Here is a 57065-nt window from a genome sequence, read left to right on the forward strand (position 1 = left end):
ATCCATGGCGGTGACCTCTGGCGATTAAATACACCATTATCATGCCTTCAGCCACCACAACAAGGGAAGACCCATATATGTACAGTATATGCATGGGTGATCATTATGCAGTTTTTCACATTCTCTGAGCAGCAAGACGTTATTGCGTTGCCGCTGTTTAGCACTACCGTATCATGTGGTTTTCCCAGTCCGGCGCAGGACTACATTGAACAGCGCATTGATCTTAACGAGCTGCTCGTGCAGCACCCGTCAGCGACCTATTTCGTGAAGGCCGCCGGCGATAGCATGATCAACGGCGGTATCAGTTCCGGCGATCTCCTGGTGATCGACAGCGCGTTGACGGCAAAGCAGGGGGATATCGTTATCGCCGCCGTGGATGGAGAATTTACCGTCAAACAGCTACAGCTCCGCCCCGTTGTGCAACTTAACCCGATGAATGAAGCCTATAGCCCGATAGTGATCGGCAGTGAGGGGATCCTGGATATCTTTGGCGTCGTCACCGGTATCATTAAAATCAGGCGCTAAGTATGTTTGCCTTAGTCGATGTCAATAGCTTCTATGCTTCCTGTGAGATTGCGTTTCGTCCCGATCTACAGGAGCGACCGGTGATTGTGCTGAGTAACAACGATGGCTGCGTCATTGCTCGTAACGCCGCAGCCAAGCCATTTGTGGCCATGGGCGTTCCTTATTTTAAACAAAAGGAAACGCTGCGGCGTCATGGCGTTGTCTGTTTTAGCAGCAATTATGAGCTCTATGCCGACCTGTCCGAGCGCGTGATGGCGACGCTTGAGGAGATGATGCCGAAAGTTGAGATTTACAGTATCGATGAGGCGTTTTGCGATGTTACGGGCGTTAGTAACTGCCGAAAGCTGGCAGAGTTTGGCCTGGACATTCGGGAAACCATTCGGCAACGTACCCGCCTTACAGTAGGTGTGGGGATTGCGCCAACCAAGACGCTCGCCAAATTGGCCAATTATGCGGCAAAAAAATGGCCTCAAACGGATGGCGTGGTGGATTTATCCAGCCCCGATCGTCAGCGTCGGCTACTGGCGTTGGTACCGGTAGAAGAAGTGTGGGGCGTTGGGCGGCGCATCAGTAAAAAACTTAATGCCATGGGGATCATGACGGCGCTCGATTTGGCACAACAATCCACCTGGATAATTCGGCGGCACTTTAGCGTGGTGCTGGAACGAACGGTGCGCGAACTGTGCGGTGAATCCTGCCTGGAGTTTGAGGAGTTTGCACCGAATAAACAGGAAATTATCTGCTCCCGATCGTTTGGCGATCGCATTAGTGACTATGAATCTATGCGGCAGGCTGTGTGTAGCTATGCAACCCGTGCTGCGGAAAAGCTGCGCCATGAACGTCAGTTTTGCCGCTTTATCGCCACTTTTATCAAAACGTCGCCGTTTGCCGCGAACGAAATGTATTACGGGAATAACGCCGCGACCCGGCTATTGACGCCCACTCAGGACACCCGGGATATTATTAATGCGGCGATTCAGAGCCTGGATATTATCTGGCGTGATGGGCATCGCTATCAAAAAGCCGGGGTGATGTTAGGGGACTTTTATAGCCAAGGCGTCGCGCAATTCGATCTCTTTGATAACGCTGTGCCGAAGCGTAACAGCGAGCAGCTAATGACAACGCTGGATAAGCTCAACCAAAAAGAAGGCCGTGGCACCGTTTATTTTGCCGGGCAGGGTATCGCGCCATTATGGCAGATGAAACGCGAGATGCTGTCACCTCGTTATACGACGCGCTATAGCGATTTGTTGCAGGTGAGATAGTTCTGACAAGAGCAGGCCATATTATCGGCCCGCTCTTAACGACGCAGCACGATTAGTGGAAGCCCAGGCGGATCAGCTCAAGTGGGCAATATGTGCCGTCGCAGCCCTCAATTTCCACACAGTCAGAGCGGCGTAACTGCTCTGCCGTTTTGCCTTCTCCGTGGATTGAGCGGATCACGCCAGTTGCGCCATTATTGGCAATCATGACGTGGCTACCGATAGTGATAGCGTTACGGTTACGATCGTAGGTTTTCATCGTCTCCTCCTTTCACATTGTTAGACGTGCAAGATTTGCGGTGTGAATTAATAGCGCTGTCGTACTCGTTATGTTTTGAGCTTCGTCAAATTGGTGTTTTTTAAATGAGGATTATCGAGAGAATTTCAAGGTGATAATTTCGAAGTGGTAATGGTTTGGTTAAATAATAGACGCGCAGCCTGCGCGAATATATTTCTGATAGCAGAGAACAGCACCCACTATGACGGGCTTAATACGCTAATCGCGCGTATTAAGCCATGCGGTTCTGGACAGTGCGTGGTTACTTGATTAATTTTGCCACATTAGGACGGTTGCGATATTTATTATCCCACGGCATGCCGTAGCCAATCAGCAGGTCGTCGTTCTCCATTTCATAGGCATAGTATTGTTTCACCGGGATCTCAACGCGGCCTGGTTTAACAAACAATACGGCAATAGAAACGGATGCAGGCTGATAGTTCTCCGTAATGTGCTCCACGAGGCGCTTCATGGTACCGCCGGATTCAATGGCATCGTCGATGATGATGACATGGCGGCCTGCGATCTCAATATTATGATGGTAAACAATAGTTGAGTTATTGTTACGCTCGCCTGGCGTATGAGGGCAGGAGATATAGTCCATGCTGACATCAAAAGTGAGCTGACGGGTCAGGTCGGCGGTGTAGAGGATCCCGCCTGGAACCACGGTGATGACCACGGCATCCGCAAAATCCTGATTTAACCGTTCTGCCACGCGGCGTACGCCGGCTGCGATAGCCTCTTCGTCAAGGATGATGTCGCCAATATGATGATTTTTCAAGTAAACTCCATAATCTGATGTTCTATTCAGAAAGTCACGGACGGGCTCTTCCTGCTTTACCTCACGATGATAACCGATCTGTAAAAACGAATGGGCCGCGCCCAAATCCTTGAGCCGGATCCGTTTCAGCCTTCGCTGAAGCTTCACTCTTTATCATTAACACACAGTGTCAGGACAACAAATCTAGCATAAACCCGCATGAAAGAATGGGTATCAACACCCAAAAATAATGCGCTCTCGCTGTGTATAGGATAGCCAAGGCCAAAGATAAAAAGAGGGCGGGCGTTTGGTGATGGTTCTTCCCCTCTACATTATTTAAAAATAAATGATGTTGTGCTTGTATTTACAATATTGTTTCATCAACGAAATTGTGGGCGCAACCGTCCAGAAATAAATAATAAAATTATTACCCGCCTTGAATAAACACTTTATGGTAGCGCCACTTTACAGGAAATCCATTGACTGATGGCTAATCGATAATAGGAAAATTATGAAGAAGGCGCTTATTACACTCATCATTGCAAACGCATTGACGGCAACCACCGCATTTGCCGCGGCAGATGCTGGAACCTGGTATGCAGGCGGTAAATTTGGCTGGTCACATTACTTTGACACCAGCGCAAGTCAGCAAACGGGTGCCGATGGGCATCAATATGGTGATGTGGGCTTTGACAGCGATAATGTCGGCGGCGGCGTATTTACGGGCTATCAGATCACGCCATGGCTGGCAGTTGAAGGCGGCTATGATTATTTAGGTAATATGCAATTTAGCGGCAAAAATGGCGCATCAGGTTCTCAGATGAAAAGCCAGGGTCTACAGCTATCGCTGAAAGCAAGCTACGGCCTGACGGATAATTGGGATCTTTATGGTCGTGCAGGTGCTATGGGGTATCGTGCAGAATCGGATATTAAAGGTCACAATCGCTTTGACACTGGCGTACGTCCGGTGGTCGCTGTGGGCACGGAATATGCCTTTAATAAGAACTGGGCGGGGCGTCTGGAATATCAGTGGGTGAGTAATGTTGGAAATGAAAACCAAATTGGCGTGTCGAGCGATGTCAGCTCAGTGACTGCGGGCATCTCCTATCGTTTTGGCCAACATGATGATGCGCCGGTGATTGCTGAACCTGCCGTCGTTTCTGCTCCGGCGGCTGAGCCTCAGCGCTTTAATTTAAAATCTGATGTGATGTTTGCGTATGACTCCGCCACATTAACACCGGAGGGGAAAGCCTCTATCGCGCAGCTGTATCAAAGCACAGGTATGCAGCCGGCGAACAATAAAGCGACGGTCGTCATTGGCTACAGCGACCGTATCGGAGCGCCTAATTACAACCAACAGTTGTCGGCGAAGCGTGCGCAGGCCGTTGCCGATGAATTAGTCGTGTTAGGAATGCCTGCGGCAAATATTACGGCTGAAGGACGCGGTGCTAGCGGCTCGGTTACGGGCGCAACCTGTGATGGTCAGACAGGCCAGCAGTTGATCAACTGCCTTGCGCCGGATCGCCACGTGGTTATTGAAATAACCGATAAGGCGTAATAGCCAATAAACCTGCCCGGTGCTTTTTTGTTGGAACTGGCAGTGATACGCATGATCACCCAGGGAGATCTCCCTGGGTTTGTCATTCATATTATCGCCCGTGACGAGGGCGGCACCGGAGACTATTTTTTGGCATTGCGATAATCGTATTTGTCGCGTTTATGCTGGTACAACAGGCTATCAGCACGCAAAAATGCGGATTCCAGCGTATCGTCTTTGGTGAGTTGGTAACAGCCATAAGAGAAATTGACCAATTTTTTTCTATCAATAATGGCGAGTTTTTCATGGATCCGCGAGATAATGACGTGAGAACTTCGCAGCGTATTATCAATGAGGATTAAACTAAACTCATCACCATGAAGTCGGATCCCATAATCACTTTTGCGGATGGATAACGACAGAGCCATTCCGAGATTCTGGATCACTTTATCACCCACATGATGGCCTAGCGTATCATTGATGTTTTTGAGTCCATCACTATCAATCGCGATGACGGTGATGGCAATGTTTCGTGCAATCAACAGTTGTATTTTTTCATGCAGTGCCGGGGTTAATATTTTTTTATTGTACAGCCCTGTCATTGAGTCAATAGCGTTATCACTCGATAATAGTTCATTCTTGATAAACTGCGTTTTGATATATTTACAAATAACTAGCGTACTGATGAGATACAAAATCACCAGCCAGGCATTGTTGATTAAAATATAAATATAACCAAGTTTTACATGCAGGGTGTAATGACTGGTTATTTCCTCTTCATGGTTCATGGTCGCCAATGTTGGATATTTAGGCTTATGGAATTGAATTTCGGCTCCAGAGTTATTATCCGTAACGTAGAGATTGAGAAAACGCCATAAAAATGGGCGGTCGGCCGTGAAAAAGGATGTTGCTAAACTCTCAACACTAATATCCGTGATAAAAATCCCTTTCAAATTATCTCTATCAAAAACAGGCGTAAGCATGCTAATGATGTTTTGCTGCGTATATCCGTCTTCGTAGATTCTGGACGTAATGCTCTCACCACTGAACAGGTCAACAAGTGCCGTATCGTCTATTTCTATTGTTTGCGCACTTTTTGATATGTTGATGGCATTACCATCGGCAACCAGCCAATTATTAAATGTGTAGCGGTTAGTATCCACCAGTTTATTGATGTAAATATAGTTATTGGCAAGGTCTATATAATAACGAATGTCATCAAAAAGATAGCCATTGTAATTCGAAAAACTGTACTTGCCTTCATTTCTAAAGATGGTCTTATTGATGTCGGCCAGCGCCGGCAAATCACGACTCCAGGATTTGCAATCCGTATTACGGGTTTGCAATGTCCCATCGATTTCCGTGACGTTTTTGCGGGTCAGATTAAAGCCTGAAACATCACCTATTTTTTCAATTTTCGCGCAGACCTGTTGAGCATTCAGGTCGCTGTCATTTGAATGCGCTGTCGCAAAATCTTTGGATAACTGGGAGGCAATTCTTTGGTTGATAAACTCTTCAAAGAATAATGCTGATTTTCCATTTTCTGCAACGTAGCCGAGATAGTTGCGTAATCGCTGCGTTTCATTAATGAAAATGGAGGCAAAGAGGGAGGTTGTGAGGGCAATGATAATGCTTATTGCGAATAGGTATTTTTTGTGTAACACAATGGTAAAACCTTTAGTGCATATCTGGTTACAATGGCTTTATATATTCTAGCATTTGTGCCGAGATGTCTCACCCATAAATTATGTATATGATTAATATTCAAATGCGGACTGTTTAACTTTTACGAACTGTTAATCTCAACCCGCAGTGTGAATGCTGATATCGCCTCTTAATGATGAATAATATGTTGAACGGATAATAATTTCAGACTGTTATTTATCTGTCGGTATAATGAGAACGTCGCAAAGGGTAATAATGTGATGAATACACTCGCAGAAAGAGGTGATACATGTGCAGCGGCGGAATATTGATAAGCCGCTAAGGTATGGTGTTTTGCGCGGCAATTTCTAACGCCTGACGGATGTTTTCATTTTTCTTCGTCACTGCGTTTCGACCTGGTCAATCGCCAGATCCCCTAAGATGGGGGCCCACTGCACTTATCCTCGTATCGCAACTCTCGCGGCGGATAGAACATAAGGTTCCCTGTTAATCGACGCTTTGGGGCAGACTGCCGAACCGTCGGCTGCGCCTATCCTATCTTATTGATAATCCGCGGGCAGACACCTTCACAGAACACGCTAAAATCAATTAAATAAATAGGCATTGGCTATGCATCTTTATCCTCCTTGCCTAACATACCTATCATCTTAGATAAATCCATTATTTTTCAAAGCATTGTAAAAATACATCTATCTCATTCGTCGCGGAATGCAGGGTCTATGCTTATAAAAAGCCCCAAATGCAGAGACGGGTGCGGAATAACCCCACCCGACGCGGGTTGAAGTGATAATCATTATCACTAACATAGCGTTATCTTTTGTGGCTTCACTGATGAGGTAGACCTATGGATTTGCATTCAGGAACCTTTGATCCCAACGATGTCACCTGGCGCGGCATTACGCTGACGCCGTCTGCCGCCGCACACATCCGGGCGTTGGTTGAACAACAGTCGGGAATTCAGGGCGTGCGGCTCGGCGTGAAACAAACTGGCTGCGCGGGGTTTGGTTACGTGCTTGATGCGGTAAGCGAGCCGGATAAAGACGATCTGCTGTTTGAATCCGACGGCGCGAAGCTGTGGGTACCTTTACGCGCCATGCCGTTTCTTGACGGCACCGAAGTGGATTACGTGCGCGAAGGCTTGAACCAGCTATTCAAATATCATAACCCGAAGGCGCAGAACGAATGTGGCTGTGGCGAAAGCTTCGGGGTATAGGCGGTACATAATGACGCGTAATACTGACGCAACTGACGATGTCCAGACCTGGGCCGGTGGCCCGCTGAACTATAAAGAAGGGTTCTTTACCCAGCTACAAACGGATGAACTGGCAAAAGGTATCAGCGAAGAGGTGGTGCGGGCGATTTCTGCGCGCCGTAATGAGCCGGAATGGATGCTGGAATTTCGCCTGAAGGCCTATCATGCCTGGCTGGAGATGGAAGAGCCTCACTGGCTGAAAGCCCACTACCAGGGCTTAAACTATCAGGATTACAGCTATTACTCGGCACCGTCGTGCGGTAACTGCGACGATACCTGTGCTTCGGAGCCCGGCGCTAAGCAGCAGCCGGGGGCCAGCAGCTTTTTGACTGACGAAGTGGAAGCCGCTTTTAATCAGCTTGGCGTGCCTGTGCGTGAAGGCAAAGAGGTGGCGGTAGATGCTATTTTTGACTCCGTTTCGGTGGCGACCACGTATCGGGAAAAGTTGGCTGAGCAGGGGATTATTTTTTGTTCCTTCGGTGAGGCCATTCACGATCATGCGGAGCTGGTGAAAAGCTATCTCGGCACGGTGGTTCCGGCAAACGACAACTTTTTTGCCGCGCTGAACGCCGCGGTGGCCTCTGACGGAACCTTTATTTATATCCCGAAAGGCGTGCGCTGCCCGATGGAATTGTCGACATATTTTCGTATTAATGCGGAGAAAACTGGCCAGTTTGAACGCACTATTTTGATTGCCGATGAAGGAAGCTACGTCAGCTACATCGAAGGTTGCTCGGCGCCGGTTCGCGAAAGTTATCAACTGCATGCGGCGGTGGTAGAGGTGATCATTCATAAAGATGCAGAAGTGAAGTACTCCACCGTGCAAAACTGGTTCCCCGGTGATAACAACAGCGGTGGGATCCTCAACTTCGTCACCAAACGCGCACTGTGCGAAGGTGAAAACAGCAAGATGTCATGGACACAGTCGGAAACCGGCTCGGCTATCACCTGGAAATACCCAAGCTGCATTCTGCGCGGCGATAACTCCGTCGGCGAATTCTTCTCAGTGGCGCTGACCAGCGGTCATCAGCAGGCGGATACCGGCACCAAGATGATCCATATCGGTAAAAACACCAAATCAACCATTATCTCGAAAGGGATCTCGGCCGGGCACAGCCAAAACAGCTATCGGGGCCTGGTAAAAATCATGCCGACCGCCACCAACGCGCGTAACTACACGCAGTGCGATTCGATGTTGATCGGCCCGGACTGTGGTGCGCACACTTTCCCGTACGTAGAGTGCCGCAACAACAGCGCACAGTTGGAGCATGAGGCAACCACTTCCCGAATTGGGGAAGATCAGCTGTTTTACTGCCTGCAGCGAGGAATTAGCGAAGATGATGCCATCTCGATGATTGTAAACGGTTTTTGTAAGGATGTTTTCTCGGAGCTGCCGCTGGAATTCGCCGTGGAAGCACAAAAACTGCTGGCCATCAGCCTTGAACACAGCGTCGGTTAAGGATTAAGGGAACGATATGTTAAGTATCAAAGATTTACAGGTCTCAGTTGATGATAAAGCGATCCTGCGCGGGGTGAGCCTTGAGGTACGCCCGGGTGAGGTTCACGCCATCATGGGGCCGAACGGTTCAGGGAAAAGTACGCTCTCTGCCACGCTTGCCGGACGTGAAGATTATACCGTCACCGGCGGTGAGGTGACGTTCAAAGGCCACGATCTGCTGGAGATGTCGCCGGAAGAACGCGCGGGCGAAGGCATTTTTATGGCCTTCCAGTATCCGGTCGAGATCCCCGGCGTCAGCAATCAGTTCTTCCTGCAAACCGCGCTGAACGCGGTGCGTGCGCATCGCGGACAGGAACCGCTGGATCGCTTTGATTTTCAGGATCTGATGGAAGAGAAAATCGATCTGCTGAAAATGCCGGCGGATCTCCTGACCCGTTCGGTCAATGTCGGCTTCTCCGGCGGCGAGAAAAAGCGTAACGACATCCTGCAAATGGCGGTGCTGGAGCCGTCGTTATGCATTCTGGATGAAACGGACTCCGGGCTGGATATCGATGCGTTGAAAATTGTTTCCGAGGGCGTCAATTCCCTTCGCGACGGTAGGCGCGCGTTTATTATCGTCACTCACTATCAGCGGATCCTCGACTACATCAAGCCGGATGTGGTGCACGTGCTGTACCAAGGGCGCATCGTGAAATCCGGTGACTTCACGCTGGTGAAACAACTGGAGGAGCAGGGCTATGGCTGGCTTAGCGAACAGCAGTAGCGCACTGCAACAGTGGCATGCGCTATTTCAGGCGCGCGGCGGGCAGGTCTCTCCGCAGGCGCAGGAACACCTCCGCCAGGTGAAGCTGCTGGGGTTACCATCGCGCAAAGACGAAGACTGGAAATACACGTCGCTGGATAAACTGCTGGGCAGCACATTTGTGGCACCGGCGCTGCCTGCGCTTACGCCTGCCGAAAGAGACGCTCATGCCCTATCGCTGGATGCCTGGCGGCTGGTGTTTGTCGACGGGCAGTTTGATGCTCGATTGAGCGATGATCTCAGCGACAGTGGTTTTGACGTGACGGTGAATAACCAGCGTCAGTCGCTGCCGGAAGCGGTGCATGGCGAAATTTTCCTGCATTTGACCGAAAGCCTGGCAACCAGCGTCACGCATATTCAGGTCCGCCGCAATCAGCATCCCGCTAAACCGCTGCTGCTGTTGCATATCACTCGCGGTTTGGCCAGCGATGAGATGAATACTGCGCACTATCGCCATAATCTGCAGCTCGAAAGCGGGGCGCAGGCTACGGTGATTGAGCAGTACGTTAGTTTGAATGAAACGCGCCACTTTACCGGCTCCCGACTTACCGCAGAGGTGGCGGATAACGCCCAGCTTCAACATCTTAAACTGGGGTTTGAAAATGCGCAGAGCTATCACTTCGCCCATAACGATTTACGTCTGGGGCGCGACGCCTGCGCATTCAGCCACAGTTTCTTGCTGGGAGCAGCGGTCACCCGCCATCACACCAGTACGCAACTGAACGGTGAGAATAGCACGCTGCGGGTTAACAGCCTGTCGATGCCGGTCAACGTTGAGGTGTGCGACACCCGCACCTGGCTTGAGCACAACAAAGGCTACTGTAATAGCCGCCAGTTGCATAAAACGATTGTCAGTGACAAAGGCCGCGCCGTGTTTAACGGAGTGATTACCGTCGCACCGCATGCGATAAAAACCGATGGGCAGATGACCAACAATAATCTGCTGTTGGGACGTCTGGCCGAAGTGGATACCAAACCGCAGTTGGAAATATACGCCGATGACGTGAAGTGCAGCCACGGTGCCACCGTAGGCCGAATCGACGATGAACAGCTCTTTTATCTGCGCTCGCGCGGCGTTGCGTTGGAAGAGGCGAAAAAGATAATCCTCTATGCTTTCGCCGCTGGATTAACCGATGCCATTACCCTCGAACCACTCAAACAGCACGTGCTGGCGCGAATAGGGCTGCGTTTGTCTGGAGGTAAACTATGACCTTTTCCGTACAGCAGGTGCGAAGTGATTTTCCGATACTGGCGCGCGAAGTGAACGGTCAGCCGCTGGCCTACCTTGACTCCGCGGCCAGCGCGCAGAAACCGGAACAGGTGATTCACGCTGAAGCCGCTTTTTACCGTCACGGCTATGCCGCCGTTCATCGCGGGATCCACACGCTGAGCGCCGAAGCGACGCAGCGGATGGAGGAGGTCCGCCAAAAGGTTGCCCAGTTCCTCCATGCTGCGAGCGCTGAAGAGATTGTCTTTGTCCGCGGCACGACCGAAGCCATCAATCTGGTGGCCAATAGCTGGGGGACCCGCCACGTCAAAGCGGGCGACAACATCGTGATCACGGAGATGGAGCATCATGCCAATATTGTCCCGTGGCAGATGCTCTGTACGCGAAACGGTGCCGAGCTGCGAGTGATCCCATTAAATGCTGATGGCACTTTGCAGCTGGAAGCCGCCGCGAAGCTGTTTGATGAACGCACGCGTCTACTGGCGGTGACGCAGGTCTCCAATGTATTGGGCACCGAGAACCCGCTGGCCGAACTGATTACGCTAGCGCACCAGCACGGCGCGAAAGCGTTGGTCGATGGGGCGCAGGCGGTGATGCATCAACCGGTTGACGTGCAGGCACTCGATTGTGACTTTTACGCCTTTTCCGGTCATAAGCTGTATGGGCCGACGGGCATCGGAGCACTGTACGTCAAAGCGGATATTCTCCAGGCGATGCCACCATGGGAAGGCGGTGGCTCAATGATTGCGACCGTCAGTCTGACCGAAGGGACTACCTGGGCGAAGGCTCCGTGGCGATTTGAAGCCGGCACGCCCAATACCGGTGGTATTATTGGCCTCGGTGCGGCGCTGGACTACGTGAGCGGATTAGGGCTTACGGCCATTGGGGAGTATGAACAAACGCTGATGCGTTATGCGCTGGATGCGCTCGCCAACGTCCCCGATTTGCAGCTATACGGCCCGGCTAACCGGTTGGGGGTCATTGCGTTTAATCTCGGCAAACATCATGCCTACGACGTGGGCAGTTTCCTTGATAACTACGGGATTGCCGTGCGTACCGGCCACCACTGCGCGATGCCGCTAATGGCGTTTTATCAGGTGCCTGCCATGTGCCGGGCTTCGCTGGCGATGTACAACACCGTTGAGGAAGTCGACCGGCTGGTGGCCGGGCTACAGCGAATTCGACGTTTACTGGGATAACAGGGAGCCAACGATGGCGGTTCTACCAGATAAAGACAAACTGTTGCGCAACTTCAACCGTTGCGCCAACTGGGAAGAGAAATATCTCTATATCATTGAGTTAGGGCAACGCCTTGCGCCGCTTGCGCCAGAGCAGCATGTGGCAAAAAATATCATTCAGGGCTGTCAAAGCCAGGTGTGGATTGTGATGGGACGCGACGAGCAGGGGCGCATCACGCTGCAAGGCGATAGCGATGCCGCCATTGTTAAGGGCTTGATTGCGATTGTCTTTATCCTCTACGATGGAATGAACGCCGCCGATGTGCTGGCCTTTGAAGTTCGCCCCTGGTTTGAACAGATGGCGCTGGCTCAGCATCTGACGCCCTCACGCTCTCAAGGCCTGGAGGCGATGATTCGTGCAATTCGCACGCGCGCGGCAAGTTTTAGCTAATATAGAAAAGACAGCTTCGATTCTGTTATGAAGAAAGGCGGGCGGGTTGCCCGCCCTACTGGTCGTTCAGCTTTCTGGCATGTTGTCAGTGAATATGAATAAGGAATCCAGATATGAAGCGCGCGTCCCTTTTAACACTCAGCATTTTAAGCGCCCTCAGCGCGATTTCTAGCGCCTGGGCCGTCGACTACCCATTACCCCCTGCCAATAGCCGTTTAATCGGTCAGAACCAAACCTACACCGTTCAGGAAGGGGATAAAAACCTCCAGGCTATCGCCCGGCGCTTTGATACGGCGGCGATGCTCATCCTCGAAGCGAATAACACCATCGCGCCGGTACCCAGAGCGGGCACCGTGGTGACCATCCCGTCACAGATGCTGCTGCCGGATGTGCCGCGGGAAGGGATTGTGGTGAATCTCGCCGAACTGCGCTTGTATTACTTCCCACCGGGTGAACAGCAGGTGCAGGTCTATCCAATTGGCATTGGCCTACAGGGGCTGGAAACGCCGGAAATGACGACCCGGGTTGGGCAAAAAATTCCGAATCCGACGTGGACACCCACGGTGGGCATCCGCAAACGCTCTCAGGAGCGCGGCGTAACGCTACCGGCGGTCGTACCCGCGGGGCCAAATAACCCGTTAGGGCTCTTTGCATTGCGTCTGGCGTACGGTAACGGTGAATACCTGATCCACGGGACTAACGCCCCGGACAGCGTCGGCCTGCGCGTTAGCTCTGGCTGTATCCGTATGAACGCGCCGGATATCAAAGCCCTGTTTGCCCAGGTGCGTAGTGGCACGCCGGTAAGAGTGATTAACGAACCGGTGAAATACTCGGTGGAGCCCAACGGGACTCGTTATCTGGAAGTGCATCGTCCGCTGTCGCAGGATGCCGCACAGGATACGCAAACCATGAAGATGACGCTGTCGCCAGCCTTTAAGCAGTTCGTTGAACAGGCGAGCGCCAGCGAAAGCCAGGTGAAGCAGGTTCTCTCGCGTCGTGCAGGTTATCCAATACTGATTTCTGAAGTGAAGGGCGCGACGGCGGCACCGGTGCTGTCGGCGCAAAACGGTGAACTGTCTTCTGAAAAGGTAACGCAGTAGGAAGGGGAAATCGGAGACAAAAAAAATGGCGCACAATGTGCGCCATTTTTATTACCAGAACTCTTACTTACGGTAAGAGTGAGCCTGGTTGTCCAGACGCTGGTTAGCGCGTGCTGCGTCGTCTTTAGCAGCCTGAACGTCGGAACGCACTGCGTTCACGTCGTTGCTCAGCTGGTCAACTTTAGCGTTCAGAGTCTGAACGTCAGAAGACAGCTGATCGATTTTAGCATTGCTGGAGCAACCTGCCAGCAGAGTAGAACCCAGGATTACCGCGCCCAGTACCAGTTTAGTACGATTCATTATAAATACCCTCTAGATTGAGTTAATCTCCATGTAGCGTTACAAGTATTACACAAACTTTTTTATATTGAGAATATTTTTTTATCCGTTTTCCCTTATTTTTGATCGTTCGCTCAAAGAAGCATCGACTTTCGGGGTTCGCAGAGAAAAAGTCTGTGAAAACAGGTAACTTCCATCGGATTCATCTTAGATAATCTCAATTTAAATAGTGAATTCCTATTTGATTTTTATTGAGTCGCATTTTCTGAATGTATAAAAAAAGCGCCCGAGGGGCGCTTTTTTAAGCAAACTATAATAACTATGTAGATTATTACAGTACGTGCACGGAAGCGGTGTTGGTGGTGCCGCTTGGTACCAGAGCACCAGAAACCATCACCACAACGTCACCTTTCTGCGCCAGACCGCTTTCTACAGCGACTTCTTTACCCAGACGATAGAAATCATCGGTAGAGCTGATTTCTTTAACAACCTGCGCGACAACGCCTTTGCTCAGCACCAGCTGACGAGCGGTTGTTTCGTTGGTGGTCAGGGCCAGGATGGTTGCATCCGGGAAGTATTTACGGATTGCACGAGCAGATTTACCGCCCTGGGTCGCCACAACGATCAGTGGAGCGTCCAGTTTTTCTGCAGTTTCAACCGCGCCACGGCAAACGGCTTCAGTGATGCGCAGTTTACGGCTGTCGTTGTTGAAGTCCAGACGGCTGGTCATGACGCGGTCGGTACGTTCGCAGATGGTGGCCATGATGGTCACTGCTTCCAGCGGGTATTTACCTTTCGCGGATTCACCGGAAAGCATAACTGCATCGGTACCGTCGAGGATGGCGTTAGCTACGTCGCCTGCTTCAGCGCGGGTAGGGCGTGGGTTTTTGATCATGGAGTCCAGCATCTGGGTCGCAGTGATAACCACTTTGCGCGCACGGATACATTTTTCGATGATCATTTTCTGAGCGAAGATAACTTCTTCAACTGGGATTTCAACGCCCATATCGCCACGAGCAACCATGATGCCGTCAGACGCTTCGAGGATTTCGTCGAAGTTGTTCAGGCCTTCCTGGTTTTCGATCTTGGAGATGATCTGGATGTTTTCGCCGCCGTGGGCTTTCAGGTGCTCACGGATCTCAACCACGTCAGAACGTTTACGGATAAAGGACGCAGCAACGAAGTCAACGCCTTGCTCGCAACCGAAGATCAGATCCTGTTTGTCTTTCTCAGCCAGAGCTGGCAGCGCAATAGAAACGCCTGGCAGGTTAACGCCTTTGTTTTCGCCCAGGTCACCGTTGTTCAGCACTTTACAGATAACTTTGTTACCTTCGATAGCGGTAACTTCCATGCCGATCAGACCATCGTCAACCAGAACGGTGTTGCCTACGGTCAGGTCAGTGGTGAAGCCTTCATAGGTGACAGCAACGATTTCGTTGTTGCCTACGACAGATTTGTCGGTCGTGAAAGTGAAGGTCTGGCCAGCTTTCAGGGAAACGTCGTTACCGCCTTCCAGCTTGATGGTACGGATTTCTGGACCTTTGGTATCCAGCAGGATAGCTGCTTTCTTACCGGTTTTGCTCATCACGTTACGCAGGTTTTTGATGCGCTGACCGTGTTCAGCATAGTCACCGTGAGAGAAGTTCAGACGCATAACGTTCATGCCAGCATCAAGCATTTTGCCTAACATTTCTTCGGATTCAGTTTTCGGTCCGATGGTGCAAACAATTTTGGTCTTTTTCATGACAGTCTTAGTCTTTAAGTTGAGATTGAGAAGGATTGGGATTTTGAATTCTCGCTCCATGCGCGCACTGCCACGGAGTCAAACCGGTGTTACGAAAATTGCTATGCCACGCACTAAGGATAGGTGACATAAAAAAAGCGTGCAGAGGAAAGTGTGCTAGAGGTTCAGCATAGTGAAATAGGCGATGTTTTAATCGTTTATTAATGCAGTCCAATGAGCTGAAACCATTCAAGAAAGAAACGCGGCGGATTATACGATGTAATGCAGCAAAAAGAAAATAAAAACACCGTTTCAAAAAAATAAACAAAGCGATTAACATAATAAAAACGATTTATTGGCGAAAATGTAACAGATGATTGCGCAACAAACTCAAAAACCTTTCCTTATCGATAAGAGGTTGATTTGCTTTATCAACGAAACAAACCAATAATGAATTGATTATTAATGGAAATTAGCGAGCGTAAATGATGGGAAATCTAACGAAAGACGACGTTTTGTACCAGGAAATGTGTCGCGTGGTGGGAAAAGTGGTGCTGGAGATGCGCGATTTAGGTCAGGAGCCGAAGCACATGGTGATTGCCGGTGTACTCCGCACTGCGCTGGCGAATAACAAAATCCAGCGCCCGGAATTAACCCGTGAAGCAATGCAGAGAGTGGTAACTGCGCTGTCAGGGCAGTGAAAATCTGCGGCAAAAAAGAATAGTCAGGCGATGACGAAGCGCAGAATTGCTTTTACGGCCAGTTCGCAATGGTGAGTGATGAGCGCTTCATCATCGATGTCCGGAAGTGGACCATCCAGATAGAGGCTGTTAAAGCTGTAAAAGTTGGAAACCTGATAAAAGCTGAAGCTGCTAATCAAGCGGTGAACATCGCGCGCTTCCAGCGCCGGCTGGAATATCCCTTGCTCCTGCCCACGATGCAGTATGTGCTCAAGTAAAGACAACGCGCTCTTGTTGAGCCGCTTTAAATCCCCCGACGCCAGCAGCCATTTCCCACGCTGCATATTCTCCATACAGATAATCCGCATAAAGTCGGCGTGTTCGGCGTGATAGCGTACGCTCCACTTCACTAACTGCACCAGCGCTTCCACCGGCGGTTGATTCTCCAGACCAAGCTGCTGCTCGGTTTCACGGATCCGCGTGTAAACATAGAGCAGAACCGCCTGGTACAGCTGCTCTTTAGTTTTAAAATAGTAAACCACCATCCGCTTGGTCGTTTGGGCCTCTCCAGCGATCTGTTCCATTCTGGCGCCTGCCAGCCCGTGTTCGGCAAAAACAGCGATCGCCGCGGCGAAAATACGGGTTTTGAGCGATTGCGCTTCATCGCGATCAATGGCCGACATAACAACTCCTGTTAACTTTTCCAAGGGAACAAAAAATACACACAATGATCACAATTTAGCAACCAAATCTGGCGCTGTTGAACCAAATGATTCATATTCGATGCAACTGTTACCCGTAAGCCAGGTGAAACTATGTTGCGTTCTATTGCCACCGTGTCTATTTCCGGAACTCTGCCTGAAAAACTGAGCGCGATTGCCGCCGCAGGTTATCAGGGGGTTGAGATCTTCGAAAATGATTTGCTCTATTATACCGGTACGCCTGCAGATGTCCGTAAAATGGCGGCCGATCTGGGGCTGAAAATCACGTTATTTCAGCCATTTCGTGATTTCGAAGGCGGAAATCGTGCGCAGTTTGCCGCCAATCTGGCCCGCGCCAGGCGTAAGTTTTCCCTGATGCATGAATTAGGCTGCGACACGATGCTGCTGTGCAGCAACGTACAGGCCGATTGTTCTGCCGACGTTGACTTGCAGGTGGCAGACCTGCGCGCCTTAGCGACGCTGGCCGAGCAGGAAAATATCAAGATTGGCTATGAAGCGTTAGCGTGGGGGACGCACGTTAACCGCTGGCACCAGGCCTGGGAACGGGTGAAAGCGGTCGATAGCCCGGCGATGGGCATCGTGCTCGACAGCTTCCACATCCTGTCGCTGGGGGACGATTTGAGCCGCCTGCACGAGGTCCCTATGGACAAAATCACCTTCCTGCAGCTGGCCGATGCGCCGCTGATGAAAATGGATGTCCTCGAATGGAGCCGCCATTTCCGCTGCTTCCCCGGTCAGGGCGAGCTGCCGCTGGTGGAATTTAGCCGTGAACTGACGCGCCTCGGGTATCGTGGGCCGTGGTCGCTTGAGATTTTTAACGATGGCTTCCGCGCATCTCCTAATGGTGCGACAGCTAAGGACGGTTACCGTTCGTTACTGTGGCTGGAAGAGCAAACGCGTCGTACGCTGGGGCAAACTGACGCCGATCTGTTTAACCCTGCGCCTTTACCGACCTTTAATGGCACCGAGTTTATCGAATTTGCCGCCAGCCCCGCGGAAGCGAAAAAGCTGAGCGCCATGCTGGAAGGCATGGGATTCCGATTGGCGGGAATGCATCGTTCCAAACAGGTTGCGCTGTGGAATAACGGCGGTGCACGGGTGATTATCAACTATCAACCCCATAGCTGGGCCGATCATTTTTATCAGCGTCACGGTGTGTCACTTTGCGCGATGGCGCTGCGGGTGAGCGAAAGTGCGCCAATCATTGCCCGTGCCAAAGCCTATGGTTACGCCACCTGGCAGGGGGATGTGGGGCCAAATGAAAGCGCGATTCCTGCCGTATGTGCGCCGGACGGCAGTTTGGTGTATCTGGTGGATGACGCGCTGGATATCTATGCCCAGGACTTTAATCTGACGACGACGGCCGATGAGGGCGCGCTGCTGGGAATCGATCATCTGGCATTAGGTATGGAAGCCGATAGCCGCGATAACTGGGTCATGTTTTGCCGCGCAGTGCTGGGCTTTACGCTTGAGCATGAGCAGACCATGCCCGACCCTTATGGCCTGGTGCGCAGTCTGGCGGTTCAAAGCCCGCAGGGCAATATCCGTCTGGCGTTGAATATTTCCCAAAGCCGGGCAACGCAGATTGCCCGCTCGGTAGCTTGCTACCAGGGGGCTGGATTGCAGCACGCCGCTTTTGCCTGCCACGATCTTCCTTCATTGCTCGACAATCAACCGCTGGCGCCGTCGCTCTCGCTGCCGGTGCCCGCTAATTATTACGACGATTTACTGGCGCGCTTTGGCGCATCGGCACACGTCGAACGCCTGCAACCCCAGCAAATCCTCTACGACCGTGACAGCGCGGGCGGTGAGTTTCTGCATCGCTACACCTGGCCGTTCAGCGAAGGGCGTTTCTTCTTTGAATTAACCGAAAGACGCCGCGGTTACGCGCAATATGGCGCGGTCAATGCAGCGGTAAGGCTTTCGGCAATGCAGTACCGGTAAAAGATAAAATGTACCAGTCGGTACGCAAGTACCGCTGGGCAGACCATAACAAGAAATATTCATCTGCACCCGACAACGACAGGTAAACACTATGAACTCACTCGGCCAGAATCGCATGGCTACCGCTGAGGCGGTTAACGCAGTTCCTCGCTCACGGCGGCGTATTGGTATTCTTGCGCTGCTCGCCGTGGGCACCATGATTAACTATCTCGATCGCACTGTACTGGGCATCGCGGCGCCTCAACTCACTCAGGAATTGGGGATTGGTGCCGCGGTGATGGGGATTGTGTTCTCCGCCTTTGCCTGGACCTATGCGCTGGCGCAAATCCCCGGCGGCATGTTTCTCGACCGATTTGGTAATAAAGTGACCTATTTTCTGGCGCTGAGCTTCTGGTCGCTGTTTACCTTGTTCCACGGTTTTGCCGTGGGTCTGAAAACGTTGCTGCTGTGCCGTTTTGGTTTGGGCGTCAGCGAAGCGCCGTGTTTTCCGGTCAATAGCCGAGTGGTGAGTGCCTGGTTCCCTCAGCACGAACGTGCCAAGGCCACGGCAGTCTATACCGTCGGTGAATACCTCGGGCTGGCCTGTTTTGCGCCGCTGCTGTTCTGGATCATGGACGGTTTTGGCTGGCGCATGCTGTTTGTTACCGTGGGCGTGGTGGGCATTTTGTTCGCCCTGGTCTGGTGGCGCCACTACCGCGAACCGCATGAAGATAAATATCTCAGCGAACAGGAGCGCGACTATATTACCGCCGGCGAGGGCATGAACACCGGCGCGGAGCAGCGCAAAGTGTTTAGCTGGCCGCTGGTGCGCCAACTGTTGAGCAAACGGCAGATTATCGGTGCCAGCATCGGACAGTTTGCCGGCAATACCGTGCTGGTCTTCTTTCTGACCTGGTTTCCCACTTATCTGGCGACCGAACGCCATATGCCGTGGCTGAAGGTCGGTTTCTTCGCCATTCTGCCATTTCTGGCAGCCGCAGGCGGCGTGATGTTCGGCGGCTGGGTCTCCGATAAACTGCTAAAGGCTACCGGCAATGCCAATCTCGGGCGCAAACTGCCGATTATTGCGGGGCTGCTGATGGCAAGCTGCATTATCAGCGCCAACTGGCTGCATAGCGATATGGCGGTGATTTTGGTGATGTCGTTTGCCTTTTTCGGCCAGGGGATGGTGGGGCTGGGCTGGACCTTGATTTCAGACATGGCGCCTAAGGGGCTGGGCGGGTTGACCGGTGGGCTGTTTAACTTTTGTGCCAATCTCGCGGGGATCCTGACGCCGCTGATTATTGGGTTTATCGTTGCCGCCTTCGGCAGTTTCTTCTATGCCCTGATCTATATTGGCGGCGCAGCGCTACTGGGGGTCGTGGCCTATCTGTTTATTCTGGGGGACGTCAAACGCCTCGAGTTGGATCTGCCGGAGCAGGAGGCCAGCCATGCAAATTAGTGGTCACACGCGGTTGATTGCGCATCTGGGCTACCCGACGGCCAGCTTCAAAGCGCCGATGATTTACAACCCGTGGTTTGAAAATCAGGCCGTGGATGTGAAAGTCGTGCCCATGGGGGTGACACCGGAAGATTATGCGGCGTTGATTCCTGCGTTATTTTCGTTAACTAATATATGCGGCGCGCTGGTCACGATGCCGCATAAAGTGGCGACCTGTGCGCTGGTCGACCGGCTGAGCCCCACCGCGCAAATCGCCGGGGCCTGTAACGCTATCCGCCGGGAGCCCGATGGTTCGCTCACCGGGGATATGTTTGACGGCGACGGCTTTGTGCGCGGCATTCAGCGTAAGGGATTTCAAACCGTCGGTGCCCGCGCGTTGGTGGTGGGAAGCGGGGGCGTCGGGTCGGCGATCGCCGCGTCGCTAGCCGCCGCAGGCGTGAGTGCGCTGACCTTGTATGATGCACGAGAGGATACGGCACGAGCGTTAGCTGACCGTCTACAGACCTATTATCCGCAGCTTAAGCTGACGGTGATGGCGAACGATCCGGCTGGGCATTCGCTGGTGGTGAATGCCACGCCGCTAGGAATGTCCTCTGGCGATCCGCTGCCGTTTGATGTTGAACGCCTGGAGCCCGGCGCGTTTGTCGGCGAAGTGGTGATGAAGCAAGAGTTTACGCCGCTGTTGCAGGCGGCGATGGCGAAGGGCTGTCCGGTACAGCGTGGAACCGATATGCTGTTTGAAATGATCCCCGCTTATCTGGATTTCTTCCACCTGCCGGTGGCGACGCCGGAGCAGCTAAAAGCGCTGGCGGAAATCCAGTACTAAAGCGCTGGTCAATAGCGTGATAGCCCGAGTAACATAACGCTTATTCTCGGGCTATCACGAACGTATTATGCATCCCACATTGACGCTGTTTGCGGCGGGCAGTCTCCGCCGCGCCTTTCTCCCCCTGCAGTCCCAATTTACCGCGCAAACCGGAATAGCGGTCGATATCACTTTTGGCCCGGCCGGTTTGCTACGTGAACGAATCGAAGAGGGGGAAACGTGCTCGATTTTTGCTTCCGCGAATCACCAGCATCCCCAGGCGCTTTACGAGGCAGGCCGCGCGCAAAAACCGCGGCTTTTTGCGCGTAATGAGCTTATCCTGACGGTGAAAAATAGCCCCCAAACTGCAGGGAAAGAGTGGCTGGAATTACTCAGTGATAAGGCCTTGCGGCTGGGGACATCAACACCGCAGTGCGATCCTTCCGGGGACTACACCTGGCAGCTGTTTGACCATCTTGACGCCAGCTATCCCGGGCTCGGTGAATCTCTCAAACGGCGGGCCAAGCAGCTGGTGGGCGGGCGCGACACGCTCACGCTGCCACCGGGCGTCATCGCGAGCAGTTGGCTGCTACGCGAAGGGTGGGCGGATTTATTTATCGGCTATGCGCACTACGCCACCGCGCTGGTGGGCGAGACCGATATCCGTAGCGTGCCCATTCCGGCCCCGTGGAATATTCGTTGCGATTATTATGTGACGCTGCTGGAACAGAGCGACGCTGCTCGTCAGTTCTGGCAATTTATTCTCGCGGAAGACGGACAGCGTTGTCTGCGCGACGCTGGTTTCATAACTGCTAACGTTTAAGTTCAAACAGCGGTGTCACGACGGTAGTGGGGTAATCGGCAAGCTGAATTTTACGCACCGTAACGCCGTAAGCCCGCTGTAGCGTCTCTTCCTGGACAATCTCGGCGGTAGGGCCAGCCAGCCACTGGCCGTCGGGCAGCAGTAGCAGCGTATGGCTGGCCACCTGAAGCGCGTGCGTGGGATCGTGGGTGGTGAACATCACCGTACGCGCCTGCACGCGGGCAAGATCGCAGATAAGCTGCAATACCGTTTGCTGGTTGCCTAAATCCAGTGCCGAGCAAGGCTCATCAAGCAGGATGTTCTGGCTGGCGCTGACCAGCGCGCGGGCAATCATGACCAACTGCTGTTGGCCGCCGGAAAGGTTGCTGAACAGCGTATCGGCCAGCCCGGCGATGTTCAACAGCGCCAGCGCTTCCCGCACCTGGCGCTCATCCTCCTCCTGCGGTTGAGCGAAGAGGGCGATATGGCGTGCGCGGCCCATTAACACCACCTCTTTCACTCGCCAGGCGAAGGCGGCGCGAAACGACTGCGGCACGATGCCGACGCCGCCGGATACGGTAACCTCGCCCGCCAGTGCAGGCAGTACGCCGGTTAGTGTATCCAAAAGGGTACTTTTACCACGCCCGTTCGCGCCCAGTACTGCCCAGACTTCGCCGGGCTGGCAGTGTAGATTTAACGGTTCAAACAGCGGTGCTTTGTGCCCATATTTCAGTTGTGAAAGGGTGAGCGACGGGGTCATTTGAGCATTCCTTTACGGCTTGCGCGAACCAGCATGACGGTAAATAGCGGGGCACCCACCAGAGCGGTGATAATTCCAATCGGGATTTCGGCAGCGGTTAACGTGCGGGCGAGATCGTCAACCAGTACCATAAAGCTGGCCCCCAGCCAGAAGGCGCAGGGCAGAAGGCGTCGGTGGTCGGCCCCGGCAAGCATCCGCGCCAGATGCGGGATGACCAACCCTACCCACGCAATACTGCCGCTGACCGCCACCTGGGCGGCGACCAGCAGCGCGCAGCACAGCAGCACGCCGCGACGGAGTGCGGTCACTCGCACACCGAGCGTACGGGCATCTTTATCATCCAGCGACAGCAGGTTAATCCGCCAGCGGAGCTTGAACAGCACCAGCGCTGCAACCGTCATCGGAAGGGCCAACAGCAGGACTTTTGTCCAGTTCGCGGTCGCAAAACTGCCCAGCAGCCAGAACACAATATTGGGCAGCACCTCTTCGGTATCGGCCATGTACTGCATCAGACTAACCAGCGCGGCAAAAAAACCGCTAAGGATAATCCCTGCCAGAATCAGCACCAGCGTACTTTCTCGCTTTTGCAGCGCTGCCAGCAGATAGACTAGCGTCAATGCCAGCAGGCCAAAGAAAAAGGTCGTCCCCATCATCATTGGCATACTGAGGCCGAGCAGGATGGCCAGCGTGCCGCCAAATGCGGAGCCTGAGGTGACGCCGATAATGTGCGGGTCGACGAGCGGGTTCTGAAACACCCCTTGCAGCGTGGCACCACACAAACCCAGCGCACCGCCGGCCAATAGCGCCATCAGGATCCGCGGTAATCGCACTGACCAGACAATCTGGTGAGCAATCTCTGTCGTATTGTGAGGATGTGTGAGCTGGAAGAGGACATCGCGAATCGATAACCCATACTGACCAAAGCACAGCGAAACGATGGCGACGGCCAGAGTGAGCAACATCAGCCCACCCTGAACCGTTTTGGGATGACTACTGATGCGCATTAGCCTGCCAGTGGGTGCGATAGAAACGGTGATAATAATCCTGGGCAGCGGCATCCACGTCGATGTCTTTATAGCGCTCTGGATAGAGCTTTTTCGCCATCCACAGTTCACCAATCGCCAGCGCTTCCGGCATCGGATAGCCCCAGGCTTTGGCGTATTCTGGCATCAACCATACGCGATGATTTTTCACCGCATCAATGGCCTGCCACTGCGGATCGGTGGTTATCTGTTTTACCACTTCCGGATAGCGATCCTGCACGAAGATCACCTGCGGATCCCACTTCAGAACCTGTTCTAGCGACACCTGGCGCGCACCTTTTACCGTGGCGGCGGCCACATTCATGGCCCCTGCATGCTGCATCATCAGCCCCGTGTACTTACCGGAACCGTAGGTATTCAGGTCCGGGTTTGCCATATAGACACGTACCTTTTCGGCCGGCGGAATTTCGGCGACAGGGGCATTAAATTTGGCGCGGGCGGCAAAGGTGTAGTCAATCAGCGCACTGGCTTCAGCCTGGCGATTGACCACCTCACCAATCAGGCGAATACCCTGTTTGAGTCCCTCGTTGTAGGCACGCTCTTCATCCGCCATCGATGGGTTCATTTTATTCTTTTCACCGGCGGCATCTTCACGCAGTGAAATAGCCACAACCGGGATCCCTGCATTCTGAATCTGCTGAATCATGGGCTCCGGCGCATAGTTGGCGACAAACACCACCTGCGGATGGAGCGCCAGCAGGCTTTCGATATTGACCTGCGTCAGGTCGCCCGGCATCGACATTTTATCAATCGACGGCATAAAGCGAGCGAACTCCGGGCCCAGCTGCTTTTTCCAACTGCTCAACACGCCGACAATATCATCGGCTGCATTGAGCTGAACCAGCAAATTGAGCGTCTGGTGTTGCAGAACCACCACGCGGTTAACGCTATCGGGTAGGGTAACCTGCCGGCCAAGCTGGTCGGTGACGGTACGGTCGGCGAGAGCTGGGGTGACAGCTGTCAGGCTAGCGCAAGCCAGCAGTAAGCTCAGAAGGAAACGGTGTAATGTGGACATGAGTCGCTCAGTCAGGGAGTGAATAAACGGTGTGTATTTGATTATATAACGAAAGCAATTGCAAACGGTCTGACCGAAATACCCCTAAATTTCTACTGGTAACCAAATCGCCAACGAAAAAGGCCGCAGAGTTGCCCCTGCGGCCCGGTTCGGGCGCATGCTGCCATTGTGACGGCAATGACGCCCGGGCGGCTATTTCCGGCTACGCCACCAGCCCAAAATCAGACCGGTCAGCACGCCGACCATGACCGGAGCGGCCAGATCGTGCCAGAACATCCACACCCACTGCATTAGCGTCATTGCGCCATCCTGATTGCAATGGCAACGGTTCGCGGCTATTCTCAACTTGTCGAAGGTCAAGTTAGCCCCCGTTTTGTTGCCAGGTTTTTACCGAACAACGTGCGGGGGTTTTCTCTTTCCAGCAACAGCTGCCGCCAGGGATCAAGCCCCCGCAACATTGCGCCTCTCCCGAGTAACGGGATTACGACGATCCTATAGCAAGCGCCATGCCGCCGACAATCGTTGAGTGCTGGATAAATATCCAGTTGTTTATTTTTCGGAATATCGCCCGACTCAAAACGAAAAAGGCCGCAGAGTTACCCCTGCGTCCCGGTTCGGGCGCATGCTGCCATTGTGACGGCAATGACGCCCGGGCGGCTATTTCCGGCTACGCCACCAGCCCAGAATCAGACCGGTCAGCACGCCGACCATGACCGGAGCGGCCAGATCGTGCCAGAACATCCACACCCACTGCATTAGCGTCATTGCGCCATCCTGATTGCAATGGCAACGGTTCGCGGCTATTCTCAACTTGTCGAAGGTCAAGTTAGCCCCCGTTTTGTTGCCAGGTTTTTACCGAACAACGTGCGGGGGTTTTCTCTTTCCAGCAACAGCTGCCGCCAGGGATCAAGCCCCCGCAACATTGCGCCTCTCCCGAGTAACGGGATTACGACGATCCTATAGCAAGCGCCATGCCGTCGACAATCGTTGAGTGCTGGATGGATATCCAGTTGTGCGTTTTTTAAGATTATCACCCGATAGCCACGCTCAATTTTTTGATATTAGGCTTTTATGCATGCGAATCACGCACTGACGTTTGCACACAATTCGCCACACAACCTTCACCGTCGTTCTCGTATTTTCTGCTTAACTGGAAGTCTTGCCCGCTTTCGAGTACCGCTATGGATCGTCGACAGTTTATATCGCGTTTTGCCGCCACTGCGCTGGTAGTGAAGTCCGGATCTATTTTTGCCGCGCCCGCCGTTAAATCTATCCAGACGCTGCCGCTGTGGCCGGGAACGCCTCCCGGCGGCGGTGGGCCTGTGGGCGAAATGATCACCACACCTAAGGGAGCGCAAACGCATATTGCCGTGCCATACCTGACCGTTATGCAGCCAGCATCGTCGAAAGGCTATGGCGTGTTGATTGCCGCCGGTGGCGGTTTCCAGCGTATTGAGATGGCAATGGAGGCCTGGCCTGCGGCGTATTGGCTGGTTGAACGCGGATATACGGCCTACATGCTCAGCTATCGCTTACCGGGTGAAGGCTGGAACGATGGGCATAATGTGGCCTTGCAGGATGCGCAGCGAGCCCTGCGCATCCTGCGAAGCCGCGAGCAGCAGGTGAGCGTGTTGGGCTTTTCTGCTGGAGGACATCTGCTGGCAATGGCGGCGCTCCGGCCCGATTACCGCAGCTATCCGCTAGTGGACGCGTTGGACAATCAGCCAGCGCGGGCCGACAGCGCGGCGCTGATTTACCCAATCATTACGCTGGAAAAACCGTACACCCACACCGCAACGCACAAGATGCTGGTGGGTCACCGCGCAACGGGCGCGCAGGAGGCCGCCTGGTCGGTGCAAAACTACGTCAGGCCTCAGACGCCACCGGTGTTTCTGGTGCAGGCGGAAGATGACCCCGTTTCCAGCCCACAAAATACGTTAATTATGCAAGCTGCCTGCATTCGTGAACGGGTACCCGTCACGATGTATCGTTACCCAACCGGCGGTCACGGCTTTGCCATGGGCCGGCCGGGCACGCCAACCGTTAGCTGGCCGGGCCATTACGAAAAATGGTTACGGCAGGCATAAAAGCGCGGCGCTGAATCATTCCGCCTCAACCGGCGTCAGATAATCCAGGCGCAACGGTTCTGCTAGCAGGCTGTCCATCTGGCCAATAAAGGTCTGAAAATGGGGCAGGGAAATGTGCTCTTCCAGCGCAGCCTCGTCGACCCAGGATTCGCGCATGTAGAAGGTCTCAGGCTCATCGCGCAGTTGGAACAAAGCGTAATCCAGATTACCTTCCTCCTGGCGCGTTGGCAGCAGCAGGGCGCTTAGCGCCTGACGAAGCTGTTGTGTTTTACCGGCTTTCGCCTTCAATACCGCAATGATCGAAACCATCTCAAAACCCCTCCAGAACAATTTTGCCTACCGCACGGCCGGTTTCTAATTGTGCGTGGGCCTTTTGCAAATTTTCGGCGTTGATAGTGCCGTAATGTTCGCCGAGCGTGGTTTTGATGGTTTGGTTATCAATCAGCGTCGCCACTTCGGTTAACAGTTGATGCTGAGCGACGATATCGCGAGTCTCAAACATGGAACGGGTGAACATAAACTCCCAGTGCAATGAAATGCTTTTTAGCTTCAGCGGCACCACATCCAGGCTTTGCGGATCGTCTATCAGCGCCAGTTTCCCCTGCGGGGCAAGGGCGGCGATCAGCTGTAAATAATGGCCTTCGGTATTATTCAGGCTAGCAACATGGGTGACTTCTTTGATACCAATGCGTGCCAGCTCTTCGCTCAGCGGTTGGTTGTGATCGATAACATGGTGTGCTCCGGCATCGCGTACCCACTTTTGGCTTTGCGGACGAGAGGCGGTACCAATTACCGTCATCCGGGTCAGTTTACTGGCCAACTGCGTCAGAATAGAACCGACGCCGCCGGCGGCTCCAACGATCAGCAACGTATCGCCAGCATTGCCGTCACGCTGGACGCCGAGACGATCGAACAGCAGTTCCCAGGCGGTGATAGCAGTCAGCGGCAGCGCTGCCGCCGAGGCGTTATCCAGCGTTTTGGGCTTCAGCGCCACGATACGCTCATCGACAAGCTGGAATTCGCTATTACTGCCAGGGCGCCCTAACGCACCGGCGTACCAGACTTCATCACCGGGTGTGAATAAGGTGACGGCATCGCCTATCGCTTTCACTACGCCAACGGCGTCCCAGCCCAGTACTCTTGGCGTTTCGGAGGCGAATCCGGAGCGCACTTTGGTATCGACAGGGTTGACGGAAATGGCCTTAATTTCGACCAGAATATCGTGACCTTGAGCCTGCGGCATAGGGAGCTCGATGGCGTGAATAAACGGAATGTTGCTGCCTTCAGCGGCGGCGCGGGTAATGGCAAAGGCTTTCATAATATCTCCGGGTCATGTTCTGCAATACCCGGATAGTAGGCGCAAGCGGCAAGGGTAAAAATAGCCCGCGGGCAATAACAGTTATACGCAAATCGCGAAAATCACCTCAGTCAGAGGCGTTCATAGAAGATCTCTTCTTCCTCCATACGCTCTTCAATTTGCCGGGTGACCCGCTGTAATGCCGCCAAATGTTTCTCCGCCGCCTGCTCGATGGTCATCGCTTTGGCGATATAAACAAGGTTGAGACAGCCGATGACGCGCGCCTGGCTGCGCACCGGAACGGCGATGGAGGCAATTTTCTGCTCTAGCTGCCAGCCCTGGAAGTTCGCGCCATAGCCGTTTTGCCGCGTTCGTTCGAGGATGGCGTGGAGTTTTTCCGGTTCGCGCGCCAGTTGGTATTCCTCCTCCGGACGACCGGCCAGCATATCGATAATCGGCTGGCGTTCGCTGTCCGGTGAGAAGGCAAGCCAGGTGAGGCCTGATGCGGTCAACAGCAGCGGCAGGCGACGCCCCACCATTGAGCGGTGAAAGGAGAGACGGCTGAAACGGTGTGTGGTCTCGCGCACCACCATTGCATCGACGTCCAAAGTGGTTAAATCGGTGGGCCAAATGACTTCGCGCAATAATTCGCCAAGTAGCGGTGTGGCGAGTGCAGAAATCCAATGCTCGTCACGAAATCCCTCGCTTAACTGCCGAACTTTGAGGGTTAAGCGAAAACTGTCGTCTGACAGGCTGCGACGGACATAGCCCTCTTCCTGTAGGGTCTCCAGCAGCCGTCGTACGGTGGTGCGATGCAGGCCGCTAAACTCCGCCAGGGTCGCGGTGGATGCGCCTCCGTCAAATTTGTTTAACAAATTTAGCAACAATAAACCGCGGGTTAATCCGCGGACGGTTTTGTAGTCTGTTCCATCACCACTATTCATTATTCCCGCCATTTATTTATCTAAAACAACGATGTGCACTTGGTGCACATCCGGGCTTGTTTTGATTGTAGCGCAAATCCCCGGACATATACTGCGTCCATTATAAAAATATCTTTACATCAAATTAACAAGTGCCGATTGCTGTTAACCGCAACCGACCGCTTGGTCCGAGTCGTGAGGTATAGAAGATGACAACATCCAATCCGGATATCCAACCCGCAGTGCAACACCAAGTTCAGGTCGCTATCGCTGGCGCCGGCCCGGTCGGGCTGATGATGGCGAACTACCTGGGCCAGATGGGCGTGGAAGTATTAGTGGTCGAAAAGCTCGATAAGCTTATCGACTATCCCCGCGCTATCGGCATTGACGATGAAGCGCTACGCACCATGCAGTCCGTGAATCTCGTCGATAAGGTCTTGCCGCATACCACGCCGTGGCACGCCATGCGTTTTCTGACGCCAAAAGGGCGCTGTTTTGCCGATATTCAGCCGATGACCGATGAGTTTGGCTGGTCGCGTCGTAACGCATTTATCCAACCGCAGGTGGATGAGGTGATGTATCAGGGGCTAAAACGCTTCCCAAACGTTCGCTGCCTGTTCTCACGCGAACTCGAAGCCTTTAGTCAAAATGGTGACAGTGTCACTATTAATGTGAAGGGCGCTGACGGTGAACGTGAAACCATTAAGGCCGACTGGCTGGTAGCTTGCGATGGCGGTGCAAGCGTGATTCGCCGCACGCTCAACGTGCCGTTTGAAGGCAAAACTGCCCCCAACCAGTGGATTGTTATCGATATCGCCAACGACCCGCTGGCCACGCCCCATATTTATCTGTGCTGCGATCCGGTGCGTCCGTACGTCTCCGCCGCGCTGCCGCACGGTGTCCGTCGTTTCGAATTTATGGTGATGCCTGGGGAAACCGAGGCGCAGCTCAGCCAGCCGGATAACATGCGGCAGTTGCTCAGCCAGGTGTTGCCAGATCCCGACAACGTTGAGCTGATTCGCCAGCGCGTTTATACCCACAACGCCCGTCTGGCCGAACGCTTCCGGATTGACCGCGTCCTGCTCGCGGGCGACGCGGCCCACATCATGCCGGTTTGGCAGGGGCAGGGTTACAACAGCGGTATGCGCGACGCCTTCAATCTGGCGTGGAAACTGGCGCTGGTGGTGAACGGAAAAGCCGGTGACGCGCTGCTGGATAGCTATCAACAGGAACGCCGCGATCACGCCAAGGCGATGATTGATCTCTCGGTTACCGCCGGTAACGTTCTGGCACCGCCGAAACGCTGGCACGGCGCGGTACGTGATGGTATTTCCTGGCTACTGAACTATATCCCGCCGGTGAAACGCTACTTCCTTGAAATGCGCTTTAAACCGATGCCGCAGTATCGTGAAGGGGCGCTATTGCTGGAAGGCGATGCGAAACGCTCGCCGGTCGGCAAGATGTTTATTCAACCGAAAGTCACTCGGGAAAACGGCGATGTGATGCTGCTTGATGAGGTGATTGGCGCGAAATTTGCGGTGATTGCCTGGGGATGTAATCCGCTGTGGGGAATGAATGCCAGCCAGTTGGCGCAATGGCGTGAATTAGGCACCTGTTTTATTCAGGTGGTGCCGGAGGTGCAAATCCGTACTCCGCAGGACAATTTCGATGGCGTTATCCGCATTGGTGATACCCAAAACCGCCTGAAAACCTGGTTTGCCGCACAGGATGCGTCGATTGCCATCGTACGCCCGGATCGTTTTGTCGCCGCGCTGGCGATTCCGCAAACCTTAAATCAAAAACTCGACAAACTCGCTCACGTGATGGCCTTAACCCGCGTGGCTTCAGAGCTTCACGTTGAAAAGGTGGCCTAAGATGAATGCCTATCTCCACTGTCTCTCTCACACGCCGCTGGTGGGCTACGTCGATCCAGAGCAAGCGGTGCTGGATGAGGTCAACGGTGTCATTGCCGCTGCCCACGACCGTATTGCTGACTTCGCACCAGAACTGGTGGTGCTGTACGCCCCGGATCACTACAACGGCTTTTTCTATGACGTCATGCCGCCATTTTGCCTGGGCGTGGGGGCCACCTCAATTGGTGACTTTTCCAGCGCCGCCGGCGAACTGCCGGTGCCGGGTGAACTGGCGGAAGCCTGCGCTCATTCGGTGATGAAAAGCGGCATCGATCTCGCCGTCTCCTACTGCATGCAGGTGGATCATGGCTTTGCCCAACCCCTGGAGCTACTGCTCGGCGGGCTGGATAAAGTGCCGGTGCTACCGGTGTTTATCAACGGTGTAGCCACGCCGCTGCCGGGGTTCCAGCGTACCCGCATGCTGGGCGAAGCGATGGGGCGTTTTCTGTCAACGCTGAATAAGCGGGTGCTGATTTTAGGTTCCGGCGGTCTGTCGCATCAGCCGCCGGTACCGGAGCTGGCGAAAGTGGATGCGCATATGCGCGATCGCCTGTTGGGCAGCGGCAAACAACTGCCGGCAGATGAACGCGAACTGCGCCAGCGTCGGGTAATTGAAGCCGCGGAACGGTTTGTTGAAGACCAGAAGACGTTACACCCGCTTAACCCTATCTGGGACAACCAGTTTATGACGCTGCTTGAGCAGCGCCGTCTGGCCGAGCTGGACGCTATCAGCAACGAAGAGCTGTCAGCGATTGCCGGCAAATCAACGCACGAAGTGAAAACCTGGGCTGCCGCCTTTGCCACGTTGTCCGCCATGGGCAATTACCGCACGGAAGGCCGCTACTATCGCCCGATCCCCGAGTGGATCGCCGGATTCGGCTCCCTGAGCGCCAAAACAACGAATTGATTAAGCAGGAGAATATCATGAGCTATCAACCACAAACCGAAGCCGCAACCAGCCGTTTTCTCAATGTCGACGAAGCCGGACAGACGCTGCGTATCCACTACAACGATTGTGGTCAGGGGGACGAAACCGTAGTTCTGCTGCACGGGTCCGGCCCAGGGGCAACCGGATGGGCAAACTTCAGCCGCAACATTGACCCGTTAGTGGAGGCAGGCTATCGCGTGCTGTTACTGGACTGCCCGGGCTGGGGGAAAAGCGACTCTATTGTCAACGCCGGTTCCCGTTCCGATCTTAACGCCCGCATTCTAAAAAGCGTGGTCGATCAGCTGGATATCGAGAAAGTGCATTTGCTGGGCAACTCAATGGGTGGCCACAGCGCGGTCGCCTTTACCCTAACGTGGCCTGAGCGGGTGGGCAAACTGGTTCTGATGGGCGGTGGCACCGGCGGCATGAGCCTGCTTACCCCGATGCCGACCGAAGGCATCAAGCTGCTCAACGGTCTGTATCGCGAGCCGACCATCGAAAATCTCAAGAAGATGATGAACATTTTCGTCTACGACACCAGCGATTTGACCGAGGCGCTGTTTGAAGCCCGTCTTAACAACATGCTGTCGCGTCGCGATCATCTGGAAAACTTTATTAAAAGCCTGGAAGCCAACCCGAAACAGTTCCCGGACTTCGGGCCGCGTCTGGGGGAAATTAACGCACAGACTTTGGTGGTCTGGGGCCGTAACGATCGATTCGTCCCGATGGACGCTGGGCTGCGTCTGCTTTCGGGTATTAACGGCTCGGAGCTGCATATTTACCGCGATTGCGGGCACTGGGCGCAGTGGGAGCATGCGGATGCCTTCAACCAACTGGTACTGAACTTCCTCGACCGCGCTTAAGGAATCGACATGTCAAATTACTCTCTGGAATCGCTGGCGCAGGCTTTACGCCATGCCGAAGAACACGGCCAAACCATTGAGCCGCTGCGTGAGATGATCGGCCTGCAAAATGCCGAAGCGGCGTATGCCATTCAGCGTATTAACGTTGAGTACGGTGTGGCGCAGGGGCGTCGTATCGTGGGGCGTAAAGTGGGGTTAACCCATCCCAAAGTGCAGCAGCAGTTGGGCGTTGATCAGCCGGATTTCGGCACGCTGTTTGCCGACATGTGCTACGGCGATAACGAAACTATCCCATTTGGTCGCGTGCTGCAGCCAAAAATTGAAGCGGAAATTGCGCTGATACTGAACCGCGATTTACCGCACGCCGATACCACCTTTGACGAGCTATTCAACGCCATCGAATGGGTGGTTCCAGCGCTGGAAGTGGTCGGCAGCCGCGTACGCGACTGGTCGATTAAATTCGTTGATACGGTGGCAGATAACGCCTCCTGCGGCGTGTACGTGGTCGGCGGGCCGGCGCAGCGCCCGGCATCGCTGGATCTGAAAAACTGCGCCATGACGATGACGCGTAACCACGAAGAGGTTTCCAACGGACGCGGCAGCGAATGCTTAGGCCATCCGCTCAACGCCGCGGTATGGCTGGCTCGCAAAATGGCCAGCCTCGGTGAACCGCTGCGGGCGGGCGATATCGTTCTGACCGGCGCGCTCGGTCCGATGGTTGCGGTTAACCCGGGCGATCGTTTTGACGCGTTTATCGAAGGCATTGGATCGGTATCCGCGACGTTTTCTGCCAAAGAGCAAGAAGGAAAGCAGTCATGAGTAAATGCAAAGTCGCCATCATCGGTTCCGGCAACATCGGTACCGATCTGATGATCAAAATTCTCCGCCACGGCAAGCACCTTGAAATGTCAGTGATGGTGGGGATTGACCCAAACTCCGACGGCCTGGCGCGCGCCAGCCGGATGGGCGTCGCGACCACTCATGAAGGGGTGAGCGGGCTGATGGCGATGAAAGAGTTCGCCGATATCGACATTGTGTTTGACGCCACTAGCGCCGGGGCACACATCAAAAACGACGCGGCGTTGCGCGAGGCCAAACCGGATATTCGGTTGATCGATCTGACGCCAGCGGCAATTGGCCCGTACTGCGTACCGGTGGTCAACCTGGATCAAAACCTCTCCCAGGGTAACGTCAATATGGTGACCTGCGGCGGCCAGGCAACGATCCCGATGGTGGCGGCGGTTTCGCGGGTGGCGAAAGTGCACTATGCCGAAATCATCGCCTCAATTTCCAGTAAATCCGCCGGCCCGGGTACGCGCGCCAACATTGATGAATTTACCGAAACCACCTCGCAGGCGATTGAAGTGGTGGGCGGCGCGGCGAAAGGTAAAGCCATTATTATCCTTAACCCGGCAGAGCCGCCGGTGATGATGCGCGATACGGTCTATGTGCTGAGCGAGGCAGCATCGCAGGTGGAGATCGAGGCTTCCATCGCCGAGATGGCCGCGGCGGTGCAGGCCTATGTGCCGGGCTATCGCCTGAAACAGAAAGTCCAGTTTGAGGTTATTCCTGCGGATAAACCGGTCAACATCCCGGGCGTGGGGCAGTTCTCCGGGCTGAAAACGGCCGTCTATCTGGAAGTTGAAGGGGCGGCGCACTATCTGCCGGCCTACGCTGGCAATCTCGACATTATGACCTCGGCGGCGATGTCGACCGCCGAAAAAATGGCCCAAACGCGGGTGAACGTGGCAGGAGAAGTCGCATGAACGGTAAAAAACTCTATATCTCGGACGTGACGCTGCGCGACGGCATGCACGCCATCCGCCATCAGTATTCGTTAGACAACGTGCGCCAGATTGCCAAAGCGCTGGATGACGCGCGCGTTGACTCCATCGAAGTGGCGCACGGTGACGGCCTACAGGGCTCCAGCTTTAACTATGGCTTCGGCGCCCACAGCGACGTTGAGTGGATTGCGGCGGCGGCGGAAGTGGTCACCCACAGTAAGATCGCCACGCTGCTGATCCCTGGAATCGGCACGCTGCACGATCTCAAAAATGCGTACCAGGCAGGCGCGCGCGTGGTGCGCGTTGCCACGCACTGCACCGAAGCGGATGTTTCCGCTCAGCACATTGCCTATGCACGCGAGCTGGGAATGGACACCGTTGGTTTCCTGATGATGAGCCATATGACTACCCCGGAAAATCTGGCGAAGCAGGCCAAATTGATGGAAGGCTACGGTGCGACCTGTATCTACGTGGTGGACTCCGGCGGCGCGATGAATATGAACGACATTCGTGACCGCTTCCGCGCGCTCAAAGATGTGCTCAAGCCCGAAACGCAAACCGGCATGCACGCTCACCATAACCTGAGCCTGGGCGTGGCCAACTCGCTGGTGGCGGTCGAAGAGGGCTGCGATCGTATTGATGCCAGCCTCGCCGGGATGGGCGCAGGGGCCGGTAATGCGCCGCTGGAGGTGTTTATCGCCGCCGCGGATAAACAGGGCTGGCAGCACGGTACCGATCTCTACGCGCTGATGGCGGCCGCTGACGATCTGGTGCGTCCATTGCAGGATCGCCCCGTCCGCGTGGACCGTGAAACGTTGGCGCTGGGCTATGCCGGTGTCTATTCCAGCTTCCTGCGCCACAGCGAAGTGGCCGCCGTGCGCTATGGCCTGAGCGCGGTTGATATTCTGGTGGAGCTGGGTAAACGCCGAATGGTTGGCGGTCAGGAAGATATGATCGTTGACGTGGCGTTGGATCTGAAAGCCAAAGCGCAAGCCTGATAATGATCCGGTCGGCAATGTATCGACCGGGCGAACGAGAATGAAAAAAACAATGTGGCCGGCAACGTATCGGCCACCTTTTAACCTGCACTCTACGAAAGGTCGCACGATGTCGAATATTACGAATGTTTCCTCACCGCCGAACACTTCACGCCTGATGCAAACCGTCGGGCTGTGCTTTTTAGTGGCCCTGATGGAAGGGCTGGATTTACAGGCTGCCGGCATTGCTGCCGTGGGTATCGCCCAGGCATTTGAGCTGGATAAAATGCAGATGGGCTGGATATTTAGCGCCGGTATTCTCGGCCTGCTGCCCGGCGCGCTGGGCGGCGGTGTGCTGGCAGACCGCTACGGCCGTAAAAAAGTGCTGCTGGGCTCGGTGGCGCTGTTTGGCCTGTTCTCCATTGTTACCGCACTGGCATGGGATTATCCCTCGCTGGTGTTTGCCCGTTTGATGACCGGCGTCGGTCTCGGCGCGGCGCTGCCCAATCTGATCGCCTTAACCTCTGAAGCCGCTGGCCCGCGTTTTCGCGGCACGGCGGTCAGCCTGATGTACTGCGGTGTGCCGATTGGCGCTGCATTGGCTGCGGCGATGGGCGCGAGTGGCCTCGCGCAGGCGTGGCAAACGATTTTCTGGGTAGGCGGTATCGTTCCATTATTGTTGGTGCCGCTACTGATGTTGCGACTTCCTGAGTCGCAGGCGTTCTGCGCCGGGCAGGCGGATACGCCAATGCCGCTGCGGGCGATTTTCGCCTCAGACACACGTTCAGCCACACTGCTGCTGTGGCTGTGCTATTTCTTCACGCTGCTGGTGGTCTACATGTTGATCAACTGGCTGCCTATGCTGCTGGTAGATCAAGGGTTTAGCCGTTCTCAGGCCTCCGGCGTGATGTTTGCCCTGCAAATGGGGGCGGCGCTTGGGACGCTGATACTGGGCGCGCTGATGGATAAACTCAGTCCACTGACCATGTCGCTGCTGATCTACTCCGGGATGTTGGCGTCGCTGATTGCGCTAGGCGCGGCGAACTCGTTTAGCCTAATGATGGTGGCCGGTTTTATCGCGGGGATGTTCGCGACTGGCGGACAAAGCGTGCTTTACGCGCTGGCCCCGCTGTTTTATCGCACGGAGATCCGCGCCACTGGCGTGGGGACGGCCGTCGCCGTCGGACGGCTTGGTGCGATGAGTGGCCCACTGCTGGCAGGGAAAATGCTGGCGTTGGGCACCGGAACCGTGGGGGTGATGGCCGCGTCGGCGCCGGGGATTGTGCTGGCTGGCGTGGCGGTGTTTTGGCTGATGAAAAAGCATCAACGCAACGCGGCGGCTGAAAGCATCGCGCCGTAAACTCGCGACTGTGTAGCGGAATGCCATGATATTTTTTAATGTTATGGCATAAAAAGCACAGTTCTCTCGTCGAGAGCGTTCCTATACTGTTGTTCACATTCATCACGATGCAACAGGCAGGACGTTATGACCCAGTACGGCACGTTTTCCCTTGGTTCTCAGTTTGTTAATCGCCTCGGTTACGGGGCGATGCAGTTGGCCGGCCCCGGCGTATTTGGCCCGCCAAAGGACCGTCATGCAGCGATTGATGTTTTGCGTGAAGCGCTGGCGCTGGGCGTCAATCATATCGACACCAGCGATTTTTATGGTCCACACGTTACCAACCAAATTATTCGCGAAGCGCTGCACCCGTATGCCGACGATCTGGTGATCGTCACCAAAATCGGCGCTCGTCGCGGTGATGACGCCTCCTGGTTACCGGCTTTCTCGGCGGCAGAGCTCAAACAGGCGGTGCATGATAATCTGCGCAACCTCGGGCTTGAGGTGCTGGATGTGGTCAATATGCGGGTGATGATAGGCGACGGCCATGCACCGCGAGAAGGCTCGATTGAGGCCTCGGTCAGCGTGCTGGCCGAACTGCAACAGCAGGGGCTGGTGAAGCATATCGGGCTGAGTAACGTGACGCCAACGCAGGTCGCCGAGGCGCGCAAGGTGGCGGACATTGTCTGCGTACAGAACGAATACAATATTGCCCACCGCCATGACGATGCGCTGATTGACGCATTGGCGCGTGACGGCATTGCCTATGTTCCGTTTTTCCCGTTAGGGGGATTCTCGCCGCTGCAATCGTCAATCTTAAATGACATTGCTGCATCACTTGGCGCTACGCCTATGCAGGTGGCGCTGGCCTGGCTGCTGCACCGTTCGCCAAATATCCTGCTGATCCCCGGTACATCGTCGGTGGCGCACCTGCGGGAAAATATGGCGGCGGCACAGCTAAAACTGTCGACGGAAACGCTGGCGGCACTTGACGGTATTGCGGCAAAGGGCTAACGGGAGGCGCAATGGCTGAAAAACTCTCCGCCCAGTGCCACTGCGGCGCGGTGGCGTTTACCGTCGAGCTCAGCGATGGGTTTAATACGATACGGCGCTGCAACTGTTCATATTGCCGGATGCGCGGTGCGGTGGCGGTGTCCGCGCCGCTGTCGGGCATTACCTTGTTACGAGGGCAGGACAAGCTGACGGAGTACCGTTTTAATACCGGCGAAGCGGTGCATTTTTTCTGCTCGGTGTGCGGCATTTATCCGTTTCACCAGCGGCGGTCGAATCCGCAGCAGTACGGGATTAACGTTGCCTGTATTGAGGGCGTTTCACCGTTCGATTTTCCCTGCGTTGAGGTTCACGACGGGGTCAATCATCCTAAGGATGGGGGCGGTGGCGTGGTAGGGTATCTACGCTACGAGAAAAAGTAGGCGGCGGATAAAACAAAAAACCCTGCGATTAAGCAGGGTTTTTCTATTGCCATGCGCGATTAAGCGACCAGGCTGTCGATAGCCGCTTTGGCATCGGAAGTCGCTTTGGTAGCCACTTCTGGGCCGTAAGCGATGCCTTCAGCGAAGACGACGTTCACGTCGGTGATCCCGATGAAGCCCAGGAACACGTTCAGATATGGGGTGATCAGGTCAGTTGGGGAATCTTTATGGATCCCGCCACGGCTGGACAGCACGATAGCGCGTTTGCCGGTTACCAGACCTTCTGGACCTTTCTCGGTGTAGCGGAACGTCACGCCAGCACGGGCAATCAGGTCGAAGTAGTTTTTCAGCTGAGTTGGGATGTTGAAGTTGTACATTGGCGCTGCGATAACAATCACATCGTGAGCTTTCAGCTCGGCAATCAGCTCGTCAGAGAGCGTCAGGGCTTCTTGCTGGCGTGGGGTCAGCGGAGAGTCGCTTGGGCGCAGCGCGCCAACCAGTTCGCCATCCAGCACTGGGATTGGATTGGCAGCCAGGTCACGGACGGTGATTTCGTCAGCGGAGTGCTTTTCGCGCCACTGTTCAACAAAATAGTCGGACAGCTGACCTGATTGAGAGTAGCCTGCCAGGATGCTGGATTTCAGAACCAATACTTTGCTCATAGGTAATTCCTTATATTTGATTGACGGGCGTTGCCCTGTTGCTTGATGACACTCTATTCACATTCCTGCCACAGGGATAGCGCAATATATCGAATTCTATTGTCAGTTTTTTTGAACAAGGCATGAAATAGACAAATGTGGTACGCTAGGACCATACTTTATAAGAGCTTTTTCCTGGCAGTACGCTGCCCGATAACACTATGACAGAACAACAGAAAATCACCTTTGCGATGCTGAATCAGCGCCTTGAGGCCCTGATGCTGCGGGATAAACAGCGATTTGCCCGTCGTTTACACGGCGTTAAAAAGGTTAAAAATCCTGATGCTCAACAGGCCATTATTCAGGAGATGGCGCAAGAAATTGAACAGGCTGCCGGTAAAGTCGTGCTGCGTGAAGCCGCGCGTCCGGTGATTGAATACCCGGACAACCTGCCCGTTAGCCAGAAAAAACAGGCGATTCTTGAAGCCGTACGCGATAACCAGGTGGTGATCGTGGCGGGGGAAACCGGTTCGGGGAAAACCACCCAGTTGCCGAAAATCTGTATGGAACTGGGGCGTGGGATAAAGGGGCTGATTGGCCATACCCAGCCGCGTCGCCTGGCGGCGCGAACCGTCGCCAACCGTATTGCCGAAGAGCTGAAAACTGAACCGGGTGGCTGCATCGGTTACAAAGTGCGTTTTAGCGATCACGTCAGCGATAACACCATGGTGAAACTGATGACCGACGGGATTTTGCTGGCTGAGATCCAGCAGGACCGTCTGTTGATGCAGTACGACACCATCATTATTGATGAAGCGCACGAACGTAGTCTGAACATCGATTTTTTACTGGGCTATCTGCGCGAGCTGCTGCCGCGTCGTCCGGATCTGAAAATCATCATCACCTCGGCAACCATCGACCCGGAACGCTTTTCGCGCCACTTTAACAATGCGCCAATTATCGAAGTTTCCGGCCGTACTTATCCGGTTGAGGTTCGCTATCGCCCGATTGTTGAAGACGCCGACGATACCGAACGCGATCAGCTGCAGGCGATTTTTGACGCCGTCGATGAATTGGGCCGTGAAAGCGCCGGCGATATTCTGATCTTTATGAGCGGTGAACGCGAAATTCGCGATACCGCCGATGCGCTCAGCAAGCGCGACCTGCGGCATACCGAAATTCTGCCGCTGTACGCGCGGTTGTCGAACAGCGAGCAGAACCGGGTTTTCCAGTCGCACAGCGGGCGTCGCATCGTGCTGGCCACCAACGTTGCCGAAACCTCACTGACCGTACCGGGAATCAAGTATGTGATTGACCCGGGTACCGCGCGCATCAGCCGCTACAGCTATCGCACCAAAGTGCAGCGTCTGCCGATCGAGCCGGTGTCACAGGCCTCGGCAAACCAGCGTAAGGGGCGCTGCGGCCGTGTGTCTGAAGGCATCTGTATTCGTCTGTATTCAGAAGACGATTTCCTGTCGCGCCCGGAATTTACTGACCCGGAAATTCTGCGTACCAACCTGGCCTCCGTCATTCTCCAGATGACGGCGTTAGGCTTAGGCGATATTGCCGCGTTTCCGTTCGTTGAAGCGCCGGATAAACGCAATATTCAGGACGGCGTGCGCCTGCTCGAAGAGCTCAGTGCTATTACCACCGACGAACAGCAGGCAGCCTATAAACTGACGCCGCTAGGCCGTCAGCTCAGCCAACTGCCGGTCGATCCGCGTCTGGCGCGTATGGTGCTGGAAGCGCAAAAACACGGCTGCGTCCGTGAAGCGATGATTATCACCTCGGCGCTCTCTATTCAGGATCCGCGTGAGCGGCCGATGGACAAAAAGCAGGCGTCGGATGAGAAACATCAGCGCTTCCATGACAAAGAGTCTGACTTCCTGGCCTTTGTTAATCTGTGGAACTATCTCGGCGAACAGCAAAAAGCGCTGTCGTCGAACCAGTTCCGCCGTCAGTGCAAGCTGGATTACCTCAACTACCTGCGGGTGCGCGAGTGGCAGGACATCTACACCCAACTGCGCCAGGTGGTGAAAGAGCTGGGCATTCCGGTGAACAGTGAACCGGCGGAATATCGTGAAATTCATATCGCGCTGCTGACCGGCCTGCTGTCGCATATCGGCATGAAGGATACTGATAAACAGGAGTTTACCGGTGCACGTAACGCCCGCTTCTCCATCTTCCCGGGATCCGGGCTGTTTAAGAAGCCACCGAAATGGGCGATGGTCGCGGAACTGGTCGAAACCAGCCGTCTGTGGGGCCGCATTGCGGCGCGCATCGATCCGGAATGGGTTGAGCCCGTGGCGCAGCATCTGATCAAGCGCTCATACAGTGAACCGCACTGGGAGCGCGCGCAGGGCGCAGTAATGGCGACAGAAAAAGTTACCGTTTACGGCCTGCCAATTGTGGCGGCGCGAAAGGTCAACTACAGCCAAATTGACCCGGCGCTATGCCGCGAGCTGTTTATTCGCCACGCGCTGGTAGAGGGCGACTGGCAAACGCGCCACGCCTTCTTCCGCGACAACTTAAAGCTGCGCAGCGAAATTGAAGAGCTGGAGCATAAATCGCGTCGTCGCGATATCCTGGTGGATGATGAGACGATGTTTGAATTTTATGACCAGCGCATCAGCCATGACGTCATTTCCTCGCGCCACTTTGACAAATGGTGGAAACAGGCCAGCCGCGAAACGCCGGATCTGCTCAACTTTGAAAAGAGCATGCTGATTAAAGAAGGCGCGGAGCAGGTCAGCAAGCTGGACTACCCGAACTTCTGGCATCAGGGCAATCTGAAGCTGCGCCTGACCTATCAGTTTGAGCCGGGGGCCGATGCCGATGGGGTCACGGTACATATCCCGCTGCCGCTGTTAAATCAGGTGGAAGAGGCCGGTTTTGAGTGGCAAATTCCCGGGTTGCGCCGTGAGCTGATTATCGCGCTGATTAAATCGCTGCCGAAACCGGTACGACGTAATTTTGTACCCGCGCCAAACTATGCGGAAGCCTTCTTAGGCCGCGTGACGCCGCTGGAGCTACCGCTGCTTGATTCGCTGGAGCGTGAATTGCGCCGGATGACCGGCGTTACCGTTGAACGCGACGCCTGGCAGTGGGATCAGGTGCCCGATCACCTGAAAATCACTTTCCGGGTGGTTGACGACAAAAATAAGAAGCTGCAGGAAGGGCGCGTTTTACAGGATTTAAAAGATGCGCTGAAAGGTAAGGTTCAGGAGACGCTCTCCTCGGTTGCTGACGACGGTATCGAACAGAACGGCCTGCACATCTGGAGCTTTGGCGACCTGCCTGAACGTTATGAACAAAAGCGCGGCAACTATAAGGTGAAAGCCTGGCCGGCGCTGGTGGATGAACGTGACAGTGTCGCGATCAAACTGTTTGATAACGAGCTGGAACAGCAGCAGATGATGTGGCGCGGCCTGCGCCGCCTGTTGCTGCTGAACATCCCGTCGCCGATTAAATATCTGCACGAGAAGCTGCCGAACAAAGCCAAGCTTGGCCTCTACTTCAACCCGTACGGCAAGGTCTTGGATCTGATTGATGATTGCATCTCCTGCGGGGTTGATAAGCTGATTGATGAGGCGGGTGGACCGGTATGGACCGAAGCGGGCTTTACCGCGCTGCACGAGAAAGTGCGTGCCGACCTTAACGAAACGGTGGTGGGCATAGCCAAGCAGGTTGAGCAGATCCTCACGGCGGTATTTAACGTCAACAAGCGGCTGAAAGGGCGCGTAGACATGACCATGGCGCTGGGACTGTCGGATATCAAGGCGCAGATGAACGGCCTGGTGTATCGCGGATTTGTCACCGGCAACGGTTTCCGTCGATTAGGTGATACGCTGCGCTATCTGCAGGCGATTGAAAAACGGCTGGAGAAAATGGCGGTCGACCCGCATCGTGATCGCGCGCAGATGCTGAAGGTGGAAAGCGTACAGCAGGCGTGGCAGCAGTGGCTGAATAAACTGCCGCCGGCGCGCCGGGAGGATGAAGACGTGAAAGAGATCCGCTGGATGATTGAAGAGCTGCGCGTCAGCTTCTTCGCACAGCAACTCGGAACACCGTATCCGATCTCCGATAAGCGTATTCTGCAGGCGATGGAGCAGATTGTTGCTTAAAGCAGATGGCCGGCCGGATTAAGACGGTTGGGGTTTAATGCTCGGCGGTACTTATGTTTTGTAGAATTTGAAACAACAGTATTGGTGAATTGGCAAAGGGGTGCTGCGCCCCTTTGCCCTCTCTGCGGCGAAATCGGTGCTTCGCACGGCGTTCGCCTTGCGGCACGACGACACTCGATATTACTTGTTCCATCCCTAGCGGCCAGACCTTATCTTTCATTCTCCGGCTCACTGATTTCAAGCGGGGACTCATCGGTTCCAGCGACTTCGATTTTGGCTTTTAGCGAAAAGACTACAGCGACATGGGTGGCGTCTGAATCGCCGAAGCGTTGCCTGGAGGCCAGGGCAGCCCACAGGGATGTTACCTCGCGCCCGACCCGAAAGCCGGAAGGCATAAGCTGAGGGAACCGCGCAGCGGCGATTCTGCCGCCAGAGCGCGGGAGTGCAGGGGGCGGCGGCGATTGGCCGCCCCTTGCGCGCTCCTTGCGCCATTCAGATTAAATGGCATGAAATGAATAAGGAGCGCAATCGGTTGGATAGCGGAACGGAATCTTGCACCGGACTGCGCTACCTGCTCCTAACCCTGTCGTGGCGCGCCGATTAACCATTCACCCACGCCAGCGTAAACCCATCCCAGCCCTTAATCCCGACCGTTTGTAGCGCCGTCACCGTCAGGCGCGGATCGTTACGCATCATCTCGATAAACCGCCGAACGCCCTGCACCCGTTCATCGGTGCTGTGAGGGTTGGTGACTTCACCGTCGCGTACCACGTTATCACCGATAATCAACGTGCCGGGGCGGGCGTATTTCAGCGCCCACTGGAGGTAATAGGGATTGTTAGGCTTATCGGCATCAATAAAGATGAGGTCGAAAGGAGCGTCGGACTCAAGTTTGGCCAGTGAATCGAGCGCCGAGCCCTCGTGCAGCGTTACGCGCTCGGCAAGACCGGCGAGCTGAATATTTTCCCGCGCCACCTGGGCGTGTCGTGGATCGGCCTCTAGCGTCACTAGCCGTCCGTGCTCCGGCAGCTCGCGCGCCATCCAGATGGTGCTATAAGCACCGAGGGTGCCGATTTCGAGAATGGATTTTGCTCCCACCATCCGCACAAACAGCGCCAACAGTTGCCCCTGATTGGCGGCAACGTCGTGCGCTGGCAGGCCCGCGCGGTGGTTGTTTTCCAGCACCTGAGACAAGACTTCGTCATCAGGAATTAAATTGTCTATCAGATAGTTATCTACTTCAGACCACTGTTTCTGCATTGTGACACCCTAATGGATTTGTCAGCCTGACAGCGAAGACCAGCCGCCTCCTAGCGCCCGGTAAAGATCTATCTGCGCCAGCAGCAGGTTGTTTTTGACCTGTACGACGCTAATTTGCGTGGAGAACAAGGTGCGCTGGGCGTCCAGCACATCGAGATAAGAGGAGTAGCCGTTGCGATAGCGGTTCTGCGCGATACGCAGCGTTTCCTGCGCTACGTCTTCTTGCCCCTGCAGCTCGGCGAGCTGCTCCGCGTAACGGCTGATGGCATCAAGGCTATCGTTCACCTCTTTAAAGGCGCTGCGGACCGTTTTTTCATAGACATACAGCGCCTGGTTACGCTGCGCCATGGAGACATCAACCTGCGCATTCAGCGCCTGGCGGTTCAGTAAGGGGGCGAGAATACTGCCGCCGAGGCTCCATAAGCGTAGCGGATTATCCAGTAGGTCCGGCAGCGTTCGATCCTGATAGCTGCCGGTGGCGGTGAGGTTAATTGACGGCAGCAGTTTCGCCTGCGAGGAGGCAAGCGTGGCATCGGCGGCAACTAACTGGCGCTGCGCCTGCACAATATCCGGGCGGCGGTTCAGCAGCGTCGACGGTAGCTGCGATGGCAGCGCCAGCGGCGTTAATTGGTCAAACTCATTGCGCTTAATCGAACCGGGATTGGCGCCTAACAGCACGCTCAATGCGTTTTCCTGCTGCGCTATCTGATGCCGCAGCAGCGGCACCTGCGCGCGTGTTGAGCGCAATTCGGAGTCGGCCTGCATTAGCTCCAGGCGTGAAGTATAGCCGGTTTCAAACTGCCGTTTTGCCAGGTTGTAGGCGTCTTCACGGGACTTCAGCGTCTGCTCGGTGACGTGAAGCTGTTGATCCAGCGACAACAGGGTGATGTAACCGACCGAAACCGAAGTGGCAACCGTCAGATTGGCGGCGGCGGCGGCGGCTTTTTGCGCCTCGAGGCTGGCCTGTGCGGCATCCGCGGCACTGCGATTTGCGCCCCAGAGATCAACATCGTAGCTGGCGGTCAGACTGCCTTTATACACGGTGCTGTGAATGGGCTGCCCGGTCGCAGCCGACTGGGCACGCGCACGGCTACCGGATAACCCGGCATCCAGCGTCGGGAACAGACTACCGTCGGCGGCGTACACCCGCGCCTGATACTCGTTGACCCGTTCGCGGGCGATCAGTACGTCGCTGTTATGTCGCAGCGCCTGGTCGACGTATTGATTGAGCGCGCTATCGTGAAAATTACGCCACCATACGCCTTCAACGGCGCTGGTAGGGCCCACATCGGCACGCCAGGCAGCGGGGATCGCAAGCGTCGGATCGGCGCGCGGGATATCTGCCGACTGGCAGCCGACCAGTGCAAGAGTCAGCGCGAGAGCCACAGGGCGGATCATTTCTTCGCCTCCGTGCGGGTATCAATGGTCACCTGCACCGACATCCCAGGGCGTAGCCGCTGGCTATTCTGCTGGCCTTCATCGACGGCAATACGCACCGGAATACGCTGGGCAATCTTCACAAAGTTACCGGTGGCATTATCCGGCGAAATAGCGCTGAATTCGACGCCGGTCGCCGGTGAAATACTCTGCACGGTGCCATGGAATTTTTCGCTGTTGAGCGCATCAACGCTAAAGGTCACCGGCTGCCCAACCCGCACGGTGGCGAGCTGGGTCTCTTTTAAGTTCGCGATAACCCAGTGCTGCGGTGGAACCAGCGGGGCGAGGTGCGTTCCGGCGGTGACGTAGGCACCAAGACGCACGGCGATTTGACCAAGCTGGCCATCGGTGGGGGCGATGATTCGGGTGTTTTGCAGGTCGATTTCCGCCAGCTCCAGCGCCGCTTTGGCATTGGCAACGTCCGCCTGAAGCGCATCACGATTGACGATAGTGGATTGCAGATCCTGGCGCGACATCTCAAGCGTTGCTTTCGCCTGCTCGATATCGGCATTCCCCTGGGCTGCGCTGGCGCGGGCAGAGTCCCGCTCACGAATCGACAGCGAACCGTCGGCAGTCAGGTCCTGAACGCGTTTTAAATCTGCCTGGGTTTTCAGATTTTGAGCGCGGGCATTTTGCAGCGCGGCATCGTTACGGGCAATGACCGCCTCGGCGCTTTTACGCTGCTGGAGGTTATTTTTCAACGCGGCTTCTTTCATCGCGAGCTGCGCTTGCGCCTGGTGGACCCGCTGTTTATAGATACGGTCATCAATCTGGAAAAGTAGTTGGCCTTGTTTAACCTGGTTAAAGTCCTGCACGTTTACCCCGGTGACGTAGCCGCTTACCTGCGGGCTGATGAAGGTGGTTTGCCCACGGACATAGGCGTTGTCGGTAAACTGGCTGTGGCGGGTAAACGGGGGCAACTGCCAGGCGTACAGAATGACCAGTACGCCGACGAGGCCGATGGCCGCTGCGGTAAAGATCGAAACCACGCGGATATTATTGCGGGTGTTGGCCTGTTGCTTGGCCGCATCCTGCTGACTCATAACGACTCCAGATCTCTCTTGTTGTTATTTGCTACCCGTTGCGCGTTTGAGCGCAACATGAGCGGTAATTCGCAATCTTAATAATCGCCAGAATACCCATAGCAGCGTAGCAGCGGAGATAGCCGCAGTGAGCAGATAGGTGTCATTGTAGGCGAGAATATTGGCCTCAAGCGTTGAGGCGGTTTGTAGCAGGGTGTTGGCCTGCACGTTCAGCAGCGCACTGTCGCCAATCTGACTTTGGTACTGCTGAACATATTGTTGCAGGCGGTCGTTTATCAGCGGGTTTAGCGTTGTGATCTGATCGGCCAACTGGCTGGAGTGAAATTTCTCCCGCCAGGTCTGGAAAGTGCCGAGAATGGCGGAACCGAGCAGGCCGCCAATATTCTGACTCATGCCAAACAGCACCGAGAAGCTGACTAAGTTGCGCTGGTCGGCAATAACGCCGCCGATACCGGCCAGCATCGCCGGTGCCAGGAAGAAGGCACTGCCGAAACCGAGCAGGAACTGGCTCAGCATTAGCTGATCTGGACGGGTTAAACTGGTGGACTGGCTGTCGAGCAGTGAGGCAATCATAATCAGCGCCAGCGCGGTGGCGGTGGGCCAGTAGAGGCGCGCTGGATTGAGCGTCAGGCAACTGGCGATAATTCCGCAGAGGATGCCGGCAAAAATAGACCACGCCAGCGACGTCATCTGTTCGTTCTGTAGCCCGACGTACTGTAACCAGCCAATAACGCCGGTATTCTGCTCTGCCAGTACGATACGGATCAGCACCATGATTAAGCCCAGCCGCAGAATACTGCCGCTGGAGAGCCAGCGCGTATTGAGCAGCGGATTCGTGCGGTTATGTTCAAAAATGATGGCGCTGATGACCAGAACTACCGCCGCGGCAAGCGACCAGCCAATCCACTGGGCCTCAAACCACCAGTCCAGACGGCCGAGGGACAGCACCGCGCAGATAAGACCCATCCCGGGCGCGAGTAGGATAAAGGTAATAAAATCCTTCTTCTCAAAGACTTTTTTGCGATCGCTGGGCGGCAGTTTTAGCGCAATCACGCAGGCCAGCGATACCAGCGCGAGTCCGAGTTCGAAAAAGTAGAGCCCGCGCCACTCGTCAATTTGCAGCAGTTCGGTAGAAAACAGTCGGGCGAGGGGGATGGCCAGCGACGAACCGGTAATCCCGATGGTCAGCGCCTTGAGACGATGCTTCGCTGGCCACGCCTGCACCTGGTAGTAAATCCCTAACGAACTGAGCGCCGCCGCCACCATGCCGTGCGCGGCGCGCACCATCAGCGCGGAATTGAGATCGTTGACGAACAGGTGGAAAAAGGTCACCAGTACATACAGCACCAGAAAACCTTCGGTAAACGCCCGCAGCCCAAACTGCTGACGGAATTTCACCAGTAGCAGGTTGATGGAAACGTTGGTCATCACGTAAACCGCAGGCAGCCACGCGATCTCCGTCGACCAGGCGGCGAATGAACCCTGCAGGTTTTGCAGGTTGGCGGTGACCACCGCATTACCTAACGCGCCAGTCAGGCACACCAGCAGCCCAACGATGCCATAGGCTACGCGTTTAGCCGGGTGATGAATGGGCGTTGAAGGGGAACCGAGAATGGCCGGTTTTTCGTGAGGCGCCCAGTCGTGTGGGGCGTAGGGATCGCGACGCGGTGGCGACATTATTTCTTCTCCACTTCACGCAGCAGTTTTAACAGTACCTCGTAGGTTTTTTCCTGCTCTTCAGGGGTGATAACGGTGAGGATCTCTTCGCGAAGTTCATCGGCAACCGCTTTGACCTGATGAAACAGCTCGCGGCCTTTTTCCGTTGCCACCAGCAGGCGCTTGCGTTTGTCGCGCTCGGTGATCACCCGTTCAACCAGCCCTAAATCCACCAGTTTATTAATCAATGGCACCACGGTCGCGCTCTCAACGCCCAGCTCTTGCGCTAACTCGGTTTGCGAAAGCGGCTGCTCATTTCTGGCTATCGCAGCGACGGCCACCCAGGTGGCCTGGCTCATGCCAAGATCTTTTAGCCGTCGATTGACGGCCAGCCGCCAGTGGTGAGCGGTGAGATAGAGGAGATGGGAGAAATTAAGCTGTCGGTTATCCATGGCGAATCATTCATAATCATTAGAGCTCTAATGAGTTTACGTTCGGCGGAAACCATAATTCAAGTGAATATGAAAAATAAGTCTTATCTGAGAGGCGCGGTTGAGGTTAGGGTTTGCCCGGCTTCAGGCGGCGAAGCCGGGCGATGTCGTTAGATTTGGCTGGTTTGCGCATTGACCACGGCGGACTGGCGCTTGCTGCGGCTGGCAAAGAAAATGGCCGTCAGCGAGATAGCCACGGTGGCGCCCAGATACCAGGCGACGGGCACCCAGTCACCGTCATATTTAGCCAATAGGCCGGTAGCGATAAGCGGGGCGGTACCGCCTGCCAGCGCTGCACCAATTTGGTAGCCCAAAGTGATACCGGTATAGCGGACGTTAGCGTTGAAAATTTCTGAACACAGCGTCCCCAGCACGGCGGTAATCGGGGCCCACAGAATGCCGAACATTACCACCGTTGCCAGCATGATCGCCCAGGTGGTTCCGGTATCCAGCAGCATAAACCACGGCACGATAAACAGCCCCAGCAGCGTGACGCTCAGTGCATACATACGCTGGCGACCAATTTTATCGGATAACAGCCCCATTAATGGGATCATTACGGTAGCAACCAACGCCCCAAGGGTGACAGCTTCCAGCACCTGGGATTTTTGATAAGTTAACGTGGTGGTGGCGTAGCTGACCACAAAGGTCGAGAAAATATAAAACGGTGCGGTTTCCACCACTTTTAAACCGGCGGCAATAATCACTTCACGCCAGTGGTGCTTGAGCGTTTCACGCAGCGGTGCTTTGGCCACCTGACCGGACTCTTTCACTTTCTTGAAGTCTGGCGTTTCATCAATATCTTTACGGATCCACAGGCCAACCAGCACCAGTGCGGCGCTCATCAGGAACGGAATGCGCCAGCCCCAGGAAAGGAACTGCTCTTCGCTAAACAACGTCATCAGCGACACAATAAAGGTCGCCATCAGCATACCGATAGTGACGCCCGCCTGCGGAATACTGCCAAAGAAACCTTTGCGTTTTTCCGGTGCATATTCATAGGCCAACAGCAGCGCGCCGCCCCATTCACCACCAATACCAATTCCCTGAATAATACGCATTAAAATCAGCAGGATTGGCGCCCAAATACCAATTTGATCATAGGTTGGCAGCAGGCCAATCATCACGGTAGCCGTCCCCATCAGCGAGAGGGTCAGGACTAAGGTTTTTTTGCGGCCAATGCGGTCACCAATGTGGGCGAAAATTACGCCGCCAATGGGACGAATAAAGAAAGTCAGCGAGAAAGAGAGATAGGAGAGAATCAGGCCGATAACCGGGTCAACCATTGGGAAAAAGATTTTGTTGAACACCAATGCGGCAGCCGTGCCGTAGAGAAAATAGTCAAACCATTCAATGGAACTGCCCGTCAGGCTCGCAATCAGGACCCTTTTGTTCTTTTTCAGGATCGTGGTGCTGCTTTCTTGTATTGTCATGAAGAATAACTCCCGCCACATTGGGTTAAAATCAGGTGGCACCTTTGGGGTGAAAAGGTACAACCTGAATTGTGAAAAAGGTTGCTTGAATGTTAAGCAACTTAGATATGCGCGTTATCTTTGGCAAGCGTGGCGTTGAAATTTGTGAGCCAAAATGAGTCTCATTTTTGTTTCAAGAAACTAAAATCATGCTTTATGTTGGCACTTAATTCTGATTATCAATCATTTTATAGGGTAATATTCAGGTGCAACCGCCTTGTTTTTAGACGTTTCTGGTTATTTCAGGATTGTTACAAATTGATCGGGCTTGGGGGATAATCGTCCCATGTTGGTTTTGTTAAAGGAGCACAGAGCACCATGAGCTTGTTATGTTTACCCGAAGCGACGCTGGCGGCAGCCAACCGGCTGGGGCGCTGGTTGGCGCAGGGTGATATGGCCGGGGAGCCAGCCGTTGCCAACGCACCGCTGGTCGTTCTGGCGGGTAACGCCGTCATGCCAACCGTGGATGCCGCCTGTCGGCTGGCTAAGTTAAGCGGTGGGACGCTATTGATCTGCGGCGGCGTAGGGCACTCAACTTCGTTCCTTTATCAGACGATAGCGCAACACCCGCGCTACCGGGCGATCGCGATTCTTGACCAGCCGGAAGCAGCGCTGCTGGCGGAGATTGCGCATCGTTTCTGGCAGATCCCCAGGGAACGTATCGTGATAGAAGATCAATCCACCAACTGCGGTGAGAACGCATGGTTTACGCGTCGGGTGATGGAACGGCTCGGCATTGAGGTGCCGGTTGCCACGTTGGTTCAGGATCCCACCATGCAGCGGCGTACCATGGCGACATTTTCCCGGGCCTGGCAAGATGTGACGGTGTCACCGAAATGGGTGAGCTATCCCGGCTATATCCCGCTCCTGCAAAATACGTCTGATGGCGTGGCCTGGCAGCAGCCTGCTGAGGGGCTGTGGTCGGTTGGCCGTTATCTGTCGCTTATTCTCGGCGAGCTGCCGCGTTTACGCGACGACGCGCAGGGCTACGGCCCGCGGGGCAAAGATTTTATCGTTCACGTTGAGATCCCCGATGAGATTGAAGAGGCCTGGCAACAGCTTGCCGCAGAACCTCAACTGCGACAGGAACGGGCGGATCGTCATCTCGCTTAACAACGCGCAGCGGGTCAGCTCCGGCGGCTCGCTGCTAGCGAAAGCTCCACTGCATGCTGACGACAAATATTGACGGCAAAATGATGCCGCTCTCAATGCCAAAATAGTCGGTAAAGTTGTATTGCAGGCCGTGATAAATGTAGGGCGAGAAACCGATGCCGGTGATTTTCTTCGCTGTCCGGTAGGCACCGTCATCGCCACAGTGACTGAAGGCGTCAAAGAAAAACTCGCCGGTGTAGGCGTAAATTCCCTTAAAGGTCCATCCCGTTTGGCTGTTTAGCCAATCCCGCCGCACGCCCAGCGTCAGGCAGCGGTCAGCAAAACTGTTCTTCATCGTGCCGACGAGCAGGCTGTACTTTGAATCGGCCGACAGCTTGCGCTCGGCTGAGAAAAAATCGTTATTGAATTTTTCATTATATTGACCGTGATTACCGGTCATATGATAGACAAACGAACCCGTATTGATGGAATACAGATTAATTTCCCCCGCTTTGCAGGGCGCAGCCAGCGCGGCGGCGGACGCAAATACTGATGAAACGAGGGTTCTGCGCATGATTACACTCAGTCAGGCCAAAAATTAAAAATAATGGGCTGCATCATACGGTTTTGGCGGTAAACAAAGGCTCAACCGGAATCGGGCATGGTGAGAGAACCCGGGGTTTTGTTTATGAGTTGCCTCACAGAAACGGACTGATTCGGTAGGAAAAGTTGCCGAAATGTATATGTATTTAACAATATTTTCACTTGTTAAAACAGCATACAGACAGGAGCAGGTCATGACGGCAACCGTGCAACATCCGATGTATATTGATGGTCAATTCGTAATCTGGCAGGGGAATAACTGGATTGATGTGGTTAATCCGGCGACGGAGGAGCGTCTTTCCCGTATTCCTGATGGTGACGCTGAACACGCCAGGTTAGCCATTGATGCCGCCGAGCGCGCCCAGCCGGCGTGGGAGGCACTGCCGGCTATTGAACGTGCCGGATGGCTGCGTAAGATTGCTGCCGGGATCCGCGCGCGCGCGCCGGAAATTGCGCAGATGATAGTGTCCGAAGGCGGCAAAATACAGCAGTTAGCGGAAGTAGAGGTGGGCTTCACCGCAGACTATATTGAGTATATGGCTGAATGGGCTCGTCGCTATGAAGGTGAAATTCTGCAAAGCGACCGCCCGGGCGAGAATATCTTTGTCTTCAAACGCGCGCTGGGGGTCACGACCGGCATTCTGCCGTGGAACTTCCCGTTCTTTCTTATCGCTCGCAAGCTTGCGCCCGCGCTGATCACGGGCAACACCATCGTCATTAAACCCAGCGAATTCACCCCTAATAACGCCGTCGCTTTTGCCGAAATTGTTCACGACATTGGTCTGCCCAAAGGGGTCTTCAACCTGGTCTTGGGCCGTGGTGAAACCGTGGGTCAGGAGCTGGCCGGCAACCCGAAAGTCGCGATGGTGAGCATGACCGGAAGCGTAGCGGCCGGTGAGAAAATTATGGCGGCGGCGGCGAAAAACATCACCAAAGTGTGCCTGGAACTGGGCGGCAAAGCCCCAGCCATTGTGCTCGACGACGCCGATTTGGAACTGGCGGTGAAGGCGGTGGTCGATTCACGCGTTATCAATACCGGGCAGGTTTGTAACTGCGCAGAACGACTGTATGTGCAAAAAGGTATCTACGATCGCTTCGTTAATAAGCTGGGTGAAGCGATGAAGGCGGTGGCGTTTGGCGATCCTTCACAGCGGAATGATATTGCAATGGGGCCACTGATTAACGCTGCCGCGCTTGAGCGCGTTGAGCAAAAGGTCGCTAAGGCTGTCTCTCAGGGAGCGCGCGTGGCGCTGGGGGGAAAAGCGGTGGACGGTGCCGGCTATTTCTATCCACCAACGCTGCTGCTGGATGTGCGTCAGGATATGAGCATTATGCATGAAGAGACCTTTGGCCCGGTGCTGCCGGTGGTGGTGTTTGATACGCTCGATGACGCCCTGAAAATGGCCAACGACAGTGAATACGGCCTGACGTCTTCCATTTATACCCGTGACCTTAACCTGGCCATGAAGGCCGTACGTGGACTGAAGTTTGGCGAAACGTATATTAATCGCGAACACTTTGAAGCGATGCAGGGCTTCCATGCGGGCTGGCGTAAATCCGGGATTGGCGGGGCTGACGGCAAGCACGGACTGAACGAATACCTGCAAACTCAGATGGTCTATTTACAGACTCAAGGCTAAGCCGCGGGATGGCCGGAACATCCGGCCATCCTCTCTAGTTACGCTCGGCTGCCGGGCTTTCGCTGAGCGCTTTTTCATGATCCAGCAGCCAGGCTTTACGCGCCACGCCGCCGCCGTAGCCAGTCATGCTGCCATCTTTGCCGATCACCCGATGACAGGGGATCACGATCGCAATCCGATTGGCTCCGTTTGCCGCCGCCACGGCGCGGGAGGCGGTTGGCTTATTAAGGCTTTCCGCCAGCGCCTGATAATGGGTGGTGTGGCCGCAGGGAAGTAGCCCCAACGCCTGCCAGACGCGACGCTGAAAATCGCTGCCGGGCGTATCCAACGACAGCGTAAACTCACGACGCTGACCGGCAAAATATTCACCGATTTCTCGTTCCGCCTGATGGGTGTGATTATTGCTGCCGGCAATAATCCGTGCGCGTAATAAGCGCTGTAGATCGCGAAATTCGGTCTCCAGCATGCGCCTATCGACAAATTCCAGCAGGCACACGCCGCGCTCGGTGGCGCAAACGAACATCGGGCCCAGCGGCGTGGTAAAACGGTGAATTAAGATGGTCTGCTGATGCGCGACTGGCGACTGGCCCGTCAGCTTTTTACAGGTATAGCCAAAACCGCTTAACGATTCATAGCCGTTATCAAAGGCAACGTCGGTGGCATTGCGTCCGGCCTTGAGCTCCTGTAGCGCCACGTTGACTCGCTGCATGCGTTGAAAGGCTTGAAAGGTCATGCCGTGATGCTGCAAAAACCAGCGCCGCACGCGCTCCGGACTGATGCCGTTTTCGCGCAGTTGACTGTCTCCGACGCGCGCTTTCGGCGTGAGTCGCACCAGAGCCAGCGCCTGTTCAATGTAATCCGGTGCGGAACAGGCATTCTCGGTGGGCCGGCAGACTTTGCACGGGCGAAAGCCCGCATCCAGCGCAGATTTAAAACGATCAAAAAATTCGACGTTCTCACGCTTGGGTTTGCGCGCCCGACAAATTGACAGGCAAAACACGCCGGTGGTTTTAACGCCGACATAGAAAACCCCGGTGTATTCTGCGGCGCGTTCAAGCAGCGCCTGGTACCAGATATCACACTGCGCGCTATCGCTGATTTTCATCGGCAAAAACTCCTGCGAAAGATTGCTGTTGGCGAACGGTTAACAGTCGCGAATTTAAGCCGTTTTGTAGCACGGAATGTAGCGCATTACCCATGGAAATGCGTCGAACACCGAGTTGACCCAAAATGGTGAAATCGGGCAGACCTGCCATCGCCATCACGTTTAGCGGCAACGCGGTGTGGTTGACGATCGCCGCAATGTCCTCAGGCGATATGACGCAGGGAACAAAAAGACCGTCCGCGCCTTGCGTGGCGTAGCGTTGCGCACGGAGTAGGGTTTCCTCACGAGCGTTAGGCACATTCATTAAGAACGGATCGGTGCGCACATTCAGAAACAGCGCACAGGGAAAGGCGGCTAGCGTCTCGCGAATGGCTTGCAGCCGCTGAGCAAACCGTTGGCTATCTTCGAGCACGCGAACGCCATTGATGATTCGGCTGTCCTCAAGGTTAACGCCGGCAATACCCATGGACGCCAGCCGCCGCATATTTTCGGCGATCCCCGCGGTCGTATCGGCATAGCCAGACTCCATATCCACGCTAAGCGGTAAGGATGTTACCGCGCGGATGCGGCTCACCACGTAGTACAGCTCATCAAAAGAGAGGCTCTCACCATCCTCGTACCCCAACATACTGGCGATGGCTGCGCTTGATGTTCCAAGCGCCTGATAGCCAGCTTGCTCAGCGGCGCGAGCGCTGCTGGCGTCCCAGACGTTGGCTAACAGTAAAGGGAAGGGTTGGAAATGCAGTGCGGTAAAGTCCATAACGATCTCCGGTTGTGTGTGCCAGCGGAGTGTGCCGTGGCGGCAAGCAGGCTCACAACCGAAAATTGGACGACCATTTTTTGCGAAAAGCGGGGGAGCAAACTCCCCCGCGCCGCTGCTACATTTTGGCGTATTTCTCAAGGACACGAATCAGTTGGGTCACAAAGCCGTATTCGTTATCGTACCAGGAGACGGTTTTCACCAACTGTAATCCGCCAGCTTCGCTGACTTCCGTTTGGGTGGCGTCAAACAGTGAACCGAAGTGGCTGCCGATAATATCGGAGGAGACAATCTCATCGTCGGTGTAGCCAAAGGATTCGTTATTGTGGGCGGCATTTTTCATCACCTGGTTGACTTCATCGGCGGTGACTTTTTTGCTCAGAATGGAAACCAGTTCAGTGACCGAGCCGGTTTTGGTAGGGACGCGCTGGGCGTGACCTTTCAGCTTCCCGCTGAGCGCTGGGATCACCAGACCAATGGCTTTCGCCGCACCGGTGGTGTGTGGAATGATATTCTCTGCTGCGGCGCGTGAGGCGCGCAGGTCTTTGCCACGCGGGCCATCTACCAGCGATTGCGTGCCGGTATAAGCGTGGATGGTGGTCATCGTTCCCAGTTGGATCCCGAAGGCGTCGTTGAGGGCTTTCGCCATCGGTGCCAGGCAGTTGGTGGTGCAGGAAGCGACGGAGATAATCTTATCGCTGGCGTTGAGCGTATCGTCGTTGACGTTAAACACCAGCGTTTTCATGTCGCCGGCCGGGGCCGAAATCAGCACTTTTTTCGCCCCGGCGTCGAGGTGAGCCTGCGATTTCTCGGTCGAGGTGTAAAAACCGGTGCACTCAACGATGATTTCGGCACCTTGCGCCGTCCACGGAATGTTCTTCGCCTCTTTTTCGGCATACACGTTAATGGTTTTGCCGTTCACAATCAGCGCATCATCGGTAAAGTCCACGCTCCAGGGGAACGGGCCGTAGTTAGAGTCATACTTCAATAAATAGGCCAAAACTTTTGGCGAGGTCAGATCGTTAATCGCGACCACTTCGTGACTGCTGGACACTTCCAGTAAACGGCGCAGAACCAGACGGCCGATACGTCCAAACCCGTTAATGCCAATCTTACTCATGGTGTACTCCTGTCAGTGATGGGGCCAGCCCCATACGCGTACTTAAAAAACGTCTGATTAATAAATATGGATTATGTATTTCACCTGTCCAGGCTTAGTTCAGCTCGCCGGGAAGGGCAATGCTATTTTGCAAAAGTGTTATTTGTATCGATATGAAAAAGTTAATGAATTTTTAATGAAAGGCGGTTACTTTGCTCTTTTATGTGACTTTCCGGGGGCGTTTCCGCGATGAACGATAAATATTCCCGCTTACAGATAGCGATTCACTGGTTGGTATTCCTGCTGGTGGTGGTGGCCTACGCGGCAATGGAGTTGCGCGGCTTTTTCCCGCGTAGCGACCGGCCGATGATCAATATGGTGCACGTAT

At 54.7% G+C, this 57065-nt stretch carries 55 protein-coding genes (1 of these 55 running past the window's edge); 29 read left to right on the forward strand and 26 right to left on the reverse strand.

From position 1 onward, the window contains the following. Positions 1-105: 105 nt before the first annotated feature. Both umuD and umuC read left to right on the forward strand, forming a co-directional pair. A complete protein-coding gene (umuD, locus tag KCR01S_RS15010; protein WP_061283671.1) occupies positions 106-525 on the forward strand; it encodes a translesion error-prone DNA polymerase V autoproteolytic subunit in 420 nt (139 codons plus the stop codon). Positions 526-527: 2 nt separating this feature from the next. After that, positions 528-1790 (forward strand): translesion error-prone DNA polymerase V subunit UmuC, encoded by a 1263-nt coding sequence (umuC, locus tag KCR01S_RS15015; RefSeq protein ID WP_061283487.1) that lies wholly within the window; start codon positions 528-530, stop codon positions 1788-1790. 52 nt (positions 1791-1842) lie between these two features. On the opposite strand, the gene ydfZ is transcribed toward umuC, so the two are convergent. Both ydfZ and KCR01S_RS15025 read right to left on the reverse strand, forming a co-directional pair. Next, complete coding sequence (gene ydfZ, locus KCR01S_RS15020; RefSeq protein WP_061283488.1) at positions 1843-2046, reverse strand: putative selenium delivery protein YdfZ; 204 nt, start codon at positions 2044-2046, stop codon at positions 1843-1845. A 280-nt stretch (positions 2047-2326) separates the two neighbouring features. Further along, positions 2327-2845, reverse strand: coding sequence for a phosphoribosyltransferase (locus KCR01S_RS15025; protein ID WP_061283489.1), 519 nt, complete (start codon positions 2843-2845; stop codon positions 2327-2329). A 490-nt stretch (positions 2846-3335) separates the two neighbouring features. Between KCR01S_RS15025 and ompA the strand changes: the two genes are divergently transcribed. After that, the gene (gene ompA, locus KCR01S_RS15030) at positions 3336-4382 is read left to right on the forward strand and encodes a porin OmpA (RefSeq protein ID WP_061283490.1); all 1047 of its coding nucleotides are present in this window, start codon (positions 3336-3338) and stop codon (positions 4380-4382) included. Positions 4383-4504: 122 nt separating this feature from the next. Here ompA and dgcJ read toward each other — a convergent pair whose 3' ends face one another. After that, positions 4505-6025, reverse strand: coding sequence for a diguanylate cyclase DgcJ (dgcJ, locus tag KCR01S_RS15035; RefSeq protein WP_244886213.1), 1521 nt, complete (start codon positions 6023-6025; stop codon positions 4505-4507). An 845-nt stretch (positions 6026-6870) separates the two neighbouring features. Here dgcJ and sufA point away from each other — a divergent pair. From sufA to ldtE, 7 genes are all read left to right on the forward strand, one after another. Further along, positions 6871-7239 (forward strand): Fe-S cluster assembly scaffold SufA, encoded by a 369-nt coding sequence (gene sufA / locus KCR01S_RS15040; protein WP_061283492.1) that lies wholly within the window; start codon positions 6871-6873, stop codon positions 7237-7239. A 10-nt stretch (positions 7240-7249) separates the two neighbouring features. Next, positions 7250-8737, forward strand: coding sequence for a Fe-S cluster assembly protein SufB (gene sufB, locus KCR01S_RS15045; RefSeq protein WP_061283493.1), 1488 nt, complete (start codon positions 7250-7252; stop codon positions 8735-8737). A 16-nt stretch (positions 8738-8753) separates the two neighbouring features. After that, positions 8754-9500 (forward strand): Fe-S cluster assembly ATPase SufC, encoded by a 747-nt coding sequence (sufC, locus tag KCR01S_RS15050; protein WP_061283494.1) that lies wholly within the window; start codon positions 8754-8756, stop codon positions 9498-9500. After that, positions 9475-10749: a Fe-S cluster assembly protein SufD gene (sufD, locus tag KCR01S_RS15055; protein WP_061283495.1), complete on the forward strand. Its 1275-nt coding sequence runs from the start codon at positions 9475-9477 to the stop codon at positions 10747-10749. The genes sufC and sufD overlap by 26 nt, the downstream gene beginning before the upstream one ends. Next, the gene (gene sufS / locus KCR01S_RS15060; RefSeq protein WP_061283497.1) at positions 10746-11966 is read left to right on the forward strand and encodes a cysteine desulfurase SufS; all 1221 of its coding nucleotides are present in this window, start codon (positions 10746-10748) and stop codon (positions 11964-11966) included. Before sufD ends, sufS begins: the two co-directional genes overlap by 4 nt. A gap of 13 nt (positions 11967-11979) precedes the next feature. Then, positions 11980-12396, forward strand: a complete 417-nt coding sequence (sufE, locus tag KCR01S_RS15065) for a cysteine desulfuration protein SufE (protein ID WP_061283499.1) — start codon at positions 11980-11982, stop codon at positions 12394-12396. Between the two features lie 113 nt (positions 12397-12509). Continuing rightward, positions 12510-13496 (forward strand): L,D-transpeptidase LdtE, encoded by a 987-nt coding sequence (gene ldtE, locus KCR01S_RS15070; protein WP_061283501.1) that lies wholly within the window; start codon positions 12510-12512, stop codon positions 13494-13496. A gap of 63 nt (positions 13497-13559) precedes the next feature. Here ldtE and KCR01S_RS15075 read toward each other — a convergent pair whose 3' ends face one another. The 3 genes from KCR01S_RS15075 to ynhH all read right to left on the reverse strand — a co-directional run bounded on the left by KCR01S_RS15075 (position 13560) and on the right by ynhH (position 15838). Continuing rightward, on the reverse strand, positions 13560-13796 hold the full coding sequence (locus KCR01S_RS15075; protein WP_006118977.1) for a major outer membrane lipoprotein: 237 nt from the start codon (positions 13794-13796) through the stop codon (positions 13560-13562). A 310-nt stretch (positions 13797-14106) separates the two neighbouring features. Then, on the reverse strand, positions 14107-15519 hold the full coding sequence (gene pykF, locus KCR01S_RS15080; protein WP_061283504.1) for a pyruvate kinase PykF: 1413 nt from the start codon (positions 15517-15519) through the stop codon (positions 14107-14109). A gap of 7 nt (positions 15520-15526) precedes the next feature. Then, positions 15527-15838, reverse strand: a complete 312-nt coding sequence (gene ynhH, locus KCR01S_RS25875; RefSeq protein WP_420883588.1) for a protein YnhH — start codon at positions 15836-15838, stop codon at positions 15527-15529. Positions 15839-15986: 148 nt separating this feature from the next. Here ynhH and fumD point away from each other — a divergent pair, with 148 nt between their 5' ends. Beyond that, the gene (fumD, locus tag KCR01S_RS15085; RefSeq protein WP_061283673.1) at positions 15987-16199 is read left to right on the forward strand and encodes a fumarate hydratase FumD; all 213 of its coding nucleotides are present in this window, start codon (positions 15987-15989) and stop codon (positions 16197-16199) included. Positions 16200-16222: 23 nt separating this feature from the next. On the opposite strand, the gene KCR01S_RS15090 is transcribed toward fumD, so the two are convergent. Continuing rightward, positions 16223-16861 (reverse strand): TetR/AcrR family transcriptional regulator, encoded by a 639-nt coding sequence (locus KCR01S_RS15090; RefSeq protein WP_061283506.1) that lies wholly within the window; start codon positions 16859-16861, stop codon positions 16223-16225. Between the two features lie 132 nt (positions 16862-16993). Between KCR01S_RS15090 and KCR01S_RS15095 the strand changes: the two genes are divergently transcribed. The 4 genes from KCR01S_RS15095 (at position 16994) to KCR01S_RS15110 (ending at position 21913) form a co-directional block, all read left to right on the forward strand. Continuing rightward, positions 16994-18844, forward strand: a complete 1851-nt coding sequence (locus KCR01S_RS15095) for a bifunctional sugar phosphate isomerase/epimerase/4-hydroxyphenylpyruvate dioxygenase family protein (RefSeq protein WP_061283508.1) — start codon at positions 16994-16996, stop codon at positions 18842-18844. 91 nt (positions 18845-18935) lie between these two features. After that, the gene (locus KCR01S_RS15100; protein WP_061283510.1) at positions 18936-20285 is read left to right on the forward strand and encodes an MFS transporter; all 1350 of its coding nucleotides are present in this window, start codon (positions 18936-18938) and stop codon (positions 20283-20285) included. Then, the gene (locus KCR01S_RS15105; protein WP_061283512.1) at positions 20275-21111 is read left to right on the forward strand and encodes a shikimate dehydrogenase family protein; all 837 of its coding nucleotides are present in this window, start codon (positions 20275-20277) and stop codon (positions 21109-21111) included. Before KCR01S_RS15100 ends, KCR01S_RS15105 begins: the two co-directional genes overlap by 11 nt. A 64-nt stretch (positions 21112-21175) precedes the next feature. Continuing rightward, complete coding sequence (locus KCR01S_RS15110) at positions 21176-21913, forward strand: substrate-binding domain-containing protein (RefSeq protein WP_061283514.1); 738 nt, start codon at positions 21176-21178, stop codon at positions 21911-21913. Here KCR01S_RS15110 and KCR01S_RS15115 read toward each other — a convergent pair. The 5 genes from KCR01S_RS15115 to KCR01S_RS24280 all read right to left on the reverse strand — a co-directional run bounded on the left by KCR01S_RS15115 (position 21903) and on the right by KCR01S_RS24280 (position 25475). Then, the gene (locus KCR01S_RS15115; protein ID WP_061283517.1) at positions 21903-22652 is read right to left on the reverse strand and encodes an ABC transporter ATP-binding protein; all 750 of its coding nucleotides are present in this window, start codon (positions 22650-22652) and stop codon (positions 21903-21905) included. The two genes, KCR01S_RS15110 and KCR01S_RS15115, sit on opposite strands and share 11 nt — an antisense overlap. After that, a complete protein-coding gene (locus KCR01S_RS15120) occupies positions 22649-23656 on the reverse strand; it encodes a FecCD family ABC transporter permease (protein ID WP_061283520.1) in 1008 nt (335 codons plus the stop codon). The genes KCR01S_RS15115 and KCR01S_RS15120 overlap by 4 nt, the downstream gene beginning before the upstream one ends. Next, positions 23643-24710: an ABC transporter substrate-binding protein gene (locus tag KCR01S_RS15125; RefSeq protein ID WP_061283521.1), complete on the reverse strand. Its 1068-nt coding sequence runs from the start codon at positions 24708-24710 to the stop codon at positions 23643-23645. Before KCR01S_RS15125 ends, KCR01S_RS15120 begins: the two co-directional genes overlap by 14 nt. A 192-nt stretch (positions 24711-24902) precedes the next feature. Next, a complete protein-coding gene (locus KCR01S_RS24275; RefSeq protein WP_061283524.1) occupies positions 24903-25010 on the reverse strand; it encodes a type I toxin-antitoxin system toxin Ldr family protein in 108 nt (35 codons plus the stop codon). A gap of 357 nt (positions 25011-25367) precedes the next feature. Further along, entirely contained in the window at positions 25368-25475 is a 108-nt protein-coding gene (locus KCR01S_RS24280) for a type I toxin-antitoxin system toxin Ldr family protein (RefSeq protein WP_061283524.1), read from the reverse strand. A 416-nt stretch (positions 25476-25891) separates the two neighbouring features. Here KCR01S_RS24280 and KCR01S_RS15140 point away from each other — a divergent pair, with 416 nt between their 5' ends. After that, complete coding sequence (locus KCR01S_RS15140; RefSeq protein ID WP_061283525.1) at positions 25892-26797, forward strand: alpha/beta hydrolase; 906 nt, start codon at positions 25892-25894, stop codon at positions 26795-26797. 15 nt (positions 26798-26812) lie between these two features. Here KCR01S_RS15140 and KCR01S_RS15145 read toward each other — a convergent pair whose 3' ends face one another. The 3 genes from KCR01S_RS15145 to KCR01S_RS15155 all read right to left on the reverse strand — a co-directional run bounded on the left by KCR01S_RS15145 (position 26813) and on the right by KCR01S_RS15155 (position 29038). Then, positions 26813-27106: a putative quinol monooxygenase gene (locus tag KCR01S_RS15145; RefSeq protein WP_061283527.1), complete on the reverse strand. Its 294-nt coding sequence runs from the start codon at positions 27104-27106 to the stop codon at positions 26813-26815. A 1-nt stretch (position 27107) separates the two neighbouring features. After that, positions 27108-28115, reverse strand: coding sequence for a zinc-binding alcohol dehydrogenase family protein (locus KCR01S_RS15150; RefSeq protein ID WP_061283529.1), 1008 nt, complete (start codon positions 28113-28115; stop codon positions 27108-27110). 110 nt (positions 28116-28225) lie between these two features. Then, on the reverse strand, positions 28226-29038 hold the full coding sequence (locus KCR01S_RS15155; RefSeq protein ID WP_061283530.1) for a DNA-binding transcriptional regulator: 813 nt from the start codon (positions 29036-29038) through the stop codon (positions 28226-28228). A gap of 188 nt (positions 29039-29226) precedes the next feature. On the opposite strand from KCR01S_RS15155, the gene KCR01S_RS15160 reads away from it, so the two are divergent. The 9 genes from KCR01S_RS15160 (at position 29227) to KCR01S_RS15200 (ending at position 38254) form a co-directional block, all read left to right on the forward strand. After that, a complete protein-coding gene (locus KCR01S_RS15160) occupies positions 29227-30891 on the forward strand; it encodes a bifunctional 3-(3-hydroxy-phenyl)propionate/3-hydroxycinnamic acid hydroxylase (RefSeq protein ID WP_061283532.1) in 1665 nt (554 codons plus the stop codon). 1 nt (position 30892) lies between these two features. Further along, positions 30893-31837, forward strand: a complete 945-nt coding sequence (gene mhpB / locus KCR01S_RS15165) for a 2,3-dihydroxyphenylpropionate/2,3-dihydroxicinnamic acid 1,2-dioxygenase (protein WP_061283534.1) — start codon at positions 30893-30895, stop codon at positions 31835-31837. Positions 31838-31854: 17 nt separating this feature from the next. Continuing rightward, entirely contained in the window at positions 31855-32721 is an 867-nt protein-coding gene (mhpC, locus tag KCR01S_RS15170) for a 2-hydroxy-6-oxonona-2,4-dienedioate hydrolase (RefSeq protein WP_061283536.1), read from the forward strand. Between the two features lie 9 nt (positions 32722-32730). Then, the gene (mhpD, locus tag KCR01S_RS15175) at positions 32731-33540 is read left to right on the forward strand and encodes a 2-keto-4-pentenoate hydratase (protein WP_061283537.1); all 810 of its coding nucleotides are present in this window, start codon (positions 32731-32733) and stop codon (positions 33538-33540) included. Next, positions 33537-34487: an acetaldehyde dehydrogenase gene (gene mhpF / locus KCR01S_RS15180; RefSeq protein WP_061283539.1), complete on the forward strand. Its 951-nt coding sequence runs from the start codon at positions 33537-33539 to the stop codon at positions 34485-34487. Before mhpD ends, mhpF begins: the two co-directional genes overlap by 4 nt. Further along, complete coding sequence (gene mhpE / locus KCR01S_RS15185; protein WP_061283541.1) at positions 34484-35503, forward strand: 4-hydroxy-2-oxovalerate aldolase; 1020 nt, start codon at positions 34484-34486, stop codon at positions 35501-35503. The genes mhpF and mhpE overlap by 4 nt, the downstream gene beginning before the upstream one ends. Before the next feature lie 109 nt (positions 35504-35612). Continuing rightward, positions 35613-36842, forward strand: a complete 1230-nt coding sequence (mhpT, locus tag KCR01S_RS15190; RefSeq protein WP_061283675.1) for a 3-(3-hydroxy-phenyl)propionate transporter MhpT — start codon at positions 35613-35615, stop codon at positions 36840-36842. Between the two features lie 126 nt (positions 36843-36968). Beyond that, positions 36969-37835: an aldo/keto reductase family oxidoreductase gene (locus tag KCR01S_RS15195; protein ID WP_061283543.1), complete on the forward strand. Its 867-nt coding sequence runs from the start codon at positions 36969-36971 to the stop codon at positions 37833-37835. Between the two features lie 11 nt (positions 37836-37846). After that, positions 37847-38254, forward strand: a complete 408-nt coding sequence (locus tag KCR01S_RS15200; RefSeq protein ID WP_061283545.1) for a GFA family protein — start codon at positions 37847-37849, stop codon at positions 38252-38254. A 59-nt stretch (positions 38255-38313) separates the two neighbouring features. Here KCR01S_RS15200 and azoR read toward each other — a convergent pair whose 3' ends face one another. After that, on the reverse strand, positions 38314-38916 hold the full coding sequence (gene azoR, locus KCR01S_RS15205) for an FMN-dependent NADH-azoreductase (protein ID WP_052284973.1): 603 nt from the start codon (positions 38914-38916) through the stop codon (positions 38314-38316). 200 nt (positions 38917-39116) lie between these two features. Here azoR and hrpA point away from each other — a divergent pair, with 200 nt between their 5' ends. Then, positions 39117-43019, forward strand: coding sequence for an ATP-dependent RNA helicase HrpA (gene hrpA / locus KCR01S_RS15210; RefSeq protein WP_061283547.1), 3903 nt, complete (start codon positions 39117-39119; stop codon positions 43017-43019). A gap of 600 nt (positions 43020-43619) precedes the next feature. On the opposite strand, the gene KCR01S_RS15215 is transcribed toward hrpA, so the two are convergent. From KCR01S_RS15215 to KCR01S_RS15240, 6 genes are all read right to left on the reverse strand, one after another. After that, on the reverse strand, positions 43620-44279 hold the full coding sequence (locus KCR01S_RS15215; RefSeq protein WP_061283550.1) for an O-methyltransferase: 660 nt from the start codon (positions 44277-44279) through the stop codon (positions 43620-43622). Positions 44280-44300: 21 nt separating this feature from the next. Beyond that, positions 44301-45677, reverse strand: coding sequence for an efflux transporter outer membrane subunit (locus tag KCR01S_RS15220; protein WP_061283551.1), 1377 nt, complete (start codon positions 45675-45677; stop codon positions 44301-44303). Then, entirely contained in the window at positions 45674-46759 is a 1086-nt protein-coding gene (locus tag KCR01S_RS15225) for an HlyD family secretion protein (protein WP_061283554.1), read from the reverse strand. Before KCR01S_RS15225 ends, KCR01S_RS15220 begins: the two co-directional genes overlap by 4 nt. 24 nt (positions 46760-46783) lie before the next feature. Continuing rightward, positions 46784-48436 carry an MFS transporter gene (locus KCR01S_RS15230; protein WP_061283556.1) on the reverse strand — a complete coding sequence of 551 codons (1653 nt, stop codon included), beginning with the start codon at positions 48434-48436 and terminating at the stop codon, positions 46784-46786. Beyond that, positions 48436-48867: a MarR family winged helix-turn-helix transcriptional regulator gene (locus KCR01S_RS15235; RefSeq protein ID WP_061283558.1), complete on the reverse strand. Its 432-nt coding sequence runs from the start codon at positions 48865-48867 to the stop codon at positions 48436-48438. The genes KCR01S_RS15230 and KCR01S_RS15235 overlap by 1 nt, the downstream gene beginning before the upstream one ends. 149 nt (positions 48868-49016) lie before the next feature. Further along, positions 49017-50339 (reverse strand): MFS transporter, encoded by a 1323-nt coding sequence (locus KCR01S_RS15240; protein WP_061283676.1) that lies wholly within the window; start codon positions 50337-50339, stop codon positions 49017-49019. A gap of 357 nt (positions 50340-50696) precedes the next feature. On the opposite strand from KCR01S_RS15240, the gene KCR01S_RS15245 reads away from it, so the two are divergent. Then, a complete protein-coding gene (locus tag KCR01S_RS15245; protein WP_061283560.1) occupies positions 50697-51491 on the forward strand; it encodes a YdcF family protein in 795 nt (264 codons plus the stop codon). A gap of 34 nt (positions 51492-51525) precedes the next feature. On the opposite strand, the gene KCR01S_RS15250 is transcribed toward KCR01S_RS15245, so the two are convergent. Then, positions 51526-52044, reverse strand: coding sequence for a hypothetical protein (locus tag KCR01S_RS15250; protein WP_061283563.1), 519 nt, complete (start codon positions 52042-52044; stop codon positions 51526-51528). A 223-nt stretch (positions 52045-52267) separates the two neighbouring features. Between KCR01S_RS15250 and aldA the strand changes: the two genes are divergently transcribed. After that, positions 52268-53713, forward strand: coding sequence for an aldehyde dehydrogenase (gene aldA / locus KCR01S_RS15255; protein WP_061283565.1), 1446 nt, complete (start codon positions 52268-52270; stop codon positions 53711-53713). A gap of 34 nt (positions 53714-53747) precedes the next feature. Here aldA and KCR01S_RS15260 read toward each other — a convergent pair whose 3' ends face one another. The 3 genes from KCR01S_RS15260 to gap all read right to left on the reverse strand — a co-directional run bounded on the left by KCR01S_RS15260 (position 53748) and on the right by gap (position 56698). After that, positions 53748-54818 (reverse strand): bifunctional transcriptional activator/DNA repair enzyme AdaA, encoded by a 1071-nt coding sequence (locus KCR01S_RS15260; RefSeq protein WP_061283567.1) that lies wholly within the window; start codon positions 54816-54818, stop codon positions 53748-53750. Further along, complete coding sequence (locus KCR01S_RS15265; RefSeq protein WP_061283569.1) at positions 54802-55578, reverse strand: isocitrate lyase/PEP mutase family protein; 777 nt, start codon at positions 55576-55578, stop codon at positions 54802-54804. The genes KCR01S_RS15260 and KCR01S_RS15265 overlap by 17 nt, the downstream gene beginning before the upstream one ends. A gap of 118 nt (positions 55579-55696) precedes the next feature. Further along, positions 55697-56698 (reverse strand): type I glyceraldehyde-3-phosphate dehydrogenase, encoded by a 1002-nt coding sequence (gene gap, locus KCR01S_RS15270; RefSeq protein WP_061283572.1) that lies wholly within the window; start codon positions 56696-56698, stop codon positions 55697-55699. Positions 56699-56926: 228 nt separating this feature from the next. Between gap and cybB the strand changes: the two genes are divergently transcribed. Continuing rightward, a protein-coding gene (gene cybB, locus KCR01S_RS15275; RefSeq protein ID WP_061283573.1) for a cytochrome b561 crosses the window boundary here: on the forward strand, positions 56927-57065 show its start. The gene runs 389 nt beyond the window's last position; 139 of the gene's 528 nt are visible here — the first part of the coding sequence; the start codon lies at positions 56927-56929; its stop codon lies beyond the right edge, outside the window.

The organism is Kluyvera cryocrescens NBRC 102467, from assembly GCF_001571285.1.
GTDB classification, from domain to species: Bacteria; Pseudomonadota; Gammaproteobacteria; order Enterobacterales; family Enterobacteriaceae; genus Kluyvera; species Kluyvera cryocrescens.

Bases quoted from the DNA above. Each gene is read 5' to 3' on its own strand.
- umuD (WP_061283671.1), top strand. From the start codon at position 106: ATGCAGTTTTTCACATTCTCTGAGCAGCAAGACGTTATTGCGTTGCCG.
- umuC (WP_061283487.1), top strand. From the start codon at position 528: ATGTTTGCCTTAGTCGATGTCAATAGCTTCTATGCTTCCTGTGAGATT.
- ydfZ (WP_061283488.1), bottom strand. From the start codon at position 2,046: ATGAAAACCTACGATCGTAACCGTAACGCTATCACTATCGGTAGCCAC.
- ompA (WP_061283490.1), top strand. From the start codon at position 3,336: ATGAAGAAGGCGCTTATTACACTCATCATTGCAAACGCATTGACGGCA.
- sufA (WP_061283492.1), top strand. From the start codon at position 6,871: ATGGATTTGCATTCAGGAACCTTTGATCCCAACGATGTCACCTGGCGC.
- sufB (WP_061283493.1), top strand. From the start codon at position 7,250: ATGACGCGTAATACTGACGCAACTGACGATGTCCAGACCTGGGCCGGT.
- sufC (WP_061283494.1), top strand. From the start codon at position 8,754: ATGTTAAGTATCAAAGATTTACAGGTCTCAGTTGATGATAAAGCGATC.
- sufD (WP_061283495.1), top strand. From the start codon at position 9,475: ATGGCTGGCTTAGCGAACAGCAGTAGCGCACTGCAACAGTGGCATGCG.
- sufS (WP_061283497.1), top strand. From the start codon at position 10,746: ATGACCTTTTCCGTACAGCAGGTGCGAAGTGATTTTCCGATACTGGCG.
- sufE (WP_061283499.1), top strand. From the start codon at position 11,980: ATGGCGGTTCTACCAGATAAAGACAAACTGTTGCGCAACTTCAACCGT.
- ldtE (WP_061283501.1), top strand. From the start codon at position 12,510: ATGAAGCGCGCGTCCCTTTTAACACTCAGCATTTTAAGCGCCCTCAGC.
- KCR01S_RS15075 (WP_006118977.1), bottom strand. From the start codon at position 13,796: ATGAATCGTACTAAACTGGTACTGGGCGCGGTAATCCTGGGTTCTACT.
- pykF (WP_061283504.1), bottom strand. From the start codon at position 15,519: ATGAAAAAGACCAAAATTGTTTGCACCATCGGACCGAAAACTGAATCC.
- ynhH (WP_420883588.1), bottom strand. From the start codon at position 15,838: ATGTTAATCGCTTTGTTTATTTTTTTGAAACGGTGTTTTTATTTTCTT.
- fumD (WP_061283673.1), top strand. From the start codon at position 15,987: ATGGGAAATCTAACGAAAGACGACGTTTTGTACCAGGAAATGTGTCGC.
- KCR01S_RS15090 (WP_061283506.1), bottom strand. From the start codon at position 16,861: ATGTCGGCCATTGATCGCGATGAAGCGCAATCGCTCAAAACCCGTATT.
- KCR01S_RS15095 (WP_061283508.1), top strand. From the start codon at position 16,994: ATGTTGCGTTCTATTGCCACCGTGTCTATTTCCGGAACTCTGCCTGAA.
- KCR01S_RS15100 (WP_061283510.1), top strand. From the start codon at position 18,936: ATGAACTCACTCGGCCAGAATCGCATGGCTACCGCTGAGGCGGTTAAC.
- KCR01S_RS15105 (WP_061283512.1), top strand. From the start codon at position 20,275: ATGCAAATTAGTGGTCACACGCGGTTGATTGCGCATCTGGGCTACCCG.
- KCR01S_RS15115 (WP_061283517.1), bottom strand. From the start codon at position 22,652: ATGACCCCGTCGCTCACCCTTTCACAACTGAAATATGGGCACAAAGCA.
- KCR01S_RS15120 (WP_061283520.1), bottom strand. From the start codon at position 23,656: ATGCGCATCAGTAGTCATCCCAAAACGGTTCAGGGTGGGCTGATGTTG.
- KCR01S_RS15125 (WP_061283521.1), bottom strand. From the start codon at position 24,710: ATGTCCACATTACACCGTTTCCTTCTGAGCTTACTGCTGGCTTGCGCT.
- KCR01S_RS24275 (WP_061283524.1), bottom strand. From the start codon at position 25,010: ATGACGCTAATGCAGTGGGTGTGGATGTTCTGGCACGATCTGGCCGCT.
- KCR01S_RS24280 (WP_061283524.1), bottom strand. From the start codon at position 25,475: ATGACGCTAATGCAGTGGGTGTGGATGTTCTGGCACGATCTGGCCGCT.
- KCR01S_RS15140 (WP_061283525.1), top strand. From the start codon at position 25,892: ATGGATCGTCGACAGTTTATATCGCGTTTTGCCGCCACTGCGCTGGTA.
- KCR01S_RS15145 (WP_061283527.1), bottom strand. From the start codon at position 27,106: ATGGTTTCGATCATTGCGGTATTGAAGGCGAAAGCCGGTAAAACACAA.
- KCR01S_RS15150 (WP_061283529.1), bottom strand. From the start codon at position 28,115: ATGAAAGCCTTTGCCATTACCCGCGCCGCCGCTGAAGGCAGCAACATT.
- KCR01S_RS15155 (WP_061283530.1), bottom strand. From the start codon at position 29,038: ATGAATAGTGGTGATGGAACAGACTACAAAACCGTCCGCGGATTAACC.
- KCR01S_RS15160 (WP_061283532.1), top strand. From the start codon at position 29,227: ATGACAACATCCAATCCGGATATCCAACCCGCAGTGCAACACCAAGTT.
- mhpB (WP_061283534.1), top strand. From the start codon at position 30,893: ATGAATGCCTATCTCCACTGTCTCTCTCACACGCCGCTGGTGGGCTAC.
- mhpC (WP_061283536.1), top strand. From the start codon at position 31,855: ATGAGCTATCAACCACAAACCGAAGCCGCAACCAGCCGTTTTCTCAAT.
- mhpD (WP_061283537.1), top strand. From the start codon at position 32,731: ATGTCAAATTACTCTCTGGAATCGCTGGCGCAGGCTTTACGCCATGCC.
- mhpF (WP_061283539.1), top strand. From the start codon at position 33,537: ATGAGTAAATGCAAAGTCGCCATCATCGGTTCCGGCAACATCGGTACC.
- mhpE (WP_061283541.1), top strand. From the start codon at position 34,484: ATGAACGGTAAAAAACTCTATATCTCGGACGTGACGCTGCGCGACGGC.
- mhpT (WP_061283675.1), top strand. From the start codon at position 35,613: ATGTCGAATATTACGAATGTTTCCTCACCGCCGAACACTTCACGCCTG.
- KCR01S_RS15195 (WP_061283543.1), top strand. From the start codon at position 36,969: ATGACCCAGTACGGCACGTTTTCCCTTGGTTCTCAGTTTGTTAATCGC.
- KCR01S_RS15200 (WP_061283545.1), top strand. From the start codon at position 37,847: ATGGCTGAAAAACTCTCCGCCCAGTGCCACTGCGGCGCGGTGGCGTTT.
- azoR (WP_052284973.1), bottom strand. From the start codon at position 38,916: ATGAGCAAAGTATTGGTTCTGAAATCCAGCATCCTGGCAGGCTACTCT.
- hrpA (WP_061283547.1), top strand. From the start codon at position 39,117: ATGACAGAACAACAGAAAATCACCTTTGCGATGCTGAATCAGCGCCTT.
- KCR01S_RS15215 (WP_061283550.1), bottom strand. From the start codon at position 44,279: ATGCAGAAACAGTGGTCTGAAGTAGATAACTATCTGATAGACAATTTA.
- KCR01S_RS15220 (WP_061283551.1), bottom strand. From the start codon at position 45,677: ATGATCCGCCCTGTGGCTCTCGCGCTGACTCTTGCACTGGTCGGCTGC.
- KCR01S_RS15225 (WP_061283554.1), bottom strand. From the start codon at position 46,759: ATGAGTCAGCAGGATGCGGCCAAGCAACAGGCCAACACCCGCAATAAT.
- KCR01S_RS15230 (WP_061283556.1), bottom strand. From the start codon at position 48,436: ATGTCGCCACCGCGTCGCGATCCCTACGCCCCACACGACTGGGCGCCT.
- KCR01S_RS15235 (WP_061283558.1), bottom strand. From the start codon at position 48,867: ATGGATAACCGACAGCTTAATTTCTCCCATCTCCTCTATCTCACCGCT.
- KCR01S_RS15240 (WP_061283676.1), bottom strand. From the start codon at position 50,339: ATGACAATACAAGAAAGCAGCACCACGATCCTGAAAAAGAACAAAAGG.
- KCR01S_RS15245 (WP_061283560.1), top strand. From the start codon at position 50,697: ATGAGCTTGTTATGTTTACCCGAAGCGACGCTGGCGGCAGCCAACCGG.
- KCR01S_RS15250 (WP_061283563.1), bottom strand. From the start codon at position 52,044: ATGCGCAGAACCCTCGTTTCATCAGTATTTGCGTCCGCCGCCGCGCTG.
- aldA (WP_061283565.1), top strand. From the start codon at position 52,268: ATGACGGCAACCGTGCAACATCCGATGTATATTGATGGTCAATTCGTA.
- KCR01S_RS15260 (WP_061283567.1), bottom strand. From the start codon at position 54,818: ATGAAAATCAGCGATAGCGCGCAGTGTGATATCTGGTACCAGGCGCTG.
- KCR01S_RS15265 (WP_061283569.1), bottom strand. From the start codon at position 55,578: ATGGACTTTACCGCACTGCATTTCCAACCCTTCCCTTTACTGTTAGCC.
- gap (WP_061283572.1), bottom strand. From the start codon at position 56,698: ATGAGTAAGATTGGCATTAACGGGTTTGGACGTATCGGCCGTCTGGTT.